General features: G+C 58.0%; 56 protein-coding genes (1 of these 56 running past the window's edge). 35 read left to right on the top strand and 21 right to left on the bottom strand.

Annotated features, from left to right (window positions below; translation table 11 throughout):
- The 4 genes from feoB to greB all read right to left on the bottom strand — a co-directional run.
- On the bottom strand, window positions 1-1,215 hold the 5' portion of the coding sequence (gene feoB / locus ACOI6Z_RS16935; RefSeq protein ID WP_032454235.1) for a Fe(2+) transporter permease subunit FeoB. The gene continues 1,104 nt to the left of window position 1, outside the view; only the first 1,215 of its 2,319 coding nucleotides appear in the window; it begins with the start codon at window positions 1,213-1,215; its stop codon lies off the left edge, out of view.
- A gap of 28 nt (window positions 1,216-1,243) precedes the next feature.
- Window positions 1,244-1,471 carry a ferrous iron transporter A gene (feoA, locus tag ACOI6Z_RS16930; RefSeq protein WP_002920506.1) on the bottom strand — a complete coding sequence of 76 codons (228 nt, stop codon included), beginning with the start codon at window positions 1,469-1,471 and terminating at the stop codon, window positions 1,244-1,246.
- Between the two features lie 418 nt (window positions 1,472-1,889).
- Window positions 1,890-4,220, bottom strand: coding sequence for a Tex family protein (locus ACOI6Z_RS16925; protein WP_065812630.1), 2,331 nt, complete (start codon window positions 4,218-4,220; stop codon window positions 1,890-1,892).
- A gap of 100 nt (window positions 4,221-4,320) precedes the next feature.
- Window positions 4,321-4,794 (bottom strand): transcription elongation factor GreB, encoded by a 474-nt coding sequence (greB, locus tag ACOI6Z_RS16920; RefSeq protein ID WP_002920503.1) that lies wholly within the window; start codon window positions 4,792-4,794, stop codon window positions 4,321-4,323.
- A gap of 227 nt (window positions 4,795-5,021) precedes the next feature.
- Between greB and ompR the strand changes: the two genes are divergently transcribed.
- The gene (ompR, locus tag ACOI6Z_RS16915; RefSeq protein ID WP_001157751.1) at window positions 5,022-5,741 is read left to right on the top strand and encodes a two-component system response regulator OmpR; all 720 of its coding nucleotides are present in this window, start codon (window positions 5,022-5,024) and stop codon (window positions 5,739-5,741) included.
- Entirely contained in the window at window positions 5,738-7,093 is a 1,356-nt protein-coding gene (gene envZ, locus ACOI6Z_RS16910) for a two-component system sensor histidine kinase EnvZ (RefSeq protein ID WP_044524966.1), read from the top strand. The genes ompR and envZ overlap by 4 nt, the downstream gene beginning before the upstream one ends.
- A gap of 77 nt (window positions 7,094-7,170) precedes the next feature.
- On the opposite strand, the gene pckA is transcribed toward envZ, so the two are convergent.
- The 5 genes from pckA to ACOI6Z_RS16885 all read right to left on the bottom strand — a co-directional run bounded on the left by pckA (window position 7,171) and on the right by ACOI6Z_RS16885 (window position 13,327).
- Window positions 7,171-8,793, bottom strand: a complete 1,623-nt coding sequence (gene pckA / locus ACOI6Z_RS16905) for a phosphoenolpyruvate carboxykinase (ATP) (RefSeq protein WP_023291202.1) — start codon at window positions 8,791-8,793, stop codon at window positions 7,171-7,173.
- Window positions 8,794-9,152: 359 nt separating this feature from the next.
- A complete protein-coding gene (gene hslO, locus ACOI6Z_RS16900; RefSeq protein WP_074423625.1) occupies window positions 9,153-10,037 on the bottom strand; it encodes an Hsp33 family molecular chaperone HslO in 885 nt (294 codons plus the stop codon).
- Window positions 10,038-10,055: 18 nt separating this feature from the next.
- Window positions 10,056-10,457, bottom strand: a complete 402-nt coding sequence (gene hslR, locus ACOI6Z_RS16895; protein ID WP_023291201.1) for a ribosome-associated heat shock protein Hsp15 — start codon at window positions 10,455-10,457, stop codon at window positions 10,056-10,058.
- A complete protein-coding gene (gene yrfG / locus ACOI6Z_RS16890) occupies window positions 10,454-11,137 on the bottom strand; it encodes a GMP/IMP nucleotidase (RefSeq protein ID WP_004202162.1) in 684 nt (227 codons plus the stop codon). Before yrfG ends, hslR begins: the two co-directional genes overlap by 4 nt.
- Window positions 11,138-11,197: 60 nt before the next feature.
- Complete coding sequence (locus tag ACOI6Z_RS16885) at window positions 11,198-13,327, bottom strand: intracellular growth attenuator family protein (protein WP_065812629.1); 2,130 nt, start codon at window positions 13,325-13,327, stop codon at window positions 11,198-11,200.
- Between the two features lie 320 nt (window positions 13,328-13,647).
- Between ACOI6Z_RS16885 and nudE the strand changes: the two genes are divergently transcribed.
- Window positions 13,648-14,208, top strand: coding sequence for an ADP compounds hydrolase NudE (gene nudE / locus ACOI6Z_RS16880; RefSeq protein ID WP_004202164.1), 561 nt, complete (start codon window positions 13,648-13,650; stop codon window positions 14,206-14,208).
- A 53-nt stretch (window positions 14,209-14,261) separates the two neighbouring features.
- Here the strand turns inward: nudE and mrcA are convergent, their stop codons facing one another.
- The gene (mrcA, locus tag ACOI6Z_RS16875; RefSeq protein ID WP_032454231.1) at window positions 14,262-16,820 is read right to left on the bottom strand and encodes a peptidoglycan glycosyltransferase/peptidoglycan DD-transpeptidase MrcA; all 2,559 of its coding nucleotides are present in this window, start codon (window positions 16,818-16,820) and stop codon (window positions 14,262-14,264) included.
- Window positions 16,821-16,938: 118 nt separating this feature from the next.
- Here mrcA and ACOI6Z_RS16870 point away from each other — a divergent pair, with 118 nt between their 5' ends.
- The 12 genes from ACOI6Z_RS16870 (at window position 16,939) to trpS (ending at window position 26,889) form a co-directional block, all read left to right on the top strand.
- A complete protein-coding gene (locus ACOI6Z_RS16870; protein ID WP_420687456.1) occupies window positions 16,939-17,739 on the top strand; it encodes a pilus assembly protein in 801 nt (266 codons plus the stop codon).
- A complete protein-coding gene (locus tag ACOI6Z_RS16865; RefSeq protein ID WP_050533989.1) occupies window positions 17,723-18,256 on the top strand; it encodes a PilN domain-containing protein in 534 nt (177 codons plus the stop codon). The genes ACOI6Z_RS16870 and ACOI6Z_RS16865 overlap by 17 nt, the downstream gene beginning before the upstream one ends.
- The gene (locus ACOI6Z_RS16860) at window positions 18,246-18,674 is read left to right on the top strand and encodes a hypothetical protein (protein ID WP_049013527.1); all 429 of its coding nucleotides are present in this window, start codon (window positions 18,246-18,248) and stop codon (window positions 18,672-18,674) included. The genes ACOI6Z_RS16865 and ACOI6Z_RS16860 overlap by 11 nt, the downstream gene beginning before the upstream one ends.
- Window positions 18,664-19,044 (top strand): HofP DNA utilization family protein, encoded by a 381-nt coding sequence (locus tag ACOI6Z_RS16855; RefSeq protein WP_050533988.1) that lies wholly within the window; start codon window positions 18,664-18,666, stop codon window positions 19,042-19,044. Before ACOI6Z_RS16860 ends, ACOI6Z_RS16855 begins: the two co-directional genes overlap by 11 nt.
- Window positions 18,980-20,221 (top strand): DNA uptake porin HofQ, encoded by a 1,242-nt coding sequence (gene hofQ / locus ACOI6Z_RS16850; RefSeq protein WP_032429004.1) that lies wholly within the window; start codon window positions 18,980-18,982, stop codon window positions 20,219-20,221. The genes ACOI6Z_RS16855 and hofQ overlap by 65 nt, the downstream gene beginning before the upstream one ends.
- A gap of 270 nt (window positions 20,222-20,491) precedes the next feature.
- Window positions 20,492-21,013, top strand: a complete 522-nt coding sequence (gene aroK / locus ACOI6Z_RS16845; protein WP_002920267.1) for a shikimate kinase AroK — start codon at window positions 20,492-20,494, stop codon at window positions 21,011-21,013.
- A gap of 55 nt (window positions 21,014-21,068) precedes the next feature.
- Entirely contained in the window at window positions 21,069-22,163 is a 1,095-nt protein-coding gene (gene aroB, locus ACOI6Z_RS16840; RefSeq protein WP_044524957.1) for a 3-dehydroquinate synthase, read from the top strand.
- A gap of 84 nt (window positions 22,164-22,247) precedes the next feature.
- Window positions 22,248-23,537: a cell division protein DamX gene (gene damX, locus ACOI6Z_RS16835; RefSeq protein ID WP_065812627.1), complete on the top strand. Its 1,290-nt coding sequence runs from the start codon at window positions 22,248-22,250 to the stop codon at window positions 23,535-23,537.
- A gap of 78 nt (window positions 23,538-23,615) precedes the next feature.
- Window positions 23,616-24,443: an adenine-specific DNA-methyltransferase gene (dam, locus tag ACOI6Z_RS16830; RefSeq protein WP_004202178.1), complete on the top strand. Its 828-nt coding sequence runs from the start codon at window positions 23,616-23,618 to the stop codon at window positions 24,441-24,443.
- A gap of 17 nt (window positions 24,444-24,460) precedes the next feature.
- Window positions 24,461-25,138: a ribulose-phosphate 3-epimerase gene (rpe, locus tag ACOI6Z_RS16825; RefSeq protein ID WP_065812626.1), complete on the top strand. Its 678-nt coding sequence runs from the start codon at window positions 24,461-24,463 to the stop codon at window positions 25,136-25,138.
- Complete coding sequence (gene gph / locus ACOI6Z_RS16820; RefSeq protein WP_065812625.1) at window positions 25,131-25,892, top strand: phosphoglycolate phosphatase; 762 nt, start codon at window positions 25,131-25,133, stop codon at window positions 25,890-25,892. The genes rpe and gph overlap by 8 nt, the downstream gene beginning before the upstream one ends.
- Entirely contained in the window at window positions 25,885-26,889 is a 1,005-nt protein-coding gene (gene trpS, locus ACOI6Z_RS16815; protein WP_002920253.1) for a tryptophan--tRNA ligase, read from the top strand. Before gph ends, trpS begins: the two co-directional genes overlap by 8 nt.
- A gap of 74 nt (window positions 26,890-26,963) precedes the next feature.
- Here the strand turns inward: trpS and cysG are convergent, their stop codons facing one another.
- The 3 genes from cysG to nirB all read right to left on the bottom strand — a co-directional run bounded on the left by cysG (window position 26,964) and on the right by nirB (window position 31,357).
- Window positions 26,964-28,337 (bottom strand): siroheme synthase CysG, encoded by a 1,374-nt coding sequence (cysG, locus tag ACOI6Z_RS16810; protein ID WP_023291188.1) that lies wholly within the window; start codon window positions 28,335-28,337, stop codon window positions 26,964-26,966.
- A gap of 153 nt (window positions 28,338-28,490) precedes the next feature.
- Window positions 28,491-28,817 (bottom strand): nitrite reductase small subunit NirD, encoded by a 327-nt coding sequence (nirD, locus tag ACOI6Z_RS16805; RefSeq protein ID WP_023291187.1) that lies wholly within the window; start codon window positions 28,815-28,817, stop codon window positions 28,491-28,493.
- Window positions 28,814-31,357, bottom strand: coding sequence for a nitrite reductase large subunit NirB (gene nirB / locus ACOI6Z_RS16800; RefSeq protein WP_065812624.1), 2,544 nt, complete (start codon window positions 31,355-31,357; stop codon window positions 28,814-28,816). Before nirB ends, nirD begins: the two co-directional genes overlap by 4 nt.
- 238 nt (window positions 31,358-31,595) lie before the next feature.
- On the opposite strand from nirB, the gene ACOI6Z_RS16795 reads away from it, so the two are divergent.
- The gene (locus tag ACOI6Z_RS16795) at window positions 31,596-32,918 is read left to right on the top strand and encodes a cytosine deaminase (RefSeq protein WP_032454219.1); all 1,323 of its coding nucleotides are present in this window, start codon (window positions 31,596-31,598) and stop codon (window positions 32,916-32,918) included.
- Here the strand turns inward: ACOI6Z_RS16795 and tsgA are convergent.
- Entirely contained in the window at window positions 32,915-34,102 is a 1,188-nt protein-coding gene (gene tsgA, locus ACOI6Z_RS16790; RefSeq protein WP_004202192.1) for an MFS transporter TsgA, read from the bottom strand. The genes ACOI6Z_RS16795 and tsgA overlap by 4 nt on opposite strands.
- 277 nt (window positions 34,103-34,379) lie before the next feature.
- Between tsgA and ppiA the strand changes: the two genes are divergently transcribed.
- From ppiA to argD, 5 genes are all read left to right on the top strand, one after another.
- Entirely contained in the window at window positions 34,380-34,949 is a 570-nt protein-coding gene (gene ppiA / locus ACOI6Z_RS16785; protein WP_002920238.1) for a peptidylprolyl isomerase A, read from the top strand.
- Window positions 34,950-35,055: 106 nt separating this feature from the next.
- Window positions 35,056-35,223 carry a YhfG family protein gene (locus tag ACOI6Z_RS16780; RefSeq protein WP_004202194.1) on the top strand — a complete coding sequence of 56 codons (168 nt, stop codon included), beginning with the start codon at window positions 35,056-35,058 and terminating at the stop codon, window positions 35,221-35,223.
- Window positions 35,213-35,815, top strand: a complete 603-nt coding sequence (locus ACOI6Z_RS16775; protein ID WP_065812623.1) for a putative adenosine monophosphate-protein transferase Fic — start codon at window positions 35,213-35,215, stop codon at window positions 35,813-35,815. Before ACOI6Z_RS16780 ends, ACOI6Z_RS16775 begins: the two co-directional genes overlap by 11 nt.
- A 31-nt stretch (window positions 35,816-35,846) precedes the next feature.
- On the top strand, window positions 35,847-36,410 hold the full coding sequence (gene pabA, locus ACOI6Z_RS16770; protein ID WP_023291183.1) for an aminodeoxychorismate synthase component 2: 564 nt from the start codon (window positions 35,847-35,849) through the stop codon (window positions 36,408-36,410).
- A gap of 89 nt (window positions 36,411-36,499) precedes the next feature.
- Window positions 36,500-37,720: a bifunctional acetylornithine/succinyldiaminopimelate transaminase gene (argD, locus tag ACOI6Z_RS16765; protein WP_065812622.1), complete on the top strand. Its 1,221-nt coding sequence runs from the start codon at window positions 36,500-36,502 to the stop codon at window positions 37,718-37,720.
- On the opposite strand, the gene ACOI6Z_RS16760 is transcribed toward argD, so the two are convergent.
- Complete coding sequence (locus tag ACOI6Z_RS16760) at window positions 37,710-39,782, bottom strand: YccS/YhfK family putative transporter (protein WP_065812621.1); 2,073 nt, start codon at window positions 39,780-39,782, stop codon at window positions 37,710-37,712. The genes argD and ACOI6Z_RS16760 overlap by 11 nt on opposite strands.
- A gap of 51 nt (window positions 39,783-39,833) precedes the next feature.
- Window positions 39,834-40,466 (bottom strand): cAMP-activated global transcriptional regulator CRP, encoded by a 633-nt coding sequence (gene crp / locus ACOI6Z_RS16755; RefSeq protein WP_000242758.1) that lies wholly within the window; start codon window positions 40,464-40,466, stop codon window positions 39,834-39,836.
- A 306-nt stretch (window positions 40,467-40,772) separates the two neighbouring features.
- On the opposite strand from crp, the gene ACOI6Z_RS16750 reads away from it, so the two are divergent.
- The gene (locus ACOI6Z_RS16750; protein ID WP_023291180.1) at window positions 40,773-41,177 is read left to right on the top strand and encodes an OsmC family protein; all 405 of its coding nucleotides are present in this window, start codon (window positions 40,773-40,775) and stop codon (window positions 41,175-41,177) included.
- 55 nt (window positions 41,178-41,232) lie between these two features.
- Here the strand turns inward: ACOI6Z_RS16750 and ACOI6Z_RS16745 are convergent, their stop codons facing one another.
- The 4 genes from ACOI6Z_RS16745 to ACOI6Z_RS16730 form a co-directional block, all read right to left on the bottom strand.
- Entirely contained in the window at window positions 41,233-42,102 is an 870-nt protein-coding gene (locus ACOI6Z_RS16745; protein ID WP_004202201.1) for a phosphoribulokinase, read from the bottom strand.
- Window positions 42,103-42,138: 36 nt separating this feature from the next.
- Window positions 42,139-42,357, bottom strand: coding sequence for a YheU family protein (locus ACOI6Z_RS16740; protein WP_002920151.1), 219 nt, complete (start codon window positions 42,355-42,357; stop codon window positions 42,139-42,141).
- On the bottom strand, window positions 42,354-43,352 hold the full coding sequence (locus tag ACOI6Z_RS16735) for a hydrolase (RefSeq protein ID WP_072096663.1): 999 nt from the start codon (window positions 43,350-43,352) through the stop codon (window positions 42,354-42,356). Before ACOI6Z_RS16735 ends, ACOI6Z_RS16740 begins: the two co-directional genes overlap by 4 nt.
- Window positions 43,353-43,571: 219 nt before the next feature.
- Complete coding sequence (locus tag ACOI6Z_RS16730) at window positions 43,572-45,476, bottom strand: ABC transporter ATP-binding protein (RefSeq protein ID WP_050533983.1); 1,905 nt, start codon at window positions 45,474-45,476, stop codon at window positions 43,572-43,574.
- A gap of 173 nt (window positions 45,477-45,649) precedes the next feature.
- Here ACOI6Z_RS16730 and kefG point away from each other — a divergent pair, with 173 nt between their 5' ends.
- From kefG to slyD, 4 genes are all read left to right on the top strand, one after another.
- Window positions 45,650-46,213: a glutathione-regulated potassium-efflux system ancillary protein KefG gene (gene kefG, locus ACOI6Z_RS16725; RefSeq protein ID WP_004202208.1), complete on the top strand. Its 564-nt coding sequence runs from the start codon at window positions 45,650-45,652 to the stop codon at window positions 46,211-46,213.
- Window positions 46,200-48,005 carry a glutathione-regulated potassium-efflux system protein KefB gene (gene kefB, locus ACOI6Z_RS16720; RefSeq protein ID WP_004202210.1) on the top strand — a complete coding sequence of 602 codons (1,806 nt, stop codon included), beginning with the start codon at window positions 46,200-46,202 and terminating at the stop codon, window positions 48,003-48,005. Before kefG ends, kefB begins: the two co-directional genes overlap by 14 nt.
- A gap of 11 nt (window positions 48,006-48,016) precedes the next feature.
- Window positions 48,017-48,217, top strand: coding sequence for a YheV family putative zinc ribbon protein (locus tag ACOI6Z_RS16715; protein ID WP_002920143.1), 201 nt, complete (start codon window positions 48,017-48,019; stop codon window positions 48,215-48,217).
- A gap of 93 nt (window positions 48,218-48,310) precedes the next feature.
- Window positions 48,311-48,892, top strand: a complete 582-nt coding sequence (gene slyD, locus ACOI6Z_RS16710; RefSeq protein WP_065812620.1) for a peptidylprolyl isomerase — start codon at window positions 48,311-48,313, stop codon at window positions 48,890-48,892.
- A gap of 58 nt (window positions 48,893-48,950) precedes the next feature.
- Here the strand turns inward: slyD and ACOI6Z_RS16705 are convergent, their stop codons facing one another.
- Window positions 48,951-49,169 carry a protein SlyX gene (locus tag ACOI6Z_RS16705; protein ID WP_002920136.1) on the bottom strand — a complete coding sequence of 73 codons (219 nt, stop codon included), beginning with the start codon at window positions 49,167-49,169 and terminating at the stop codon, window positions 48,951-48,953.
- Between the two features lie 222 nt (window positions 49,170-49,391).
- On the opposite strand from ACOI6Z_RS16705, the gene fkpA reads away from it, so the two are divergent.
- From fkpA to ACOI6Z_RS16660, 9 genes are all read left to right on the top strand, one after another.
- The gene (gene fkpA / locus ACOI6Z_RS16700; RefSeq protein WP_004202215.1) at window positions 49,392-50,222 is read left to right on the top strand and encodes an FKBP-type peptidyl-prolyl cis-trans isomerase; all 831 of its coding nucleotides are present in this window, start codon (window positions 49,392-49,394) and stop codon (window positions 50,220-50,222) included.
- 168 nt (window positions 50,223-50,390) lie between these two features.
- A complete protein-coding gene (locus ACOI6Z_RS16695; RefSeq protein ID WP_002920130.1) occupies window positions 50,391-51,113 on the top strand; it encodes a helix-turn-helix transcriptional regulator in 723 nt (240 codons plus the stop codon).
- Window positions 51,113-51,499: a sulfurtransferase complex subunit TusD gene (tusD, locus tag ACOI6Z_RS16690; RefSeq protein WP_002920128.1), complete on the top strand. Its 387-nt coding sequence runs from the start codon at window positions 51,113-51,115 to the stop codon at window positions 51,497-51,499. The genes ACOI6Z_RS16695 and tusD overlap by 1 nt, the downstream gene beginning before the upstream one ends.
- Window positions 51,499-51,858 carry a sulfurtransferase complex subunit TusC gene (gene tusC, locus ACOI6Z_RS16685; RefSeq protein WP_032454214.1) on the top strand — a complete coding sequence of 120 codons (360 nt, stop codon included), beginning with the start codon at window positions 51,499-51,501 and terminating at the stop codon, window positions 51,856-51,858. The genes tusD and tusC overlap by 1 nt, the downstream gene beginning before the upstream one ends.
- 7 nt (window positions 51,859-51,865) lie before the next feature.
- Entirely contained in the window at window positions 51,866-52,153 is a 288-nt protein-coding gene (gene tusB, locus ACOI6Z_RS16680) for a sulfurtransferase complex subunit TusB (RefSeq protein WP_004202221.1), read from the top strand.
- Window positions 52,154-52,277: 124 nt separating this feature from the next.
- A complete protein-coding gene (rpsL, locus tag ACOI6Z_RS16675; protein WP_002920115.1) occupies window positions 52,278-52,652 on the top strand; it encodes a 30S ribosomal protein S12 in 375 nt (124 codons plus the stop codon).
- A 96-nt stretch (window positions 52,653-52,748) separates the two neighbouring features.
- Window positions 52,749-53,219 (top strand): 30S ribosomal protein S7, encoded by a 471-nt coding sequence (gene rpsG / locus ACOI6Z_RS16670; protein ID WP_002920113.1) that lies wholly within the window; start codon window positions 52,749-52,751, stop codon window positions 53,217-53,219.
- Between the two features lie 96 nt (window positions 53,220-53,315).
- Complete coding sequence (gene fusA, locus ACOI6Z_RS16665; RefSeq protein WP_023291175.1) at window positions 53,316-55,430, top strand: elongation factor G; 2,115 nt, start codon at window positions 53,316-53,318, stop codon at window positions 55,428-55,430.
- Between the two features lie 69 nt (window positions 55,431-55,499).
- Window positions 55,500-55,604 (top strand): GTP-binding protein (locus ACOI6Z_RS16660; protein WP_005651251.1); only part of this gene is annotated, 105 nt, incomplete at its 3' end.

Below are 55,604 nucleotides of genomic sequence, written 5' to 3'. Positions count from 1 at the left end.
CACGTTGCAGCCGAAACCGACAATCAACGGGACAAAGGATTTCCCCGGCAGGCCGAGTGCTTGCATCAGGCGGTCCATGACAAAGGCGGCGCGCGCCATGTAGCCGGAGTCCTCGAGGAAGGAGAGGAACAGATACATCATGCCGATCTGCGGCACCAGCGGCAGTACGGTGTTGATACCGCCGCCGATCCCCTGGGCGAGGAAGACGGTCAGCCAGTCCGGGAAGTGCAGGGTGTAACCCAGCCATTGAATACCGTGAATAAAGACCGCGACCGAGCCGGCGTCGAAAATCGGCTGCAGCGCGCCGCCGATGTTGATGGCCAGCAGGAACATCAGGTACATAACAAAGAGAAAAATCGGCAACCCGAGGAAGCGGTTGAGGATCACTTTGTCCATCGCCGCGGTGAAGCGGCTTGGCTCGGCGGTCAGGGTGTTACTGACGGCGTCGCAAATGGCGGCGATGGTCTGATAGCGCGCGTCAGCGATATGCAGAGCCGGGTCGTCGATCTCGTCGCTGAGATTCGCCAGGGCGATATCCAGTTTATCGGCGGCGTCGCCGGCATAGGCCCGGCTGTAGATGTCGCCCTCCAGCATCTGCAGACCAAGCCAGCGCCGCTGCCGGGCCGGGATCTGCGCTGACATCTGCTGCGCCAGCAGGTCGGCTTCGCGCAGCAGCGGCTGTGGATAGTGGACCAGCTCGATATCGCTGTTCGCCTGATGACGGTCGAGGGCAATCTTCAGCGCTTCGATCCCGCGTCCGCGGGTCGAAACCAGCGGAATGACCGGGCAGCCGAGGCGTGCGGCGAGGGCATCGATATCGATACGCACCTGCTGCTTTTCGGCAATATCCAGCATGTTCAGCGCCACGACGCAGGGGATCCCCAGCTCGAGCAGCTGCAGCGTCAAATAGAGGTTTCGCTCGAGGTTGGAGGCATCGACCACGTTAATCAGCATGTCGGCGTCGCCGCTGAGGATGTAGTGGCAGGCGATCTGCTCGTCCAGCGAGGTTTGCGAAGAGATGGTGGTCAGAGAGTAGGTTCCCGGGAGGTCGACCAGCGTGACCTGGTGGTCAGTGGTGGCGAACACGCCCTCTTTACGCTCAACGGTGACCCCGGCCCAGTTGCCCACGCGCTGGCGGGCGCCGGTCAGCTGATTAAACAGGGTAGTCTTGCCGGAATTAGGATTACCAATTAAACCAACGGTTAATTTTTTCATATTTCAAACTCTTGTGCCGGGTCAGCCGTTATTGTGCAACCGCTTCCAGTTCGATTAAGGCGAGATCTTTTTTGCGTAATACCAGACTGACGCGTCGGGTTTCAATATGAACAGGATCGCCGAGCGGCGCCACGCGCACCACATGAAAAGAGGATCCGGGCAGCATGCCGAGGGAGAGCAATTTCTGACGGTATGCTGGGCTAATATCGCGGGAAAATCCGGTAATTTTCCACGCACTATCAGGTGTGAATTGCATAGGGCCTACTTGTCTATCGCTAACCGAAGAAGAATTTTCCGGACGCCTGGAGGCAGTTGCGCCGGGGACCGTAGCCAACGAAAAAGAAAAAACATTCTGCAAGCGATGATAATGAGAATGGTTTTTATCATCAATACATATGATACGCTTTATGCCATTTTTAAAGTGAAATTCACCTTTTTATTGATATGCCGCAAAGTCCGCCTGTGATCGAAAATATGCGAAATATTATTTTGTCGCTCTAATGTTTAATTAAGGTTTCTTAAGTTAACGAAATGAAAATATTAATTTCGCTATCTGCCCGGCGTGGAATAAATGCAGGTTATCAGAAATAACTGAGAGCCTTTTGCGCGAAAAGGCGGCTATAGGGCAGTGACAATGAAAAGGAAAACTGCCCCTGAAAAGGGGCAGGGAGGGATTAGCGTTTTTTACCCATCGCCGCGGCGAGGGCATCCATCATCGCGCTGTTGCCGGCAGGCTGCGCGTCGCGACCGCGGGGTTTGGCGGCTTTCGCGGCCGGGCGATTGCCCTGCGGGCGATCCTGACCGCCGCCGCGGCGGGCGTTGCTGTCGCCCGGCTGCTCGTCGAGACGCATGGTCAGGGCGATACGCTTACGCGGCAGATCGACTTCCATGACCTTGACCTTCACGATGTCGCCCGCTTTCACCACGGTGTGCGGATCTTCAACAAACTTGTCAGAAAGCGACGAAATGTGGACCAGTCCGTCCTGATGGACGCCGATATCGACAAACGCGCCGAAGTTGGTGACGTTGGTGACGGCCCCTTCCAGAATCATCCCCGGCAGCAGATCGTTCATGGTCTCTACGCCGTCGGCGAACTTCGCCGTCTTAAATTCCGGACGCGGATCGCGGCCCGGTTTTTCCAGCTCTTTGATGATGTCGGTAACGGTCGGTACACCGAACTTCTCATCGGTGAAATCCACGGCCTTCAGGTGGCGCAGCTCGCTGCTGTTGCCCATCAGATCTTTCAGCGCCTGCTGAGTCGCCGCCAGAATGCGCTCGACCACCGGATAGGCTTCCGGGTGAACGGTGGAGGCGTCCAGCGGGTTGTCGCCGTGGTTGATACGCAGGAAGCCGGCGCACTGTTCAAAGGCTTTCGGCCCCAGACGGCTGACCTTCAGCAGCTGCTGACGGTTCTGGAACTGGCCATTCTCGTCGCGCCAGGCGACGATGTTCTGCGCCATCATGCGGGTCAGGCCGGCAACGCGGGTCAGCAGCGGCACGGAGGCGGTGTTCAGGTCAACGCCGACGGCGTTCACGCAGTCTTCCACCACCGCGTCCAGCTTACGCGCCAGCTGGGTCTGGCTGACATCATGCTGATACTGACCGACGCCGATGGATTTCGGGTCGATTTTCACCAGCTCGGCCAGAGGATCCTGCAGACGGCGGGCGATGGAGACCGCGCCGCGCAGCGACACGTCGAGGTCCGGGAACTCCTGCGCCGCCAGCTCGGAGGCGGAGTAAACGGAAGCCCCGGCTTCGCTGACGATCACCTTCTGGGCGGTGACCTTCGGGAACTGCTTCTGCACGTCGAGGAAGAAACGCTCGGTTTCACGCGAGGCGGTACCGTTGCCGATGGCCACCAGCTCAACGTTGTATTTCTCACACAGCGCGGCGACGGCGACGGCCGCTTTGGCAGCCTGGCCGGTGTGGGGGTAAATGGTGTCCGTCGCCACCAGTTTGCCGGTACCGTCAACCACGGCCACTTTCACCCCGGTGCGCAGGCCCGGGTCAAGGCCCATGGTGGCGCGCAGCCCGGCGGGCGCCGCCATCAGCAGGTCGTGCAGGTTGCGGGCGAAGACGTTAATGGCTTCGTCTTCGGCGCGCTCGCGCACGGTGCCCATCAGCTCGGTTTCGAGGTGCATCAGGACTTTGATCCGCCAGGTCCAGCTGACGACGCCTTTACGCCAGCTGTCCGCCGGGGCGTTGTTCAGGCGCAGGCCCAGGTGGTCGATAATAATCTGCTCGCCGTGGCTCTCTTTCGGCGGCTCGTCAAACTGCGGGTCGGCGTTTAAAGAGAGCTGCAGAACGCCTTCGTTGCGGCCGCGGAACATCGCCAGCGCGCGATGCGACGGCACGGCGGCGATCGGTTCGTGGTGATCGAAGTAGTCGCGGAATTTGGCGCCTTCCTCTTCTTTGCCGCTGACGACGGTGGAGACCAGGTGGGCGTTTTTCCACAGATAGTCACGGACCTTCGCCAGCAGCGCGGCGTCTTCGGCAAAACGCTCCATCAGAATATAGCGCGCGCCATCCAGCGCCGCTTTGCTGTCGGCCACGCCTTTATCGGCGTCAATATATTTTGCGGCTTCCGTTTCCGGATCGTGGGACGGTTCGTTCCACAGCAGGTCAGCCAGCGGCTCCAGCCCGGCTTCGATGGCGATCTGTCCGCGGGTACGGCGCTTCGGCTTGTACGGCAGGTAGAGGTCTTCCAGTTCGGTTTTGCTGAGCGTGGTATTGATGGCTTTTTCCAGCGCGTCGGTCAGTTTGCCCTGTTCAGCGATGGATTTGAGGATCGCCTGACGACGGTCTTCGAGTTCGCGCAGGTAGCCGAGGCGGGTTTCCAGATTACGCAGCTGCGTGTCATCCAGACCGCCGGTGACTTCTTTACGATATCGTGCAATAAACGGCACGGTGTTCCCTTCATCAAGCAGGCGAACGGCAGCTTCTACCTGTTCGGCTCTGGCCTGAAGTTCACCCGCAATAATGCGGCAGAGCGAATCATTCATCATGGCTTTTAATTCATCTTTAGGGTCAAAAAACAGGGACTAGTTATACGGACTGGCGGCTGAAAATGCCAGCCGCGCCCGGCGTCTCTCGGAAAGTTCTTGTCTATTTTACGTATTCGATCTCGTTGACATACCAGCTGGCTTCCCCCGCCGGCGTGTTAACGATGGCCAGATCGCCGACCTCTTTTTTTAACAGCGCGCGCGCCATCGGCGAGTCGATGGAGATATAGTCTTTGCGGCCAAAAATTTCATCGTAACCGACGATGCGAAAGCGCTTGATATCGCCTTCATCGTTTTCAATTTCTACCCAGGCGCCGAAGAAGACTTTGCCCTCCTGCTGCGGGGAGTAATCGACGATCTTTAACTGTTCCAGACATTTGGTCAGATAGCGGACCCGGCGATCGATCTCGCGCAGGCGCTTTTTGTTGTACTGGTAATCCGCGTTCTCGCTGCGGTCGCCAAGGCTGGCGGCCCAGGTCACCTTTTTGGTCACTTCCGGGCGCTCCTGGCGCCACAGGTAGTCCATCTCCTGCTTCAGTTTTTCATATCCCTCGCGGGTGATCAGCGGCGTTTTCATCGTGAGTTCAACCTTCTGACAGTCTGTCGTTGCGCACAATTTGTAGCGCGCAATAATACCGACAGGATAAATACTGTGTCTTATGATTAAATGTATACTTAACCTGCTGTTAAATATGCTTTGTAACAATTTAGCCTGGAATGTATACCAGATTTAGCTGGTGAGCGCGCCGGGCTTTTTTGAGAATACGCACTGACTATTGCAGTGAACCTTTGGGAGTACAAACAATGCAAGAGAATTATAAGATTCTGGTTGTGGATGACGACATGCGCCTGCGTGCGCTGCTCGAACGTTATCTGACCGAGCAGGGCTTCCAGGTTCGTAGCGTGGCGAACGCCGAACAGATGGATCGTCTGTTAACCCGCGAATCCTTCCACCTGATGGTGCTGGATCTGATGCTGCCCGGGGAAGATGGTCTCTCGATTTGCCGCCGTCTGCGCAGCCAGAGCAACCCGATGCCGATCATTATGGTGACGGCGAAAGGCGAAGAGGTCGATCGGATCGTGGGCCTGGAGATTGGGGCTGACGACTATATTCCGAAGCCGTTCAACCCGCGCGAACTGCTGGCCCGCATCCGCGCGGTGCTGCGCCGTCAGGCGAACGAGCTGCCGGGCGCGCCGTCGCAGGAAGAGGCGGTTATCGCCTTTGGTAAATTCAAACTGAACCTGGGCACCCGCGAAATGTTCCGTGAAGACGAGCCGATGCCGTTGACCAGCGGCGAGTTCGCGGTCCTGAAGGCGCTGGTGAGCCATCCTCGTGAGCCGCTGTCGCGCGATAAGTTAATGAACCTCGCTCGCGGCCGCGAATACTCTGCGATGGAGCGTTCCATCGACGTACAGATCTCCCGCCTGCGCCGCATGGTGGAAGAGGACCCGGCGCATCCGCGCTATATCCAGACCGTCTGGGGTCTGGGCTACGTCTTCGTCCCGGACGGCTCTAAGGCATGAAACGCGTGCGCTTTTCGCCGCGCAGCTCCTTTGCTCGCACGCTGCTCCTGATCGTCACCTTGCTGTTCGTCAGCCTGGTGACGACCTATCTGGTGGTACTGAATTTCGCGATCCTGCCGAGCCTCCAGCAGTTTAATAAAGTATTGGCCTACGAAGTGCGTATGCTGATGACCGATAAGCTGCAGCTGGAGGATGGCACCCAACTGGTGGTGCCCCCGGCGTTTCGTCGTGAAATTTATCGCGAGCTGGGGATTTCGCTCTATTCCAATGAAGCGGCGGAAGACGCAGGCCTGCGCTGGGCGCAGCATTATGAATTCTTGAGCCAGCAGATGGCTCATCAACTTGGCGGCCCCACTGAGGTGCGGGTGGAGGTCAATAAAAGCTCCCCCGTGGTGTGGCTGAAGACCTGGCTGTCGCCCAATATCTGGGTGCGGGTGCCGCTGACCGAGATCCATCAGGGCGACTTCTCGCCGCTGTTCCGCTATACCCTGGCGATCATGCTGCTGGCGATAGGCGGCGCCTGGCTGTTTATCCGAATTCAGAACCGCCCGCTGGTGGATCTGGAGCATGCGGCGCTGCAGGTTGGGCGCGGCATTATCCCGCCGCCGCTGCGCGAGTACGGCGCCTCTGAGGTGCGATCGGTGACCCGCGCCTTCAACCACATGGCCGCGGGCGTGAAGCAGCTGGCCGACGACCGTACGCTGCTGATGGCCGGGGTCAGCCATGATTTACGTACTCCGCTGACCCGCATTCGTCTGGCCACCGAGATGATGGGCGAGCAGGACGGCTATCTCGCGGAGTCGATCAACAAAGATATCGAAGAGTGCAACGCCATCATCGAGCAGTTTATCGACTACCTGCGCACCGGGCAGGAGATGCCGCTGGAGCTGGCGGATCTGAATGCGGTGCTGGGGGAAGTGATCGCTGCGGAGAGCGGCTATGAGCGGGAGATCGCCACCGCCCTGCAGGCCGGCGAAATTCCGGTACGCATGCATCCTCTGTCTATCAAGCGCGCGCTGGCGAATATGGTGGTCAACGCGGCCCGCTATGGCAATGGCTGGATCAAGGTCAGCAGCGGCAGCGAAGCGAGCCGGGCGTGGTTCCAGGTTGAAGATGACGGACCGGGGATTAAACCTGAGCAGCGGGAGCACCTGTTTCAGCCGTTTGTGCGCGGCGACAGCGCCCGCAGCACCAGCGGAACCGGGCTGGGGCTGGCGATTGTTCAGCGTATTATCGACAATCACAACGGCCGGCTGGAGATTGGCTCCAGCGAACGCGGCGGGTTACTGATCCGCGCCTGGCTGCCGGTGCACCGGGCGCTGACGCCGATGAAACCGGCCAAAGAGAGCTGATCGCGCCCGCGGTTGGCTGGTCAAAACGTTGCGCAATAAAAAGCCGGGCAAGCCCGGCTTTTTCATCTCTGCGTCCGTTAGCGCTGCGGCCCTGCCGCCACCAGCGCGGCGCCCGCTGGCGTATCGGTATACTTCTCAAAGTTCTCAATAAACAGCTTCGCCAGCTGGTCGGCTTTTTCCTGCCACTGCTCCGGGGAACCATAGGTGCTGCGCGGATCGAGGATCTGGGTATCGACACCCGGGAGCGCCGTCGGGATCTGCAGATTAAACATCGGCAGGGTAAAGGTCTCCGCGTTGTCCAGCGAGCCATTGAGGATGGCGTCGATGATGGCGCGGGTATCTTTAATCGAGATGCGCTTGCCGGTGCCGTTCCAGCCGGTATTGACCAGATAAGCCTGCGCGCCAGCCGCCTGCATACGTTTGACCAGCACTTCGGCGTACTGCGTCGGATGCAGCGACAGGAAGGCGGCGCCGAAGCAGGCGGAGAAGGTTGGCGTGGGTTCGGTCACGCCGCGCTCGGTGCCGGCCAGTTTGGCGGTAAACCCGGACAGGAAATGGTACTGCGTCTGATCGGCGGTCAGGCGGGAGACCGGCGGCAGTACGCCGAACGCATCGGCCGTCAGGAAGATCACTTTGGTGGCGTGACCCGCTTTGGAGACCGGTTTGACGATATTATCGATATGGTCGATGGGGTAGGAGACGCGGGTGTTTTCGGTTTTTGAACCGTCATCGAAATCGATTGTGCCGTCGGCGCGCACCACCACGTTTTCCAGCAGGGCGTTGCGGCGGATGGCGTGATAGATATCCGGCTCGGCCGCTTCAGAGAGCTTGATGGTCTTGGCGTAGCAGCCCCCTTCGAAGTTAAACACCCCATCGTCATCCCAGCCATGTTCGTCATCGCCAATCAGGCGGCGTTTCGGATCGGTGGAAAGGGTGGTTTTGCCGGTGCCTGAGAGGCCGAAGAAAATGGCGACATCGCCTTTCTCGCCGACGTTGGCAGAACAGTGCATGGAGGCGATGCCCTTCAGCGGCAGCAGGTAGTTCATGATCGAGAACATCCCTTTCTTCATTTCGCCGCCGTACCAGGTGCCGCCGATCAGCTGAATGCGCTCGGTGAGGTTGAAAGCGATGAAGTTTTCCGAATTCAGGCCCTGCTCTTTCCACTGCGGGTTGGTGCACTTCGCGCCGTTCATCACGATGAAGTCGGGCGCGAATTCCGCCAGCTCTTCGTCGCTCGGGCGAATGAACATGTTCTTCACGAAGTGCGCCTGCCAGGCCACTTCGGTAATGAAACGTACGCTGAGACGGGTATCGGCGTTAGCGCCGCAGAAGGCGTCGACGATAAACAGGCGTTTACCGGACAGCTGCTGTGTCACCAGCCCTTTCAGATGCTGCCAGGTTTCCTGCGAAAGCGGCTTGTTGTCGTTTTTACCCTTGCCTTTATCGGACCACCAGACGGTATCGCGGGTGGTGTCGTCGCGCACGAGGTACTTATCTTTCGGAGAACGACCGGTAAAAATGCCCGTGTCGACGGCGATAGCACCCAGACTGGTTAATACGCCACGTTCGTAGCCTTCCAGGTTGGGGTCGAGCTCTTCCTGAAACAACATGTCGTAGCTGGGGTTGTGGACGATATCCTGAACGTCATTGATACCATAAGCCTTGAGATCCTGCGGGGTTAAACCATGATTAACGCGCATGTCACTGCTCCTTAGCCAAGATGTACTGCTGTAAATTGTAGGGTTTATTACCGGGTATTGACCGCGACCAGGCTCATAGATTTACGTATCTCGACATTCCGCAGAATGACGAATAAAACGGTGACTCCTGTCACGAAGTGAAGTGGATTATCTCAGGAAATGGCCGGATGGTGGGGTTAGATGTTTCTCAATGGTTAAAAAGTAATTAAAAAAACTGCTGAAATGTGAATGTAATCGCTTTCCTGGAATAAAATTACGTAACTCTTTCAGCGAGAATCGATTCAACTCGTGAATAAATAAAAGTCAGGCACCGGGCGACAAACCACATCGCCGCCCGGTGCCTGAAGAAGAAGTGAGGATTAATGGACCTGCGGGTCGGCCGGAGAGGCGTTGTTACGGATCTCGGCGATGTCCATGGCGTTGAAGATATAGTGGTTACCGCAGTAGTCGCAGTGCATATCAATCTCGCCTTCGTCGGCAAGGATGCTATCTATCTCTTCGTCCGGCAGCGTCTTCAGCGCGCCGGCGCAGCGTTCGCGGGAGCAGGTGCACTTGAACTCCACGCTTTGCGGATCGTAGACCGTGACTTCTTCTTCATGGTACAGACGCCACAGCACATCGTTCGCCGGCAGGGTGAACAGCTCTTCCGCCTTGATGGTCTCGGTGAGCGTCGCCAGGTGCTCAAAGTCGGCAGTCTGGGCATCCTGGGCCGGCATCACCTGCAGCAGCATCCCGCCCGCCATCGGCTGGCCTTCATGTTCGCTGGTGCGGATGATAAGGCGCGTCGGCAGCTGCTCTGAACGCTGGAAGTAATCTTCCAGGCAGGCGGCCAGCGTATCGCCTTCCAGACCGACCACGCCCTGATAGCGCTCACCCTCTTCCGGGGAGATGGTAATGACCAGATAACCGTTGCCGACCATCGCTTTTAGATCCGCATCGTCCGCAATCTCGCCCTGCACGCGCGCGACGCCGCGCAGCTGCTGCTGGTTATTGCCGTTGATCACCGCCAGCTGTAAAGGCCCATCGCCCTGCAGCTGCACGGTAATGTCGCCGGCAAACTTCAGGGTCGCAGTCAGCAGACTGGTGGCGACCAGCAGCTCCGCCAGCACCGTTTTCACCGGCTGGGGATAAGTGTGATTCGCCAGTATCTGTTCCAAGGTTTCCGACACCGTCACCAGCTCGCCGCGCACGGCATAGTTTTCAAACAGATAACGATGTAATTGATCGTGTTGAGTCATAATCATCTCTCTTTCTGGCGCGAGTTACTCACTCTCGCCGTGTTTAAATCTCATCAGGTCGCGGCGCTCTTTCTTGTCCGGACGTCTGTCAGGGTGCGGCATGGTCAGGGCGTTCATTTTGCGCGCCAGGGCCATTTTTTCACGCTTCTCGATACTCTCCGCCGTCTCTTCATACAGGGTGACGGCTTCGCTTGCCGGGCGGCGCTGCTCGGTGATACCGACGATGCGCACCGTCCGCTCGTCGTTGCCCTGACGCAGCGTCAGCATGGCGTCCAGTTCGACGATTTTCCCTGGTTTGCTGCGTTGTCCGTTGTAATGCACCTTGCCGCCTTCAATCATCTCCCGCGCCAGCGCGCGGGTCTTGTAAAAGCGGGCGGCCCAAAGCCATTTATCCAGTCTGACGGTTTCGGCAGGCTTCTCTTTCATCGCCTCTCCTTCGGGGTAAGCGAAGGGATCAGTCGTCGGTAATCATTCAGCCCCGGATGGCGCAGATACTGCTTTTCCGCCAGCCCGGAGTCGGGATTGGTAATGCCCAGGCAGTAGCGAATGCCAAACTCCCTCGCGGCATCCAGAATCGCCTCGCTGTCGTCGACAAACAGCGTTTTATGCGCCTCAAGGCCGGTTTCCTCCGCCACGGCGCGCCACAGACGCTGATCCTCTTTCGGATAACCAAATGTGTGGGTGGAAAGTAATAAATCAAGGTGCGCATCCAGGCCGGTGTGTTTGAGTTTCACCGCCAGATTGTGGGGATGGGCATTGGTCAACAGAATACGTCGCTTACCGCTGGCCTTGAGCGCATCAAGGAACGGCACGGTATCCTCACGCAGCGTGGCGCGCGGACCCTGTTCGCTGGTCATCGCACAAATATCCAAACCCAGGCGCTCGCTCCAGTAATCCAGACAGTACCAGTTTAGCGTATGCTGCACGGCATGATACTCCTGGTGCATGGCCTCTTTCGCCTGTTGCAGATTGAGGCCGCGGGCGGCCCCCCAGGTTTCCGGCACCAGCGTTTGCCAGAAATAGTTATCGAAAGCGAGATCCAGGAGCGTGCCGTCCATATCCAGCAGAACGGTATCGACCTCCTGCCAGGCGATATCAAAATGCATGATGACTCTCCAGCGAGCGGGAAATGGGCGACAGGGTATCACACCCTGCCGCCGGGGAAATTAATCTTGCGGGTCAGACGAGGGGAGCAGCACCGGGTTCAGGCAGCTTTCGTAATATTTCTGAATCTCTTCCATACGCTGGCGATGGCGTTGATAACGACGCAGCGCCTGCACGCCGTGGTAAGCCATGCATCCCACCATCGACAGCAGCAGAAGAGTGATGCCCAGATAGCGCCACAGGCCGCTGCGGTCGGGAATGCGGTGCAGGTTGATATGCTGGGTGCCGTTGGCGTCAGTAAACAGATTGGTGACGATCCCTTCGGCATGGAAGGGAGTATGCATCAGCATACCGGCCAGCCGCCGCAGTTCGCCCCATTGCTCATGCGCCGGGTAATCATACAGGCTTACCGCCGGCCACGGCTGATTGACCAGCACGCTGCCCTCGTCGCTGGCGATGAGGAAGCCGCCCGGGGCCGGGCTGTTGAGCGCCTGCGCCGCTCGCGAGGTTTCACGCATTACAAAGGGGGCGGTTGAGGTGGTCACCAGATTCTCCAGCGACTCGGCGCTGACTGGTCGCAGGAGCACGTTCACGCCATCCAGTTTCCCGGCGGACGCGCGCTTGGTTAAGGTCTCCCAGTTACGGGTATTGCCGAGATTAACCAGCGCATTCTTCAGGCGCAGGCAATCATCTTTTGCCGAGCAGAGATCGTTGGTTTTCTGAACGATATCGCCGAAATCATCCAGCAGCACCATGCCAGATTTCTGAATGGCGGAGCGCAGCGCCGGGCTGACGCGGGAGTCGTCGTCGGTTTCCGGGTGCAGCTGACGCTGGACGGACTCCATCAGGGCGGTCGCTTTGCTGACAATGTCAGACTCCGGCAGCGGCAGAGGAGGGGCATCGTTCCACACAATCTGCGAACAATCGAAAGGCAGGAACGGCGAATCCTCTTTGGCCGTCCAACTGCCCGGCGTGCGGATGTTGCACATCCCGGTACCGGTCAGGCGCAGCGTATCGCCAATGCGCACATGGGCCTTTTCCAGCTGGCTGACGGTCGTGGCTTCAATCGTCTGCGCCCCCTTCAGCCACGACAGGGTGAACTTAAACGGCATATTCAGCGGTACGCTGGCCCATAGCATGATCACCACCACCAGGGCGCCGGCGGCGATAATCGCGCTGCGCAGCCAGTACTGCAGCGGGAAATTTTTCACTTCATCATGAAGCGACAAGTAGCGTCCCTGACGGGCCACATGGCGGTTGAGATAGATATCAATATCGGTCTGCTGTCCGAGGTCCTGGGCGATCCAGGGCTGCCAGTGGCGCGGATAGATGAGATCGATAATGCCCAGCGAGATATTATTGATATGTTCCTGATCGTTTTCGCCGAACAGCCCCCAGCGCTTCGGGACGCCGCGCAGGCAGTGGATTTCGCGCAGCGCGGCGCGGCGCGGCGGGGCATAGATCCCCCACAGGCCGGCGGCGAGCAGCAGCAAACCGGCGGCCACCAGCCACGGGGTAAAGACGGCTGGCCCAATCAGGCTGAAATAAAAGACCAGGAAAGAGGCGACGATCAGGATCGCTTCCCGCAGACCGTCCGGGCGATTCAGGGCGTGCTCTTCCGGGCTTTCCCGCCGGATCTGCCGCAGCTCTACCTGTTCGCTCTCTTCGCCGCGAATCGAGGCCTGGGTGGCCGAGGCGCGTTCCAGAGCGTAGCTTTGCGCTTCCTGACGATAGTCGCTCAGGGTATGACCGTTAAGGGTGATAACCAGCGGCAGGCTGTCGGTGGGGATCAGCTCGACGCTGTTTTCATCGTTGATATGCTGTTCCCAGAACGGCGGCAGATGTACCTCCACCGAATCGAGAAAATAGCGCCATTTATTCGGCGCGTCGGTGGTGATCCCGTAGCGGGTGATGGCTCGCGTCAACCCATAGACGGTATCGCTCTGTTCGTTTAGCGCCAGAGCGACGGGCGCGCTGGTGGCGCCGGACGCGGGCACCTGCTGGGCGCGGCTCAGTTCGGCAAGATACTTTTCGATGGCCTGGCGCTCATCGGCAGGGAGCGGCCGCGTGGTGGCATCGCTAAAGGCGTGCAGTAGGGGGAGCCGGCGGCGTCTGGCGTGCGTGCGATACCACCATCCAATGAGCAATACGCAGATTAGCAGAGCTGTAAGGAATATCAGAAAGGTGCCCATGCCCATCCCATCATAGTTATATTTTTCTTACGAAATCGTCGGTGAACGTGAAGACTAACGTCAAGCTGCAGTGTTAGCGGCGCACCTGCTTGCAGGGTAGTGAATATGTCATGCAGCAGTGTATAAGCTTACCAAAAACGTTAAAGCGCAGAAATCGGTAAATTCTCAAACAGAATTCAAGCTATTGACTTTTTTATCTTTATTACTTTCACCTTTGCAGGGAAAAGGTTACAACTCTGTAAATAAGTGGCGATTTGGATTGCCGAAAGCGTGTTGCGTATCGCACAATGACTGCTTAATCACAGCATAGACCGATGACAATGAGCAAATCATTACAAAAACCCACCATTCTCAATGTTGAAACTGTCGCCCGTTCGCGCCTCTTTAATGTCGAAAGCGTCGATCTGGAATTCAGCAACGGTGTGCGTCGCGTTTATGAACGTATGCGGCCTTCCACCCGCGAAGCGGTAATGATTGTGCCGATTGTGGATGATCATATTATTTTGATTCGCGAGTATGCCGTCGGGACGGAATCCTACGAGCTGGGCTTCTCCAAAGGGCTGATTGATCCGGGTGAAACCGTGGATGAAGCGGCCAATCGCGAGCTGAAAGAAGAGGTTGGCTTCGGCGCCAATAAGCTGACGTTCCTGAAGAAGCTCAGTATGGCTCCCTCTTACTTCTCCAGCAAAATGAATATCCTGGTGGCGGAAGATCTCTATCCGGAGTCGCTGCCGGGCGATGAGCCCGAGCCGCTGCCGCAGGTGCGCTGGCCGCTGGCGCAGCTGATGTCGCTGCTGGATGAAGAAGATTTTAACGAGGCCCGCAACGTCAGCGCGCTGTTTTTAGTGCGGGAATGGCTGCAGGCCCAGGGGAGACTCTGAACGAGCGTTCACGCTAAGCAGCAATAAAAAAGCGCCCGCAGGCGCTTTTTTTGTCAGAACAGCTCGTGGGTTTCACCGCCGCCGTCCGTCAAGGTGGTGCCCACCTCATGGACCGCCTGCTGCGTGGGCTGGGTACCCTCAATAAAGTATTCCGCCCGGCTGTTGCCCCCGTTCGCCAGCTGACCGGTGCTGCGATCGATATTCACCGTGACGATTCCCGGCGGCGGCGTTAACGGCTCTTCCGCAACGCCTTCCAGCACGCTCTTCATAAAGCTGTCCCAGGCCGGCTGGGCGCTTTTGGCGCCGCCTTCGTAGCCGGAGATCTGATCTTTAATCGCCCCTGACGCGGTGGTCCGGCCAAGATCGCGACGATGATCGTCAAAGCCGATCCAAACCGAGGTCACCACGCCCGGCCCGTAGCCTGAGAACCAGGCGTCCTTCGAGCTGTTGGTGGTTCCGGTTTTGCCGCCGATGTCATGCCGCTGCAGATCCCGTCCGGCGCGCCAGCCGGTTCCCATCCAGCCCGGTTCGCCAAAGATGTTGCTGTTCAGCGCGCTCTTGATCAGGAAGGCCAGCGGGGTATTGATCACATGCGGCGCGTATTCCTGGGCGCCGCTCTGCGCCACCAGTGACTGATTGGCCTGCTCCAGCTGCGGCTGCGGCGGCACGTTGCCATTCTGCGGTTCCGTCGAGGTGGCGACATCTTCCACATCTTTGTTTTCCAGCACATTGGATTTTGGCGTATCGCCGTAAATCACCGGTAAATCACACTGCGGGCAGGCGATTTTCGGGCGCTCCTCGAAGAGGACCCCACCCTGATCATTCTCAATCTTACTGATAAAGAACGGGTTGACCAGGAAGCCGCCGTTGGCCATCACCGAATACCCGCGGGCGACCTGCAGAGGCGTAAAGGAGGCGGAGCCCAGCGCCAGCGATTCGGTGTGGACAATGTTTTGCGCCGGGAAACCAAAGCGCTGCAGATACTCGGCGGCATAGTCAACGCCCATGGCGCGCATGGCGCGCACCATTACCACGTTTTTCGACTGCCCCAGGCCCTGGCGTAAACGAATCGGACCGGCATACTGCGGCGGCGAGTTTTTCGGCCGCCAGTCGGAGCCGGCCCCGGCGTCCCAGCGCGAGATTGGCACATCGTTGAGCATGCTTGCCAGAGTTAAGCCTTTATCCATCGCAGCGGTGTAGAGGAACGGCTTGATGTTGGAGCCGACCTGGCGCAGCGCCTGGGTGGCGCGGTTAAACTTGCTCTGGTTAAAGTCAAACCCACCGACAAGGGCAATAATCGCGCCGTTTTGCGGGTTAATGGAGACCAGCGCCGAGTTGACGTCCGGGACCTGCGACAACCACCAGCTGTCACCCACTTTGCGAACCCAGATCTGCTGCCCGGCCTGCACGACGTCGTTGACTTTACGCGGAGTCGCTCCCTGCTGCGTATCGGAGATAAAGCGACGAGCCCAGCGCACGCCGTCCATCGTCAGTGAAACGGAGTCGCCGTTAGCCAACAGCGCGACGGCCTCCTGGGCATTCGCGGAGGTGACCACCGCAGGAGAAAGCGGGCCTAAGCCAGGCTGGCGCTTCAGGGCGTCGACGATCTTTTTCGCCTCCCACGGCGTTTCGCCGACCTTCCACAGCACGCTGGCCGGGCCGCGGTAGCCGTGACGCATATCGTAATCCAGCACGTTATTGCGGACCGCCTGCTGGGCCGCCTGCTGGTTTTTGCGGGTAATCGTGGTGTACACCCGGTAGCCATCTTCATAGGCCTGCTCGCCATAGCGATTCACCATCTCCTGGCGCACCATTTCGCTCAGATAAGGCGCTGAGAAGGCGATTTTCGGCGCGTGGTAGCTGGCGTCGATGGGTTCGCTGCGCGCTTCATCGTATTGCGCCTGGGTGATGTACCCCTCGCTCAGCATACGCGACAGCACCACGTTGCGACGGGCTGTGGCGCGATCCATCGAATAGAGCGGGTTAAAGGTGGACGGGGCTTTCGGCAGACCGGCAATCACCGCCATTTCGCTGAGGGTCAGCTGGTCGATAGGTTTGCCAAAATAGACCTGCGCCGCGGCGCCGACGCCATAGGCGCGGTAGCCGAGGTAAATCTTGTTCAGATACAGCTCAAGGATTTCATCTTTGTTCAGCAGCTGCTCGATGCGGATGGCCAGAAAGGCCTCTTTAATCTTACGCATCAACGTCTTCTCGGGGCTGAGGAAGAAGTTACGCGCTAACTGCTGGGTGATGGTGCTGGCGCCCTGCGAGGCGTGGCCTGAGAACATCGCCACGCTGGCGGCGCGGAAAATACCCACCGGATCGACGCCGTGATGCTCATAGAAACGACTGTCTTCGGTGGCGATAAACGCTTTCACCAGCTCGGGGGGAATTTGCTGCAACGTTACAGGGATACGGCGCTTTTCGCCGTACTGCGCAATAAGCTCACCGTCGGCGCTATAGACCTGCATCGGGATCTGCAAACGCACATCCTTCAGGGTTGCGACGTCGGGGAGTTGCGGCTCTATGTATTTGTAGAGGCCAAAAATCGAGCCTGCTCCCAGCAGTACGCAACAGACTGCAAGGATCAATAGATACTTTACGAACTTCACCGGTGTTTTCCCATTTAGTTTTATTTGGGCAGTTTATAAACAAACGCGCGGTAGTATAAAGGCAAGCCAGGTGCATTGATATAGCCGGACAGTTTTGCCGGATAAGGAGATCGTAAGCATGGCTTTCAGAAACTGGCGGATCGGAATGCATATCCAACAGGATAGCATTGCCATTGTCGCGCTACTGCATGAGCGCTCACGCTGGGCACTGCGCCGCTGGTGGCGCATTCCGCTGCCGCCAGGTCTGGTGCGGCAGGGGATGGTGGAGGACGTTTGCGCCCTCGGCTCACGGCTGGCAGCCTGGCGGCGGGAGCTACCGGCGCAGCATCAGATCAGTATCGCCTTTCCCGCGGCTCGCACGCTGCAAAAACGCCTGCCTTATCCCCAGTTCGCCCTGCGAGAGCGGGAACAGGCGACGTGGATAGCCAGCGCCATGACCCAGCAGCTGGCGATGCCCGCCTCCTCTCTATGTATTGATTATGCGCCCACCTCGCGGGATGACGGCTGGCAGGTGACGGCGGCGCAGCGGCTGGATATCAATGTTCTGCGGGAGCTGGCAGGGCGGCTGCGGCTGCGGGTGGCGGCCATCGTACCGGATGCCAGCGCGCTCGGCGCCTTTTTCCCCTGGATGACGGCAGCAGAGCAAGGCCTGGCGTGGCGGGATGAAAAGTACTGGCTATGGGCGACCCAGGAGGCCTGGGGCTGTGACGCCTGCGATGCGATAGGGTCCTTAAGCCAGCTGGCGGGGCAACTTCAGGTTCCTCTGCGCCTGTGCGCTGATGCGGGCGACGAGGCCAGTCGTTTTGATGTCTGGCAGGTGGTTCACCGCCGGCAGCCTCCGCTGCCAGCCGACGGCGATCGCTACGCCATTGCCCTTGGGCTGGCGCTGGGAGGCGGGCGCCATGACGCATGTCGTTAATCTTCTCCCCTGGCGTGACCTGCGTCGCCGCCAGCGCCTGCGCTACGCCCTGTTGTTAGCCACCGGTATCGTGCTGCTGGTGGGGACGACTCTGCAGGCGGGGCGAACAGCGGGTCTACAGCGCGACGCCCTGGCGAGGATCCACAGGACAGCCGACGCAGCGTTGCTCGCCTCGCTCAAACAGCGCGAACAGGCGATGCGCGAGGCATGGCAGCAGCATCAACGCCAGCGCGAGCAGCGCCAGCGCAGATCGACGATCGCCGCCTGGCAACCCCGACTAATGGCGCTCGCGGCAGGCCTGCCCGCTCAGGCATGGCTGACGCGGCTGGAGTACCAGGGGGCGCGCCTGACGCTGGATGGTCTGGCCCTCAACCTGCAGGCGCTGGCCCGGGTGGAGGCTGCTCTGGCCAGCGTCGCGGGATTCGCGCCGGCTAAAGCCGGCGGAACGCAGCGCGACGCCGAGGGGCGCTGGCGGTTCAGTTTTACCCTGTCGGGAGCGCGCGCCGATGCGGATTAACACCCGGCGCACCCGGGCGGGGCTGTTGATCCTGCTCGCGATGGGGCTGATGGGGGGCGGCGTGGCGCTCTGGCGCGATGCCCGCCCGCCGCTGGCGGCGCTGTCCCGCGATGGCGCTCTGCAAACGCAGTGGCGGCGGATCATGGCGCTGCGCATCCCCGCCGGTGAAAGTTCCGAGGAACGCATCGACAAGCAGCCGTTCTCGCCCATCGCCATTCCGCTCGCCGGCGCGAAGCTAATCGCCTGGCATCCGCAGGGGAGCGGCGGTGAGATGGCGCTGTCTCTCCCCTGGCCGACGGTACCCGCCCTGTTCTCATGGCTGGCGCGCTGCGGGATGAACCCGCGTTCGTTCTCGCTGGAGCGCGAGGGGCAGGCGCTGCGCATGCGGCTGCAGCTGGAGGCGGAAGATGGGCGGTAAATGCTGGATTTTGCTGTGGTTGCCGCTGTCGCTGCTGGCGGGCGGGCGCGATCCTTTCCTGCCGGTTGAAGATCCTTGCCGCACGGCGCAGCTGTCGCAATGGCGCTATGGCGGCGCGGCCGGCGATGGCGCAGGCTGGACGGGGTTTTTGCAGGACGGAAGCGGCATGTGGCGACGGGTACGGCTGGATGAGCAATTGCCCACGGGCTGGCGGGTGAGTCGGCTGACGGCCGGCGAGCTGGACATCGTCACGCCCCCGGGATGTGAACCGCCAGCGTGGCGCTGGCAACGTGAAGGAAAACAAGATGATGCGATGGATAAGCCTGCTGCTTCTGCTGCTACCGCTGGCGGTGGTCGCCGCGCGAAATGACAAGCCGGTTTCGCTGGTCGTTGACGACGCGCCAGTGGCCCAGGTGTTGCAAGCCCTGGCCGAAATGAACCATAAGAACCTCGTTGTCGCACCGGACGTCAGCGGCACGCTCTCCCTGCGCCTGCAGAAGGTCCCCTGGACCCAGGCGCTGCGGGCAGTGGCGGATAGCGCAGGCCTCTCTTTGCAACAGCAGGGGACGGTCATCTACGCGCATACGCAGGCCTGGCAAAAAGCCAATCTGGCGCAGCGCGAAGCTGAACAGGCGAAACGTCTGCAGAACCTGCCGCTGCTGGCGGAGAGCGTGACGCTGCACTATGCCGATGCCGAGGAGCTGGCTAAAAGCGGCGGTAAGTTGCTTAGCGCCCGGGGAAACCTGATGGCGGACAAGCGGACCAATCGGCTGCTGATCCGCGATGATGCGCGGCATCTGCCGGCGCTGAAGGCCTGGGCGCAGGAGATGGATCTGCCGGTCGGACAGGTGGAGCTGGCCGCCCATATCGTGTCGATGAGCGAAACCAGCCTGCGTGAACTGGGGGTGAAGTGGCGGCTGGCGGAGGCTGAAAGCACCCCGGGATCCGGGCACATCACCACCCTAAGCAGCGATGTGTCGGTCAACGATGCCAGCACCCGCGCAGGCTTTAACATCGGCAAAATTAACGGGCGCTTGCTTGAGCTGGAGCTTTCCGCGCTGGAGCGCAAGCAGCAGGTCGAGATTATCGCCAGTCCTCGTTTGCTCGCCTCCCATATGCAGCCCGCCAGCATCAAGCAGGGGAGCGAGATCCCCTATCAGGTCTCCAGCGGTGAAAGCGGCGCCACGTCGGTGGAGTTTAAAGAGGCGGTGCTGGGCATGGAGGTGACGCCGACGGTGCTGCAGCAGGGGAGAGTGCGGTTGAAGCTGCGAATAAGCGAGAACACGCCAGGCCAGGTGCTGAAGCAGGATAACGGCGAGGCGCTGGCCATTGATAAACAGGAGATCGAGACCCTGGTGGAAGTCCGCAGCGGCGAGACCCTGGCATTGGGCGGCATCTTTTCGCAGAAAAACAAAACCGCCCGCGACAGCGTCCCGCTGCTTGGCGATATCCCGGTGCTGGGGCGTCTGTTTCGCCGCGACGGGAAAGATAATGAACGCCGTGAACTGGTTGTCTTTATTACGCCACGGATTCTGGCAGTACGTTAAGCAGGTTTTTCATGCTAAACACGTTTCAGGTGTTTGACGTGAGGACGGATTTAGCATACAAGGGGTACCGATTTGAGAGTCGGGTACGACATCAATCCTCCCTTTATTGTCCGGCGATTTTATTCAGTTGCCAAACCAGCCGGAGTATTGAGATAATTTTTAGTCTGACTCTCGCTCTATTGCATATGAGGTTTCAGTTCATGCCCTGCGGCGCTGGGTGTCTGCGAAGCGGGTTTATCATTAACGAATAGTCTTAGTAGTACCGAAAAAATGGCAGAGAAACGCAATATCTTTCTGGTTGGGCCTATGGGTGCCGGCAAAAGCACTATTGGGCGCCAGTTAGCCCAACAGCTCAACATGGAATTTTACGATTCTGATCAAGAGATTGAGAAACGCACTGGCGCTGATGTGGGCTGGGTCTTCGATGTTGAAGGCGAAGAAGGCTTCCGCGACCGTGAAGAAAAAATTATCAATGAGTTGACGGAAAAACAGGGGATTGTGCTGGCGACTGGCGGCGGCTCTGTAAAATCCCGTGAAACGCGTAACCGTCTCTCCGCCCGCGGCGTGGTGGTCTACCTGGAAACAACGATCGAGAAGCAGTTGGCCCGTACGCAGCGCGATAAAAAGCGTCCTTTGCTACAAGTCGATGCGCCGCCTCGTGAAGTACTGGAAGCGCTGGCTGACGAGCGTAACCCGCTGTATGAAGAGATCGCCGATGTGACTATCCGCACAGACGATCAGAGTGCGAAAGTCGTCGCGAACCAGATTATTCATATGCTGGAAAGCAACTGATTCTGGCTTAATAAAAGTGCGTCAGAGTAAAAGTCATTGAGGTGGATGTCGCGTTATGGAGAGGCTTACTGTTACCCTCGGGGAACGTAGTTACCCGATTACCATCGCGGCTGGTTTGTTTAACGATCCAGCTTCCTTCCTGCCACTCAAGTCGGGCGACCAGGCTATGCTGGTCACCAACGAAACGCTGGCGCCGCTTTATCTGGATACCGTCCGCTCTGCGCTGGAGCAGGCAGGGGTCAACGTTGACAGCGTGATCCTGCCCGACGGCGAGCAGTATAAAAGCCTGGCGGTGATGGATACCGTATTTACCGCGCTGTTACAAAAACCCCATGGCCGCGACACCACGCTGGTGGCGCTCGGCGGCGGTGTTATCGGTGATTTAACCGGTTTCGCCGCGGCAAGCTATCAGCGCGGCGTGCGTTTTATCCAGGTCCCTACCACCTTGCTGTCGCAGGTCGACTCGTCGGTCGGCGGCAAAACCGCAGTGAACCACCCTCTCGGCAAAAACATGATTGGCGCCTTCTGGCAGCCGGTTTCCGTGGTGGTTGATCTTAACTGTCTGAAGACGCTTCCGAAGCGCGAACTCGCTTCCGGACTGGCTGAGGTCATCAAGTATGGGGTGATCCTCGACGGCGCATTCTTCAGCTGGCTGGAAAACAACATTGATGCCCTGCTGGCGCTGGATGAAAAGGCCATGGCGTACTGCATTCGCCGTTGCTGTGAGCTGAAAGCGGAAGTTGTGGCTGCCGACGAGCGTGAAACCGGGTTACGTGCTTTACTCAATCTTGGACATACCTTCGGCCATGCTATCGAGGCTGAAATGGGCTACGGTAACTGGCTGCACGGCGAAGCGGTGGCGGCAGGTATGGTGATGGCGGCGCATACGTCCGAGCGGCTGGGGCAGTTCCGCGCGCAGGATACTCAGCGCCTTATCGATCTGCTCAAGCGTGCAGGTTTACCGGTACGCGGCCCGCAGGAAATGAGTGCGCAGGCGTATTTGCCCCATATGATGCGCGATAAGAAAGTACTGGCTGGCGAAATGCGGCTGGTGCTCCCGCTCGCAATAGGAAGCAGCGAGCTGCGCGGCGGAGTGCCGCATGATGTGGTTCTTGGCGCGATTGCTGATACTCAGCAGGCGCAACAATAAGAAGGTCTGGCCGCGTTCGCGCGGCGTTATCATTTCGGGTGATGTGCAATAATCGTGAGCATAAGCCTTTTAGTGGGGTGTTAAATGGATGATTTCAAACCAGAAGACGATATGAAAGCCGATCGCAACGATCGTCGTGCTGGTCGTTCCCGTCAGTCTTCCGAGCGTGATGCCGATCCGCAGATCAATTTTGACGATGTTGATCTTGATGCCGATGAAGGCCGTCCGACGCGCGCCGGCAAGGCCCGTCGTGAGCGTGAAGAGGAAGAGTTCGAAGAAGAACTGGATGCGGAAGATGAGGAGATGCTCGAAGAGCAGCCTGTAGAGCGTCGTCCGCGTAAGCGTAAAAAAGCGCCGGCGAAACCCGCTTCCCGCCAGTACATCATGATGGGCGTGGGGATTCTGGTGCTGTTGCTGTTAATCGTAGGTATCGGTTCCGCGCTGAAATCGCCATCTTCGTCCAGCCAGCAGACCGCTTCCGGCGAGAAGAGCATTAATCTGTCTGACGACCAGTCCGCCAGCACGCCAGCTGCCGGCCAGGATCAGACAGCCGCCAATACCACCACACAGCAGGACGTCACGGTACCGCCTATTGCCGCGAACCCGACCCAGGGCCAGGCAGCGACAGAGCCGCAGGGCCAGCAGCGTGTTGAAGTTCAGGGCGATCTGAATAACGCGCTGACCCAGCAGCAGGGCCAGCTGGACGGCGCCGTAGCTAACTCGACGCTGCCAACTGAACCGGCAACCGTCGCGCCGATCCGTAATGGCGCCAGTGGCGCCGCGGCGCCGCGCCAGACGACCGAACGTCAGACGGCTGCAACGTCGCGTCCGGCCGAGCGTAAGCACACCGTCATCGAAGCGAAGCCGCAGCCGAAACCACAGGCGGTGGCGAAAGCGCCGGTAGAAACGAAACCGGTCCAGCCGAAGCATGTTGAAAGCGCGGCCACTACCGCTCCGGCGAAAACGACCGTCAGCGAAAGTAAACCGGCAGCCACCGCGCAGAGCAAACCAGCCACGACCGCGACGACCGCAGCGCCAGCCGCAACGGCAGCCGCGGCAGCGCCGGCGGCGAAGAGCGGTAAAACGGCAGGTGACGTCAGCTCGATGAAATCTGCGCCGTCGGGTAACTATACCCTGCAGCTCAGCAGCTCCTCTAACTATGAAAACCTGAATAACTGGGCGAAGAAAGAGAAGCTGGACAGATATGTTGTCTATGAAACGTCGCGTAACGGCCAACCGTGGTACGTGCTGGTGAGCGGTATCTATTCATCGAAAGATGAAGCGAAACGCGCGGTCACCTCGCTGCCGCCGGACGTGCAGGCGAAAAATCCATGGGCAAAACCACTGCATCAGGTTCAGGCTGATCTGAAATAATGCCGTGGGGTAGTCTTAAGCGCAGGATGCTGTCGGAGCTTTCTCCACAGCCGGAGAATGTGTAATTAGTTAGGCAGCATGAAAAAGAATCGCGCTTTTCTAAAGTGGGCAGGGGGGAAGTACCCCCTGCTTGACGATATTAAAAAGCATTTGCCGGAAGGTGAGTGCTTAATCGAGCCCTTTGTGGGCGCCGGGTCGGTATTTCTCAATACCGACTTTTCTCGTTATATCCTCGCGGATATCAACAGTGATTTAATCGGCCTGTACAACATCGTCAAATTGCGCACCGACGAGTATGTCGCTGCCGCCCGCGAGATGTTTACCCCGGAAAACAACGTCGCTGAGCGCTACTACCAGTACCGTGATGAATTCAACCAGAGCCAGGATCCGCTGCGTCGCGCGGTGCTGTTCCTGTATCTGAACCGTCACGGCTACAACGGCCTGTGTCGCTACAATTTGCGCGGCGAATTCAATGTGCCGTTTGGCCGCTATAAGAAGCCCTATTTCCCCGAGGCTGAGCTCTATCATTTTGCCGACAAGGCGCAAAACGCTGAGTTTTACTGCGAATCTTATGAAGAGTGCATGCAGCGTGCGGATAGCCGCACGGTGGTGTATTGCGATCCGCCCTATGCGCCGTTGACGGCGACGGCGAACTTTACCGCCTACCACACCAACAGCTTCAACCTGGAGCAACAGGTGCTGCTGGCGCAAAAGGCGGAATCGCTGATGAAGAAACGGATCCCGGTGCTGATTTCCAACCACCGCACGCCGTTGACGCAGGAGTGGTATAAAAACGCGGCAGAAACGCATATTGTGAAGGTTCGGCGCAGCATCAGCAGCAACGGTGGTACGCGTAAAAAGGTGGACGAGCTCTTAGCGCTCTACCGTCCGCCTAAGACCAAATAAATTTCAAGGAGATGCGGATGAAGCAGTATTTGATTGCCCCTTCGATTCTGTCGGCTGATTTTGCCCGGCTGGGTGAGGATACCGCGAAGGCGCTGGCGGCGGGTGCGGATGTCGTGCACTTCGACGTCATGGACAACCACTACGTGCCGAACCTGACGATTGGCCCGATGGTGCTGAAGTCGCTGCGTAACTACGGTATTACCGCGCCGATCGACGTCCACCTGATGGTGAAGCCGGTCGACCGCATCATTCCTGATTTTGCCGAAGCTGGCGCCAGCATCATCACCTTCCACCCGGAAGCCTCCGAACACGTCGACCGCAGCCTGCAGCTTATCAAAGAGCACGGCTGCAAAGCGGGCCTGGTGTTTAACCCCGCGACGCCGCTGAGCTATCTCGATTACGTGATGGATAAGCTGGACGTGATCCTGCTGATGTCGGTTAACCCGGGCTTTGGCGGCCAGTCCTTTATTCCGCAGACGCTGGATAAACTGCGTGAAGTGCGCCAGCGCATCGATGCGTCCGGCTACGACATTCGCATGGAAGTGGATGGCGGAGTGAAAGCGAGCAATATCGGCGAAATCGCCGCGGCGGGCGCTGATATGTTCGTTGCCGGTTCGGCGATCTTCGGCCAGCCGGACTACAAGAAAGTCATTGATCACATGCGTAATGAATTAGCGAAGGTGAGTCATGGATAAATTACAGGCGATCCGCGGCATCGCGTTTGATCTCGACGGCACGCTGGTGGACAGCGCGCCGGGTCTGACCGCCGCCGTTGATAACGCCCTCTACGCCCTGGAGCTGCCGGTGGCGGGAGAAGAACGCGTCGTGACCTGGATCGGCAACGGCGCCGATGTTCTGATGGAGCGGGCGCTGACCTGGGCTCGCCAGGAGCGTGCAACGTTACGTGCGGCGATGGGCAAGCCTTCCGTCGACGATCATGATATTCCGCAAGACGAACAGCTGCGCATTTTGCGTAAACTGTTTGACCGCTATTACGCCGAAGCGGCGGAAGAGGGCAGTTTCCTGTTTCCGGCAGTGGCCGATACGCTCGGCGCGCTGCAGGCCAAAGGCCTGCCGCTGGCGCTGGTGACCAATAAGCCGACGCCGTTCGTCGCCCCGCTGCTGGACGCGCTCGATATGGCGAAATACTTTACCGTGGTGATCGGCGGCGATGACGTACAGAACAAAAAGCCGCATCCGGAACCGCTGCTGCTGGTGGCGCAAAAGCTCGGCCTGACGCCGGAGGTGCTGCTGTTCGTCGGCGATTCCCGTAATGATATTCAGGCGGCCAAAGCGGCAGGCTGCTGCTCTGTTGGCCTGACCTACGGCTATAACTATGGCGAACCGCTTGCGCTGAGCGAGCCGGACTATCTCTTCGACCAGTTTAATGAACTCTTACCCGCTCTCGGGTTACCGCACAGTGAAACTCAGGAATTGAAACATGACTAAGCCCATCGTTTTTAGTGGCGCACAGCCCTCAGGTGAACTGACCATTGGCAACTACATGGGTGCGCTGCGTCAGTGGGTAAACATGCAGGACGATTACCACTGCATCTATTGCATCGTGGACCAGCACGCCATCACCGTGCGCCAGGATCCGCAGCAGCTGCGTAAGGCGACGCTGGACACCCTGGCGCTGTATCTGGCCTGCGGCATCGACCCGCAGAAAAGCACTATTTTCGTTCAGTCTCACGTGCCGGAACATGCCCAGTTAGGCTGGGCGCTGAACTGCTACACCTATTTCGGCGAACTGAGCCGCATGACCCAGTTTAAAGACAAGTCCGCGCGCTACGCGGAGAACATCAACGCCGGTCTGTTTGATTATCCGGTACTGATGGCCGCTGACATTCTGCTGTACCAGACCAACCAGGTTCCGGTGGGCGAAGATCAGAAACAGCACCTTGAACTGAGCCGCGATATCGCCCAGCGTTTTAACGCTATCTACGGCGATATTTTTAAAGTGCCTGAGCCGTTTATCCCTAAATCCGGCGCGCGCGTGATGTCGCTGCTGGAGCCGACGAAAAAGATGTCCAAGTCCGACGACAACCGCAACAACGTCATCGGCCTGCTGGAAGACCCGAAATCGGTGGTCAAGAAGATCAAACGTGCGGTCACCGACTCCGACGAGCCGCCGGTGGTGCGCTACGACCTGAAAGAGAAAGCGGGCGTCTCCAACCTGCTGGATATCCTCTCCGCGGTCACCGGGAAAACCATTCCTGAGCTGGAGCAGCATTTCGAAGGCAAAATGTATGGCCACCTGAAAGGCGAAGTCGCCGAAGCGGTATCGGGCATGCTGATTGACCTGCAGGAGCGCTATCACCGTTTCCGTAACGACGAAGCGTTTCTCAATCAGGTGATGAAGGACGGCGCAGAAAAGGCCAGCGCGCGGGCTTCTCAAACCCTGAAAGCGGTATACGAAGCGATTGGCTTTGTCGCCAAGCCGTAAGCGACGCAACAGCTAAAAAGGGCGGGATTATCCCGCCCTTTTTTATGCCTGTCGTTCACGCCGTCAGGCGAAGGTTAATGGTTCGAAAACCAGTTCAGTTTATCCCGCAGACCGACCACGCGGCCGACAATGATCAGCGCCGGGCTGGCCATCTGCTGCGCCAGAATATCTAGCTGTCCTAAGGTGCCGCTGACCACTTTTTGCGTCACGGCGGTGCCGTTCTCGACGATGGCGGCAGGCATATCTTCCGCCATGCCGTGGGCGATAAGCTTCTCGCGGATCGCCGGCGCCTGGTTCAGACCCATGTAGAACACCAGGGTCTGCTTCTCCACCGCCAGGTTCGCCCAGTCCAGCTCGCCGCCGGTTTTCAGATGGCCGGTGACCAGGCGGACGCCCTGGGCGAAATCGCGATGGGTCAACGGGATCCCCGAGTAGGCGGAGCAGCCGGAGGCGGCGGTGATGCCGGGCACAACCGAGAAGGGGATCCCCGCCTCGCAGAGGGTCTCCAGCTCCTCTCCGCCGCGGCCAAAGATAAAGGGATCGCCGCCTTTCAGCCGGACCACGCGTCTTCCTTTTTGCGCTTCGCGCAGCAGGATCTGGTTGATCTCCTCCTGCGGCACGCAGTGATAGCCTGAGCGCTTGCCGACGAACACCCGGTCGGCATCGCGGCGCACCAGATTCATAATGTCGTCGGAGACCAGCCGGTCATAGACCACCACGTCGGCCTGCTGGATCTGCTGCAGGCCCTTGAGCGTTAGCAGCCCGGCGTCACCAGGGCCGGCGCCAACCAGGACGACCTCGCCGCGATGCTCTAACGGCTCGGTCAGCAGCTGCTCGGTGGTATCCGCCACCGCCTGCCGATCGTCATTGGCCAGCGACTGCGCCAGCCGGTCGTTAACGAACAGCTTCTCCCAGAAGCGGCGGCGTTCGCCTACGGTGGCAAACTGCTGCTTCACGCGCGCGCGCAGATGGCCGGCGTAGCGGGCCAGCTGGCCAAGATGCAGGGGTAAGACTGACTCCAGCTTCTCGCGCAACAGGCGCGCCAGCACCGGGGATGTCCCGCCCGAGGAGACGGCGACCATCAGCGGCGAGCGGTCGATAATGGACGGCATGATAAAGCTGGCCTGGCGCGGGGCATCCACCACGTTACAGAAGATACGCCGCGCTTCGGCCGCGTCGCTGACCTGCTGGTTCACCGTCTCATTATCGGTAGCGGCGATGGCCAGCCAGCAGTTGTCCAGCAGCGAGGGGATAAACTCCCCCTGCACCAGGGTTAGCATCTGTGAATCGGCCCACACATGAAACTGCGGGGTAAAGTCGAGCGCATTGACCGTGACGTTTGCGCCAGCATCCAGCAGCAGACGGGCCTTGCGTTCGGCGACATCCCCGCCGCCAACCAGTAAACAATCACGCTGGCGCAACTGGCAGAATATGGGTAAGTGATCCACAGAATAACCTCATAAAAATAAGGGGTAGAAAATGAGTGGTCGTAGAATAGCAGCAAAGGTAATACAAAACATGCGACATATCCCGCACTCATGCGCTGTCGGTCAGAAGTGTTACTTATATCTCCCCCCGTGGCCGGGGGGAGGATGCGGGACTCACGCCTTAAGCTGAACGTGGCCGTCTTTTACCCGGGCGTCGAAACGGGCGATAGAGTGGCTGGCATCTTCCATACACAGGCCGTCGCTCAGGCGGAAACGTTGTTTTTTCAGCGGGCTGGCAACCCACAGGGCGCCGTCATGCTCGGCGATAATGCCGCGAGACAGTACGCTGGCGTTAAAGAACGGATCAATGTTGCTGATGGCGAACACCCTGTCGTCATGATAGGGACGGAAGATCGCCACCTGCTGCTGACCGAGCAGGGCGCAGACGCCGGTGGCGGGCAGGATGTCGTCAATGTTGCAGATGTTTACCCACTGGCTCATGCTTTTTCCTCCACCAGAGTAACCGGGATGCGCTCATACGGCGTGGCCGGGCGATGCTGGTCACGTTCCGGCACAACCTGAACGTTCGGGTCGCGCTGGTCGCTGTTGATAAAGTGTTTGAAGCGGGTCTGCGCCGCCGGGTTATTGACGGTCTCGGTCCACTCGCAGGCGAAGGCGGCGCGCAGGCGAGCCAGCTCCTCTTCCAGATGGTCGTTCAGACCGAGCTTGTCATCGATGATGACGCTGCGCAGATAGTCGATCCCGCCTTCCATGTTGTCCAGCCACGGCGCGGTGCGGGTCAGCTTATCGGCGGTGCGGATGTAGAACATCATAAAGCGGTCGAGATACTTAATCAGCTTCTCGCGATCGAGGTCCGCGGCCAGCAGATCGGCATGGCGCGGCTTCATCCCGCCGTTACCGCACACGTACAGGTTCCAGCCTTTCTCGGTGGCGATGATCCCGACGTCTTTGCCCTGGGCTTCCGCACATTCGCGGGTACAGCCGGAGACGCCGAACTTCATTTTGTGCGGCGTACGGATGCCTTTGTAGCGGTTTTCCAGTTCGACGCCGAAGCCGACGCTGTCGCCGACCCCGTAGCGGCACCAGGTGCTGCCGACGCAGGTTTTCGCCATACGCAGCGCTTTGGCGTAGGCGTGGCCGGTTTCGAAGCCCGCTTCAATCAGCTGCCGCCAGATCTCCGGCAGGTCGTCTTTCTGCGCGCCAAACAGGCCGATGCGCTGGGAACCGGTGATTTTGGTGTACAGATTGAATTCACGAGCGATACGGCCCACGGCGACCAGCCCTTCCGGCGTGATTTCGCCGCCCGCGGAGCGCGGAATGACCGAGTAGGTGCCATCTTTCTGGATGTTGGCGAGGAAGTTGTCGTTGGTGTCCTGCAGCGGCGTGTGCTGAGGCTTGAGGATGTACTCATTCCAGCAGGAGGCCAGCAGGGAGCCGACGGTCGGTTTACACACTTCACAACCGTAGCCCTGGCCGTGTTTGGCCAGCAGTTCGTCGAAGGTTTTGATGCCTTCCACGCGGATCAGGTGGAACAGCTCCTGGCGGGAGTAAGCGAAATGTTCGCACAGGTTGTTGTTGACCTCGATACCCTGTTTTGCCAGCTCGGCGTTGAGCACCTGGGTGACCAACGGGATACAGCCGCCGCAGCCGGTACCGGCCTTGGTTTCCGCTTTCAGCGCCGCGACGGTATGGCAGCCTTTGTTGATGGCGGCGATCAGGTCGCCTTTACTGACGTCGAAGCAGGAGCAGATTTGCGCGCTGTCCGGCAGTTTATCGACGCCGATCGACGGCTTGCCGCTGCCGGCGTGGGCCGGGAGGATCAGCGAATCCGGATTCTCTGGCAACTCGATGGCGTTCAGCACCAGCTGCAGCAGGTTGCCGTAGTCGCTGGTGTCGCCGACCAGCACCGCGCCGAGCAGGGTTTTGTTATCGGCGCTGACGATCAGACGCTTATAAACTTCTTTGCTTTCGTCGAGATAGACGTAGCTGCGGGCGCCCGGCGTGCGGCCGTGGGCATCGCCGATACCGCCCACGTCTACACCCAGCAGCTTCAGCTTGGCGCTGAGGTCAGCGCCGGTGAAGCTGTTTTCACTGCCGAGGAGGTGGTCGACGGCCACCTGGGCCATTTTATAACCCGGCGCGACGAGGCCATACACGCGGTTGTTCCAGCTGGCGCATTCGCCGATGGCATAGATATCCGGGTCGGAGGTCTGGCAGCTATCGTTGACCATGATGCCGCCGCGCTGGGCAACCGCCAGTCCGCACTGGGTGGCCAGTTTATCGCGCGGGCGGATCCCGGTAGAGAAGACGATGAAATCGACCTGCAGCTCGCTACCGTCGGCGAAGCGCATGGTTTTGCGCGCCTCGGTACCCTGCTGAACGATCTCTTTGGTGTTTTTGCTGGTGTGAACTTTCACGCCCATGCTTTCAATTTTGCGCCGCAGCTGCTCGCCGCCCATCTGGTCGAGCTGCTCGGCCATCAGCATCGGCGCGAATTCGATAACATGGGTTTCGACACCGAGGTTTTTCAGGGCGCCTGCGGCTTCCAGGCCGAGCAGGCCGCCGCCGACCACCGCGCCGCGTTTGCTGCGACGGGCGCAGGATTCAATGGCGTTAAGATCTTCAATGGTGCGATAGACGAAGCAATCCTGAGTTTCCGCGCCTTTAATCGGCGGGATCCAGGGGTATGAGCCGGTCGCCATAATCAGCTTGTCGTAGAACACCGTGCGCCCGGCGCTGGAGTGGATCACTTTCTCCTGGCGGTTGATGGTGATGGCCCGTTCGCCGACCAGCACCTTGACGCCGTGTTTCTCATAGAAACCTTCGCGGACCAGCGACAGCTCTTCTGCGGTATGGTGGGAGAAATAAGACGACAGGTGGACACGGTCGTAGGCGATACGCGGTTCTTCACAGAACACGGTAATGTCGAACTGTCCGGTAGGCGCCTTATCGAGAAGCTCTTCGATAAAGCGATGGCCAACCATGCCGTTACCGATAATAGCGATTCTGACTTTGCTCATTTTTGCCTCGATTTCTTTTCTATTACCGCCTACCTTAACGATTCAGCCATCAGGCTTATTGATGCAAATCAATGACAACTTCACCTACCACTTAATGGGTATATAATTGATTTGTCTGTAATTTTCTAAGTTGTGGAAAACGCTGGCTTTTCCTTTTTGCCGATTTTGTGTACAAGAATTGGGTGGGTCGCGATTGGGGTTGAGTAGAAAACAAGCCGTATTGAATAGAGAGGGTGATATGACAGCAGCGCCGCTTTGGTTGATTCAGAACGTACGCCTGGCAGACCGCGACGGCCTGTGGCAGATAGCGATAGATAAGGGCCGCTTTGGCGAGATCACACCGATGGGGGAGGCGCGGGACGAAAGCTACGAGGTGCTGAACGCTCGCGGCGGCCTGGCGATCCCGCCTTTTATTGAGCCGCATATCCATCTGGATACCACCCAGACGGCCGGTGAGCCGAACTGGAACCAGTCCGGCACCCTGTTCGAGGGGATTGAGCGCTGGGCGGAGCGGAAAGCGCTGCTCAGCCATGAGGACGTTAAAGCCCGGGCGTGGAAAACCCTCAAGTGGCAGATCGCCAACGGCGTGCAGTTTGTCCGTACCCATGTCGATGTCTCCGATCCAACGTTGACGGCGCTGAAGGCGATGCTGGAGGTCAAAAAGGAGGTGGCGCCATGGGTCGAGCTGCAGATTGTCGCTTTTCCGCAGGAGGGGATCCTCTCTTACCCCAACGGCGAGGCGCTGCTGGAAGAGGCCCTGAAGCTGGGGGCGGATGTCGTCGGGGCGATCCCGCACTTTGAGTTCACCCGTGAATATGGGGTGGAATCGCTGCATATCGCCTTTCGACTGGCGCAGAAATATGACCGCCCGCTGGATATTCACTGCGATGAAATTGACGATGAACAGTCGCGCTTTGTTGAAACCGTTGCCGCGCTGGCGCTGAAGGCGGGGATAGGGCCGCGGGTGACGGCCAGCCATACCACCGCCATGCACTCCTATAATGGCGCCTATACCTCGCGCCTGTTCCGCCTGCTAAAGCTCTCCGGCATCAACTTTGTCGCCAATCCGCTGGTCAATATTCATCTGCAGGGCCGGTTTGACGACTACCCGAAGCGACGGGGCATTACCCGGGTGAAGGAGCTGATGGCGGCGGGGATCAACGTTTGCTTTGGTCATGATGATGTCTTTGACCCGTGGTACCCGCTGGGGACCGGTAATATGCTGCAGGTCCTGCATATGGGGCTGCACGTTTGCCAGCTGATGGGCTACCAGCAGATTAACGACGGCCTGCAGCTTATCACTGACAACAGCGCCCGCACGTTTGGCCTGACCGATTACGGCATCGTCAGCGGCAACCCGGCTAACCTGATCATCCTCCCGGCGGAGAATGGCTTTGAGGCGGTACGCTGCCAGGTGCCTGTGCGCTGGTCAATTCGCCAGGGAAGGGTGATCGCGATTACCCAGCTGGCGCAAACCTGGATCCAGACCGACCGCGGTGGCGAGGCGCTCTCTTTTATGAGGAACAGCCCCCTTGCGGACGCAAAGGGGCCGAAGGCTTAGTGAGACGCCGCCTGCGCGTTGTTCTGGCGGTGACGGGAGACGAAGCCGAGGATAAAGCACATCACGAACACCACGGCGTAGAGGCCGTTAGCGGTGTGCAGCGCTGCCAGCGGACCGCTGGCAGCCACAATCGGGCCGGTGACCACGAAAGTCAGCATGGTGCCGATGGTGCCGCAGGTGAGGATAAAGTTCACCAGCTTTGGTGAAGCGACTTTAGTTTGCTGCGAACCGAGCGTAATGATCGAGGTGTAGATGGCGCTGGAGAAGAAGCCCAGTGTCAGAATAAACCACGGCATATGCTCCGGCGAACCATTGATAAACAGGTACATCAGCACCGTCGCGAGGCCGGCGAGGACGGTTAAGATGCGCTGCAGGTCGAAGAAGCGCAGGATAAAGCTGAATGACCACATGCCGATCATGTAGGACATCCAGAAATCGCTCACCAGTTTACCGGCATCGCCGAGGCTCATGCCCAGGCTCTTGGCATATTCCGGTACCCAGGAGATAAAGCCCAGCTGACCGAGGATGTAGCACAGCGCCGCGACGGAGAGGAACAGCACGCCGATGCCCCACTTCTCTTTCACCACCGGCTGGCTGTTTTCGCTCTGCGCTTTTTTGCCGAGCACCGGGAAGTCACAGCCGAATGTCAGGACGAAAATAGCGACATACACCAGACCGATACAGGCGTAGACCCAGTACCACTCGATGCTGCGCGCCAGCAGGACCGCGGCGACCATCGGAAAAATCATTCCCGCCATGCTAAAGAAGGAGTCGGTAAACAGCAGACGCGCCCCGCGCTGACGGCCTTCATACATATGGGTGATCAGGAAGGTCCCGATCGACATGGTGATCCCGCTGACCAGGCCGAGAACGAACATCGACGCGGAGAACAGCGCCAGGCTGTGGCTGAGCATCAGGCCGGCCACCGCCAGCACCATTAAAATAAAGCCAAAACGCAGCTGAGTTTTCAGCGGCACGATCTCCATCAGCCAGGCATTGAGGAAAATGGAGATCAGAATACCGGCGTTCAGAAAGGTAAAGGTGTTGCTCATACTGGAAACGGGCAGATGGAAATAATCCGCAATGTTACCCATCACCATCCCGGTGACGATCACCAACGCGCCGGTCAGGGCGTAGGAGAAGAAGCTGATCCATGTGAGCTTAATACGGTTGCTGTTAGTCATGACTGGCCTGTGAATAGAAAGGTAAAGCGCGTTGACGCTGCGCCGGGCGGACAGATTTTAGTCGTTCAGGTGATGTAATTAAATGTTTATTGTGAAATACGTTATCTTTTGCATGTTTTAATGTGACTTGCATCACGCTTTTTTCGACGCCAGGGAGAACGTTTGCGCGGTTACAATTATTACAGCTAAGTAAAATTTGGTAAAAGGCTGGCCCAGGATGCAAAGGCTCTTTAGAATCAAGGCACTCGCTTTTATTCTGCTCCGTTAAGGAATTTCCATGCTCAAATCAACACTGGCGGCGATGGCTGCCGTTTTCGCCATTTCAGCTTTCTCCCCGGCCATGGCGGCAAAGGGCGATCCGCATGTGCTGCTGACCACCTCGGCAGGTAACATTGAGCTTGAGTTAAACAGCCAGAAAGCCCCGATTTCCGTGGATAACTTCCTGAAGTACGTTAACAGCGGCTTCTACAACAACACCACCTTCCACCGCGTGATCCCGGGATTCATGGTGCAGGGCGGCGGCTTTAACGAGCAGATGCAGCAGAAACAGCCTAACCCGCCGATCAAGAATGAAGCAGACAACGGCCTGCGCAACACCCGCGGCACCATCGCGATGGCGCGTACCGCCGATCAGGATAGCGCCACCAGCCAGTTCTTTATCAACGTGGCGGATAACGCCTTCCTCGACCATGGCCAGCGCGACTTTGGCTATGCGGTGTTTGGCAAGGTAGTCAAAGGCATGGACGTTGCGGATAAGATCTCCCAGGTCCAGACTCATAACGTCGGCCCATACCAGAATGTGCCGACTAAACCGGTTGTTATCCTCTCTGCGAAAGTGCTGCCCTAATCCTCCCGCGGCGCGGTGGTTTATCGCCGCGCCCGGTTGCCTCCCGGCATAACCTGTAATTGCTGCTTATACTTGTGGCACACAGGGGACGATAAGGGGGGCGACGATGCGTCCACTCACCGATAAGCAAAAATCCCGGCTCTGGGAACAGACACGTAATAGCAATTTTCAGGCCAGCCGTCGCCTCGAAGGCGTATCGGTGCCGCTGGTTACGCTGACTGCCGAGGAGGCGCAGGCTCGCCTCGCGACGCTGCGGAGGGAGTATGAGCGATAAATTTGGCGATGAACGCGATCCTTACCTCTATCCGGCGCTGAACGTCCTGCGCAACCGCCTCGGCATCCGCCAGGCTAAAACGCTGCAGCAGGCTGCCCTGGAGATGACGTCCCTGCGGGCGGCCACCCTGCCGCTGGGCCCGCGGGTGCGCGGCTTACCCTATCTGTGCGCTATTCATCATCAGCTGTATCAGGATCTGTTTGACTGGGCGGGTAGGCTGCGTGAAGTGAACCTCTACCTGGGCGATACGCCGTTCTGCCACTTTGGCCGCATCGAAGAGGAGGGGAACGCCCTGATGCAGGCCCTGGAGCAGGAGGATTATCTCTGCGGCCTGCCGCGGGATACCTTTATCGAACGCCTGAGCTGGTTCTATGGTGAAATTAATGTGCTGCACCCTTTTCGTCTCGGCAATGGCCTGACCCAGCGCATTTTCTTTGAACAGCTGGCGATACATGCCGGCTACCTTCTTGACTGGCGTGACGTCGATCCTGCCGCCTGGAGCACCGCCTGTCAGCAGGGCGCGATGGGCGATCCGGACCCGCTGGCGGCGATCTTTCGCAAAGTGGTAAGCGAAGCGCGGGAATCTGAGTAGAATAGCCCGGTTTGATTGTTCCGGAGCCGCTATGATCCTGCTTATCGATAACTATGACTCTTTCACCTGGAATCTGTATCAGTACTTTTGCGAACTGGGGGCGGAAGTGCTGGTCAGGCGCAACGATGCGTTGACGCTGGAGGAGATAGCGTCGCTGGCGCCGGAGAAGATAGTGATTTCGCCTGGTCCCTGTACGCCGGATGAAGCGGGGATTTCCCTCGCGGTAATCCGTCACTATGCAGGGAAAACGCCGCTGCTGGGCGTCTGCCTCGGGCATCAGGCGATAGCCCAGGCGTTTGGCGCGACCATTGTGCGGGCGGCGCAGGTGATGCATGGAAAAACCTCGCTTATCGAGCATAACGGCGAAGGGGTGTTTCTGGGGCTGAATAATCCTTTGACGGTGACCCGCTATCATTCGCTGGTGATTGACCCGCCGACGCTGCCGCCTGAGTTTATCGTCACCGCCCGCAGCGCCAGCGGTGAGATTATGGGGATCCGTCATCGCGACTGGGATCTCGAGGGCGTGCAGTTCCATCCGGAAAGCATCCTCAGCGAACAGGGCCATCAATTGCTGGCGAACTTTATTAAGCGGTGATTTCGGTTGCCATTGACTGATTTTTTATGCATATTTTGTGATTAGATTATCATAATCGCATCTGCATAACGAAGAGGGATGGGCAAGACATGGCAACTGAACAACCGGCAATCACCCGCGCCACATTCGATGAAGTTATTTTGCCAATTTATGCACCGGCAGAATTCATCCCGGTAAAGGGAAAAGGCAGCCGCGTCTGGGATCAGCAGGGCAAAGAGTATGTTGATTTCGCCGGCGGTATCGCGGTGACGGCGCTCGGCCATTGCCACCCGGCGCTGGTGGCGGCGCTCCACGAGCAGGGCGAAACGCTGTGGCATACCAGCAACGTCTTTACCAATGAGCCAGCGCTGCGCCTGGGACGTAAACTTGTCGATGCCACCTTCGCCGAGCGAGTGGTGTTTATGAACTCCGGTACCGAAGCCAATGAAACGGCCTTTAAGCTGGCGCGTCACTATGCGGTGACCCGCCATAGCCCGTACAAAACCAAAATCATCGCTTTCCATAATGCCTTTCATGGTCGCTCCCTGTTTACCGTCTCCGTCGGCGGGCAGCCGAAGTACTCCGATGGTTTCGGCCCGAAACCGGCGGATATTGTCCATGTTCCCTTCAACGACCTACAGGCGGTAAAAGCGGTGATGGATGACCACACCTGCGCGGTGGTGGTGGAGCCGATTCAGGGCGAAGGCGGCGTGACGGCAGCGACGCCGGCGTTCCTGCAGGGGCTGCGCGAACTGTGCGAACAACACCAGGCGCTGTTAGTCTTTGATGAAGTGCAGTGCGGAATGGGGCGTACCGGATCGCTGTTTGCCTATATGCACTATGGCGTAACCCCGGATATTCTCACCAGCGCCAAAGCGCTGGGCGGCGGTTTCCCGGTCAGCGCCATGTTGACTACCCACGAGATCGCCAGCGCCTTCCATGCGGGTTCCCATGGCTCAACCTACGGCGGCAACCCGCTGGCCTGCGCGGTCGCCAACGCCGCTTTCGATCTGATCAATACCCCGGCGGTGCTGGATGGCGTGAACGCCAAACGCGAACTGTTCGTCAAACACCTACAGCAGCTGGATGCCGAGTTTGATCTGTTCAGTGATATTCGCGGGATGGGCCTGCTGATTGGCGCCGAACTCAAGCCGCAGCACAAGGGCCGCGCGCGTGATTTTCTCTATGCCGCTGCGGAAGCCGGCGTCATGGTGCTTAACGCCGGGCCGGACGTGATGCGTTTTGTTCCCTCGCTGATCATCGAAGAGCAGGATATTGCCGAGGGGATGGCGCGCTTTGCCCAGGCCGTGGCAAAGGTGATTAACGGCTGATCTTCCGCAGCCAGATGCCGTGATGCGGCCGCTGACGCCATGCCACTGACGAAATGGTGTGCATGGTGTTCAGATGGCCCAGAATGCGTTGCAGATGCTGCTCCAGGGTGCTTAACGGACCGATCGGCACCTCGCTTTCCGGTGACTCCATAATATTGACATCCCCTGCGCTGCCGGGACCATCGCTGTCCAGCCGTTGCTGACAGCGCTGCAGGGCAATCTCACAGGATTCGAGATAGCGCTGGGCAAGATCCGGGGTGAGCATCGTATGCTCCCGGGCCAAAGTGGTCATGGCGTTGATGTGTTCGACGATAAACTGGCTGTGCGTCACCCATAGCTTCATATCTTCCAGGTAGTGGGTATTAAACCCGGGCTCCTGCATCGCCTGATTCAGGGAGTTGTAGAGCGCGTTGTGCGCCTGATTGACGCGCATGCGCTGGTAGGCCAGCGCGGGCGCTTTGGGGTCGGGGCTGAGGATCAGGCGAATCGCCTGCTGGTCGGCCTCCAGCGCATCGTGGGCGTTTTTTTTCAGCAGGCCGCTCTGCCACTGCGGCCACAGCCAGACCATCCCGCCGAAGGCGATCAGGCAGCCGATCAGCGTGTCGATCAGCCGGGCGATAATAAACTGTTCGCCGTTGAGCGTCAGAAGCTGCAGGGTATATACCGCCGTCACCGTAAACCCCACCATCGCCCAGCCATAGTGTTTGCGGATGATCAGATAGCTGAACAGGGTGATCAGCAGCATCCCGCTCAGGGTATAGCTCTCCGGAACGTGAAAGTGCAAGGTCAGCCCGGCGATGATCAGGCCGGCGAGCGTCCCCGCCGCCCGGTGGACAATACGTACCCGCGTGGCGCCATAGCCGTTCTGTGTCACGAAGAGGACGGTCATCAGGATCCAGTAGGGCTTCGGCAAATGCAGGGCGTTGCCCATCAGGCTGGCGATGCTCAGCATCACGCTGATGCGGGCGGCGTTGCGCAGCGCGGGCGACTTCAGCGACAGATAGTTCTTTAGCGCGGGAAACAACGGTAAACGACGCTCTTTGTCAGCCATCAGATCCCGGGCATACAGCGGGCGCTGGGTATGCAGCACCCGGGCGATGCGGCTGAAGTGCCAGGCGCAGAAGTGGCCGACCGGGTTATCCGGATGCTGGCGGGCGATCTTTTCCAGGGCGCCGATCTGTTTATCCATCTGGAAACGCTGCGGAAAACGATGATAGAGCATGTCATCCGCCAGCACCCGCAGGCGGGCGGCGACGGTCTGCGCGTTCCAGCGGATCACCGCTTCGGCATGGCTGCGCTCAACCAGCTTTTGCACCTCTTCCGGCTGATGCAGGCTGACCGAAATATGCTCCTGTAGATCCAGCCCCATCTGGAACGCCCGCAGAAGACGTTTGTGGTCGTTACGTTGGTTGGCGGCCAGCATATGCATCTGCTGATAGCACTGGGTGATTAAATCGACCACCTTCTGCTGGCGGATGAGCAGCGGCGGCAGGGCGGTCGAGGGATCGGTATGCTGGGTCAACAGGCTATATTTGGCTTCGCAATAATTGGCCAGTTCCCGGTAGAGCAGACTGAGCGACTCCCGCAGCGGCTGTTCGCGCCACAGCCAGAACCAGTTAAACACGCCGTACCATAGCGTGCCGAAGGCGTAGATCAGCAGCGGCTCCCAGACGGGCATATTGCCCGCCAGGCTCAGGGTAAAGATGGCGGCGATCAGCGACGCGGGCAGCAGGCGCGCGTGCAGCGAACTGATTTCCGCGGTGACGCCGAGCAATAGCGCCAGGCCGCTGAGAATAAGCGGCAAAGGTATGGTCTGGGCGAGCAGCAGCTGCACCACCAGGCTGCATCCGGCAAACAGACAGCCGCCGATAATCAGACGCTTAAAAAAGCGCTTATGCGGAGTGTCGAGACCGGCGATGTTGCAGCAGGCGGGAACTAAGGAAAACAGGAGTCCCTGCTGGAGATGGCCGAGCAGAAGACCGATGGCCACAGGCAGACACAGCACCAGCGTTTGCCGCAGTGCATAGTTGACTTCCGGGTGGTAAATCAGCCTGCGCCACATGAGGGAAAAACAAAAACGGCGTACTGCAGGAGCAATACGCCGCTTAGCAACTTAACGGGTGCCGTAGACGACGATAGTTTTACCGTGGGCGGAAATCAGGTTCTGATCTTCCAGCATTTTCAAAATACGGCCAACGGTTTCACGAGAGCAGCCGACGATCTGACCAATTTCCTGACGGGTAATTTTAATTTGCATACCATCCGGGTGGGTCATGGCATCGGGTTGCTTCGCCAGGTTCAGCAGCGTCTGGGCGATACGGCCCGTCACGTCGAGGAAGGCGAGGTTGCCCACTTTCTCAGACGTCACCTGCAGACGGCGAGCCATTTGCGAAGAGAGACGCATCAGAATGTCCGGGTTCACCTGGATCAGCTGACGGAATTTCTTATAAGAGATCTCGGCCACTTCACATGCGGTTTTCGCCCGTACCCAGGCGCTACGCTCCTGACCCTCTTCAAACAGGCCTAATTCACCGATGAAATCGCCCTGGTTGAGGTAGGAGAGGATCATCTCTTTACCTTCTTCATCCTTGATGAGTACAGCCACGGAGCCTTTAACGATGTAGTACAGCGTTTCTGCTTTCTCACCCTGGTGGATCAGCGTGCTCTTTGATGGGTACTTATGAATGTGGCAATGAGACAAGAACCATTCAAGGGTAGGGTCTGTTTGCGGTTTGCCAAGCACCATGCGCGGTTATCCTCTGTTATAAGCTATCTCCGGGCGCCGACACTACACGGCGTCCGGGCATGCAATCGTATTGTTTCCCTATACCTGGGAAGCTGGCTGATGATTTTTCGACAGCCTGTAATGTGAACTCCTCTGCATACATGCAGTACATCAATGTATTACTGTAGCATCCAGACTGTTTTAGCATAGCTTTCGCCGCATGTCTCCTGGTGTCTCGCTTCAGCATGACGCAGGTCGCCTTCCGTTGCGAGAATTGTTATGTGCGCGTAATCTGACAGGAATATTGCGATACTGGAGTTAAATTTTATGCAAGCGCGTGTGAAATGGGTTGAAGGGTTAACCTTTATCGGGGAGTCCGCGTCAGGACACCAGATTCTGATGGATGGCAACTCCGGAGATAAGGCGCCCAGCCCGATGGAGATGGTGCTGATGGCGGCGGGCGGTTGCAGTGCGATCGATGTGGTCTCTATTTTGCAAAAAGGGCGTCACGACGTGACCAACTGCGAAGTGAAGCTGACCTCTGAGCGTCGGGAAGAGGCGCCGCGCCTGTTCACGCATATTAATCTGCACTTTATCGTCACCGGTAAGGCGCTGAAAGATGCCGCAGTCTCCCGTGCGGTGGATCTGTCGGCAGAGAAATACTGCTCGGTGGCGCTGATGCTGGAAAAAGCGGTGAAGATCACCCACTCCTATGAAGTGATCGAGGCGTAGTCTTCGCCTGCTGATGTGAATGATCTCAACCCCGGCCTGGCCGGGGTTTTTTCTGTTAGCCGATCTTTCGGCCTTCCATCAGACGCTCGACCAGCGGCGCCATAATAAGCTCCATCGCCAGCCCCATTTTACCGCCCGGCACCACCAGGGTGTTCATGTGCGAAATAAACGAGCCCTGTAGCATCGCCAGCAGCCAGGGGAAGTCGATGTTCTGCAGATTGCGGAAATGGATCACCACAAAGCTCTCGTCCAGAGAGGGGATCGCCTTCGCGGCAAACGGGTTGGAGGTGTCCACCGTCGGCACGCGCTGGAAATTGATATGGGTGCGGGAAAACTGCGGGGTGATGAAGTTGATGTAATCTTCCATCGATCGGACGACGGAGTCCATCACCGCCTCCCGGGAGTGGCCGCGTTCGCTGGTGTCGCGAATGAGTTTCTGGATCCACTCCAGGTTAACGATAGGCACGACCCCGACCAGCAGGTCGACATGGCTGGCGACATCATGCTGCGGCGTGACAACCCCGCCGTGCAGCCCCTCATAGAACAGCACGTCCGTCGGCTCCGGCAGCGGCTGCCATGGGGTGAAGGTTCCTGGCACCTGATTCCACGGCACGGCTTCGTCATAGGTGTGCAGGTATTTACGCGACTGGCCTTTGCCATGGCGGCCATAGTCGACAAAGGTCTGCTCCAGCAGGCCGAAGTCGTTCGCCTCCGGGCCAAAGTAGCTGATATGTTTGCCCTGATCCCGCGCTTTGCGGATCGCCATGTCCATTTCCGGGCGGGTGTAGCGATGAAAGCTGTCGCCTTCCACCTCCGCGGCGTGCAGATTTAGCTGCGCGAAGATTTTGCGAAAGGCGAGGCTGGTGGTGGTAGTGCCCGCGCCGCTGGAGCCCGTGACGGCGATCACCGGATGTTTGGCAGACATAACAACTCCCTGGTTAAACGATGTAGTGGCGTCGCCTTAGCCGTTAAACAGGGCGCGCGGCATAATATTGACCGTCTCATGCAGTTCCGACCACACGAGGACCGCCTCTCCGCGTTTCAGCTGCTGTTTTACATCGGCGACTTTATCGGCAAGTGAACGTTCATGTTCACCATAATCGGTGCCTTCGCGTAACACAAAGCTTTCAATCAGGTTATCCAGCGTTTCGGGATCCAGATCCTGCCAGGGAATAATCATACGGGAACCTCCAGCCAGCGGTTTAACCAGTCGGGAATGCGTCTTTCCAGCCACATCTCCGGTTTACGCAGGGTGCCGCCGACGAAGCCGACGTGGCCGCCTTGTTCAGTCAATTGATACTCAACGTTCGCCGGCAGTTGCTCCTGCGGGGGAATGGAGTGGTGGTCCATAAACGGGTCGTCTTTCGCATGGATGATGAGCGTCGGCTTAGTGATATCGCTGAGCCGCGGCATGGCGCTGCATTGCCGGTAATAATCCAGCGCATCGGCGAAGCCATGGATTTTGGCGGTGATCATATCGTCAAATTCCCGGATGCGGCGCATCCCTTTGAGCTGGCGTAAATCGACGGGCAGCGAGCCAGGATACGCTTTCAGCTTACGTGAGGCGTTGGCTTTTAACAGATTGAGCAGATAGCGCTGATAAACTCGCGAGAAGCCCTTATCCATATGATAGCTGCAGGCTTCCAGCATGAAAGGCGCGGAAACGATCACCGCCGCATCCAGCGGGCAGCGGTCGCCTTCTTCTGCCAGCAGGCAGCCCAGCATGTTGCCGCCCAGCGAATAGCCGACGGCGGCGGTCGGCGCGGGGCCAAACTCGCGCTGCAGCCAGTGGAGAAACCAGGTGCCATCTTCCGTTTCGCCGGAGTGATAGATGCGGTGATTGCGGTTAGGTTCGCCGCTGCAGCCGCGAAAGTGCATGACCACGCCCAGCCAGCCGCGCTGCATCGCCGCGTGGATCAGGCCATGGGCATACGGGCTGTGCAGACTCCCTTCCAGACCATGAAAGACGACCAGGCGCGGCTTGTGGCGCGCCTGGTGCGGGTCTTCGCTCCAGGCGAGATCGACAAAATCGCCGTCCGGCAGCTCAAGGCGCTGCCAGTGCGGGGTAAAGCGCAATTTACGGCGGATCAGCCGCGGCAGCATGGTTTGCAGATGACGATTGCCCACGCCGCGCATGGGATGGAACTCACGCGAATCGTTTTCGGGGGGCGTCATGTCTGTGGGGATGATTTCAACCATAGCACCAGAATAATTAATAAACGTGATGATGACTATACCGCGCAGGGCGCGCGGGAGTTAGCCAATATGTGGTCTTGTGGCCAATGACGCCCGGTGACACCGAAAACAAACCATTGATGTCATTGATGGCCTGAGCATGGGAATGGCAGAAACCCATTCTGCCCGCGCCGTCGCAGGCAGAATGATGAGGCGGCGTTAGCCTTCCTGAAGCATGCGCTCCAGCTGCTCTTGAGCCTCCAGCCAGGCCATTTCGCACTCTTCCAGCCCGGATTTCGCGCTGGCCTGCTGCTGCAGGCATTCAGTCAGTTCCGCTTTCCGCGAGGCGTCGTAGAGTTCGCTGTCGCCAAGTTTCTCTTCCGCACTGGCCAGCTGCGCGTTGAGCTTGTCCATCTCTTTCTCCAGACGGGCGATCTCTTTGCGCAGCGGTTGGGTCTGGCTGCGCAGCTCCGCTTCCCGACGCTTCTGGTCTTTGCGCGCTTGCGCGCTGTTGCCGCTCTCTTTTGGCGTGTCGCCGCTCTGGGACTCCTGTTTTTGCGAGTCGCTGAGCCACTGCTGATAATCGTCCAGATCGCCGTCGAACGGTTCGACTTTACCATCGTGGACAAGGTACAGATCGTCGGTGGTGGAGCGGATCAGGTGGCGATCGTGCGATACGACTACCAGCGCCCCTTCAAAGTCGATCAGCGCTTCGGTTAAGGCCTGACGCATATCGAGGTCGAGATGGTTGGTCGGTTCGTCGAGCAGCAGCAGGTTAGGGCGCTGCCAGACGATCAGGGCCAGCACCAGACGCGCCTTTTCTCCACCGGAGAAGCGGCGGGTCTCTTCGCTGACCTTATCCCCCTGGAAACCAAAGCCGCCAAGATAATCACGCAGCTTCTGCTCCAGCTCCTGCGGCGCCAGGCGCGCCAGGTGCTGCAGCGGCGACTCATCGGCGCGCAGGAACTCCAGCTGATGCTGGGCGAAGTAGCCGAGCTTGATGCCTTTGGCGAGGCCGATCTCGCCGCTCACGGGCTGGAGTTCGCCAGCCAGCAGCTTAATCAGCGTCGATTTCCCTGCGCCGTTGCGGCCCAGCAGGCCGATACGCGACCCCGGCACCAGATTGAGCTTAATGGAGTCGAGGATAATACGCTCACCATAGCCGGCGCTGACTTTCTCCATCTTCAGCAGCGGGTTTGGCAGGCTCTCCGGCTGGCGGAAGCTGAAGTGGAACGGGTTATCCACGTGCGCCGGGGCGATGAGTTCCATCCGCTCCAGCATTTTAATACGGCTCTGCGCCTGCTTGGCTTTGGTGGCTTTGGCGCGGAAGCGATCGATATAGCTTTGCAGATGCGCGACACGCTGCTGCTGGCTTTCGTACATCGCCTGCTGCTGAGCGAGCCGGGTGGCGCGCTGCACTTCAAACGAGCTGTAGTTGCCGGTGTACTCAAACATCGTCTGCTGTTCGATATGGATAATTTTGTCGACGATAGGATCGAGGAAATCGCGATCGTGGGAGATCAGGATCAGCGTCCCCGTGTAGCCCTTCAGCCACTTCTCCAGCCAGATCACCGCATCAAGGTCGAGGTGGTTAGTCGGTTCATCGAGCAGCAGCAGATCGGAGCGGCAGATCAGCGCTTGCGCGAGGTTAAGACGCATACGCCAGCCGCCGGAAAAATCGCTGACCGGCCGCTCGAGCTGTTCATTGCTGAAACCCAGGCCGTGCAGCAGGCTGGCGGCGCGGGAGCGGATGGTCCAGGCGTCGATGGCGTCCAGCTTGCCGTGGACGGTGGCGATGGCATGGCCGTCGTTGCGCTCGTTAGCCTGCTGGAGCGCGGCTTCCAGCTGGCGATATTCGCGATCGCCGTCAATGACATAATCGATTGCCGGCTGCGGCAGGGCCGGGGTTTCCTGATTCACCCAGGCCAGCTGCCAGTTGCCGGGAAAGGTCATACTGCCGCCGTCAGCGCTTATCTCGTTTTTCAAAAGCGATAGCAGCGTCGATTTCCCGCAGCCGTTTTTCCCCACCAGACCGACCTTCTGGCCAGGGTTGATGGTAGCGGTGGCGTTGTCCAGCAGGACGCGTACGCCGCGACGAATTTGTAACGAGGAGAAAACAATCATAAGGCGCCGTATGTTCAGACTATGTTAATTTGTCATTATGATAATGTAGTGTGGAAGCGAATCGCTTCACCGGGCCGCCATGGTAGCCCAAAACGAAGACGATACACAAAGTCATTCTGGCTGTGTCAAAACGCCAGGGCTGTGCAGGCCGCCAGAAGACCTACGGGAGGGGAATGATGTCTCAGACAGCGAAAGTGTTGCTGCTGTATGCCCACCCAGAATCTCAGGATTCCGTGGCCAACCGGGTTTTATTACAACCGGCCTTACAGTTGCCAAACGTCACCGTGCACGATCTCTACGCGCACTATCCGGATTTTTTTATCGATATTGCTCACGAACAGGACCTGCTGCGCCAGCATGAGGTGATCGTTTTCCAGCATCCTTTATATACCTGGAGCTGTCCGGCGCTGCTCAAGGAGTGGCTGGATCGTGTCTTAAGCCGCGGCTTCGCCAGCGGCGCCGGAGGGAACGAACTGGCGGGAAAGTACTGGCGCAGCGTGATCACCACCGGCGAACCTGAGAGCGCCTACCGTCGCGATGCGAATCGCTATCCGATGAACGATATTTTACGTCCTTTTGAACTGACCGCCGGCATGTGCCGTATGCACTGGATGAGCCCCATTATCGTCTACTGGGCCCGGCGGCAACAGCCAGAGGAGCTACGCAGCCGCGCCCTGGCCTATCGGGACTGGCTGGCCAACCCCCTTGCCGCCGGAGGTGTCCATGGCGGGATTTGATTTGCTGCTGGCAGGGGTGCTGTTTTTGTTCGCGGCCGTTATCGCCGTCCCTCTGGCTTCAAGACTGGGGATTGGCGCGGTGCTGGGCTATCTGCTGGCCGGGATCGCCATTGGTCCGTGGGGGCTCGGGTTTATCAGCGATGTGGATGAAATTCTCCATTTCTCTGAACTCGGCGTGGTGTTTCTGATGTTTATCATCGGCCTGGAGCTCAATCCCGCCAAGCTATGGCGGCTGCGAAGCTCCATCTTCGGCGTTGGCGCGGCGCAGGTGATGCTCAGCGCGGCGATCCTCGGCGGTCTGTTGATGACGACAGGATTTTCATGGCAGGCGGCGGTGGTCGGCGGGATCGGCCTGGCGATGTCCTCTACCGCGATGGCACTGCAGCTGATGCGCGAGAAGGGAATGAGCCGCAGCGAATCAGGGCAGTTAGGCTTTTCGGTCCTGCTGTTTCAGGATCTGGCGGTGATCCCGGCGCTGGCGCTGGTGCCTCTGCTGGCGGGTTCCGCGGATGAGCATGTGAACTGGCTAACGGTCGGCATGAAGGTCCTGGCGTTTGCCGGGATGCTGATTGGCGGACGCTATTTACTGCGGCCGGTGTTCCGCTTTATCGCCAGCTCCGGGGTCAGGGAAGTGTTCACTGCCGCCACGCTGCTGCTGGTCCTTGGATCAGCCCTGTTTATGGAGGCGCTGGGGCTGTCGATGGCGCTGGGTACCTTTATCGCCGGCGTGCTGCTGGCGGAAAGTGAGTATCGCCATGAACTGGAGATCGCCATCGATCCGTTCAAGGGGCTGCTGCTTGGGTTGTTCTTTATCTCGGTCGGTATGGCGCTGAACCTTGGCGTGCTGTACACCCATCTGCTGTGGGTGGCGGTGAGCGTGGCGGTGCTGGTGGCGGTAAAAATGCTGGTGCTCTATCTGCTGGCCCGTCTCTATGGCCTGCGGAGTTCCGAGCGTATGCAGTTTGCGGGCGTATTAAGCCAGGGCGGCGAGTTCGCGTTTGTTCTCTTTTCGCTGCCCGCTTCTCAGCGGTTGTTCCAGCACGACCAGATGGCCCTGCTGCTGGTGGCCGTCACCTTGTCGATGATGACCACGCCGCTGCTGATGAAAGGGATCGATAAGATACTGTCGCGACGCCTGAATCCAGCAGAGGATACCGATGAGGCGCCGTGGGTAGAGGACGATAAACCGCAGGTGATTATTGTTGGCTTTGGCCGTTTCGGCCAGGTCATCGGTCGCCTGCTGATGGCCAATAAGATGCGTATTACGGTGCTGGAGCGAGACATCAGCGCGGTGAATCTGATGCGCAACTATGGCTATAAAGTCTATTTTGGCGACGCCACCCAGCTGGAACTGCTGCGCTCGGCGGGGGCGGAGGAGGCGCAGTCGATCGTCATTACCTGTAATGAGCCGGAAGACACCATGCGGCTGGTGGAGATGTGTCAACAACACTTTCCACATCTGCACATCCTGGCGCGCGCTCGCGGGCGCGTCGAGGCGCATGAGCTTCTGCAGGCCGGCGTGACGCAGTTTTCCCGTGAGACTTTCTCCAGCGCGCTGGAGCTGGGGCGTAAAGCGCTCATCACCCTCGGGATGCATCCTCACCAGGCCCAGCGCGCGCAGCTGCACTTCCGACGCCTCGATATGCGAATGCTGCGTGAGTTAATGCCGGTGCATACTGATACGGTACAGATATCACGCGTGCGGGAAGCCCGGCGCGAACTGGAAGAGATTTTTCAGCGCGAAATGCAGAAAGAGAGCCGGCAGCTGGACGGCTGGGACGAGTTTGAATAAAGGTAAATCATATGGCAGTACGTAAACGTTTTATTGCCGGGGCGAAATGTCCGGCGTGCCAGGCGCAGGATTCACTGGCGATGTGGCGTGAAAATAATGTCGATGTTGTTGAATGCGTTAAGTGCGGTCATCAGATGCGTGAGGCGGATAAAGAGGCCCGTGAGCATGTACGCAAAGAGGAGCAGGTGATTGGCATTTTTCATCCCGACTAGCGTTATCCGTCGGCTTTTTTTAAGCTAAAGGGTACACGGCAGCAGAATTCCGCTACAATCTGCGCCACTATTCTTCCCATCTCAGGAGATATCATGAAAGTAGCAAAAGACCTGGTGGTCAGCCTGGCCTATCAGGTACGTACAGAAGACGGTGTGTTGGTTGATGAGTCTCCGGTAAGCGCGCCGCTGGATTACCTGCACGGTCACGGCTCCCTGATTTCCGGCCTGGAAAACGCGCTGGATGGCCACGAAGTGGGCGACAAATTTGACGTAGCCGTTGGCGCTAACGACGCTTACGGTCAGTATGACGAAAACCTGGTGCAGCGTGTACCGAAAGACGTCTTCATGGGCGTTGATGAACTGCAGGTTGGCATGCGCTTCCTGGCGGAAACCGATCAGGGTCCGGTACCAGTAGAGATTACTGAAGTTGAAGACGACCACGTTGTGGTTGATGGCAACCACATGCTGGCAGGCCAGAACCTGAAGTTCAATGTGGAAGTTGTCGCCATCCGCGAAGCGACCGCTGAAGAGCTGGAGCACGGTCACGTGCACGGCGCGCATGGTCATGATCACGACCACGATCATGGTCACGATGGCTGCTGCGGCGGTCACGGTCACGACCACGACCATGGTAAAGGCGGTTGCGGCGGCCACGGTGGCTGCGGTTGCCACTAATCTTCGCGCTTCGGCACGAAGACGACAAAAAAGCGGGGAGACCCGCTTTTTTTACGCCTCAATAATGCGGCGGCGGCGTCTCTTCGGCCTGGGAGGCGATATGGGAGGGTTGGGTCGCCTTCAGCTTCTCGATCATCAGACGCATATGCTCGCGCATCTTCGCCATCTCAATCTCGTGGGCGGTCACGGTTTTATTGAGGTCTTCGATGGTGATTTCCTGAAACGCCAGCCGGCTTTCCAGCTCCGCAAGGCGCGTTTCTAATGTGCTATCGTGCATGGGTAACCTCTTTAGTCTGATCCTGCGGGCGGATTCTACTTAAGTTTCCCCCGGCGCGCAGCATCGCTGCGTCCTACAGGAAACTTATTCATACAAAAATAGTCCTAAAAGAGGCGATATTCAGGAACGTCCGTATGTAGATTTTAACGGCGACGTTCTATAGTACGTTTTTTGCTTTTTACGATAACCCTGGGGTGAGAGGCCCCGGCCCTGGAGAAATGGATGAAATCACTGTTTAAAGTAACGTTGCTGGCGACCACAATGGCCGTCGCCCTGAATGCACCGCTGACCTTTGCTGCAGATACCGCGGCGAAAGCAGCCCCGGCGGCTGAGAGTAAATCGGCATTTAAAAATGACGATCAGAAATCGGCCTATGCGCTGGGCGCGTCCCTGGGGCGTTACATGGAAAACTCCCTGAAAGAACAAGAAAAACTCGGCATTAAGCTGGATAAAGCCCAGCTGATCGCCGGCGTACAGGACGCGTTTGCCGATAAGAGCAAACTGTCCGACCAGGAGATCGAACAGACTCTGCAGGCCTTTGAAACGCGCGTGAAGACCGCGGCTCAGCAGAAAATGGAAAAAGACGCCACTGAGAACGAAACCAAAGGTAAAGCTTTCCGTGACAGCTTTGCCAAAGAGAAGGGCGTGAAAACGTCGAAAACTGGCCTGCTGTATAAAGTCGAGAAAGAAGGCACTGGCGATGCGCCGAAAGACAGCGACACCGTGGTGGTTAACTACAAAGGTACGCTGATCGACGGCAAAGAGTTTGATAACTCTTATACCCGCGGCGAGCCGCTCTCTTTCCGTCTCGACGGGGTGATCCCGGGCTGGACTGAAGGCCTGAAGAACATCAAGAAAGGCGGCAAAATCAAGCTGGTCATTCCGCCAGATCTGGCCTACGGCAAAACCGGCGTCCCGGGCATCCCGGCCAACTCTACGCTGGTCTTTGATGTAGAGCTGCTGGATATCAAACCGGCGCCGAAGGCAGATGCTCAGCCGGAAGCCGCTGGCGATGCGAAAGCCGCGGACGCGAAAGCTGACGCTAAGAAGTAATCGGGTTCAGGCCGCCGTCTCGTCAGAGGCGGCGGCTTTTTTATTGAGCGCAGATATAATTAAAACTGGAAAGATCCTCAGGCGCTGTATTACTTTAGATAGCTTAATAATGATGATGAGCCTGCCCTGACAATAACGACAGGCTCCTGAAAAGGAGTGCTTTTTTTCATGTCCAGGTCGCTTTTAACCAACGAAACCAGCGAGCTTGACCTGCTGGATCAACGTCCCTTTGACCAGACCGATTTCGATATTCTTAAATCTTATGAAGCGGTGGTGGACGGGTTGGCGATGCTCATCGGTTCGCACTGTGAAATCGTGCTGCATTCTTTGCAGGATCTGAAATGCTCTGCCATCCGTATCGCCAATGGTGAACATACCGGCCGCCAAATCGGTTCACCGATTACCGATCTTGCGCTGCGCATGCTGCACGATATGACGGGCGCCGATAGCAGCGTTTCCAAATGCTACTTTACCCGCGCCAAAAGCGGCGTCCTGATGAAGTCGGTGACGATTGCCATCCGCAACCGCGATCACCGGGTGATTGGTCTGCTGTGCATCAATATGAATCTGGATGTGCCGTTTTCCCAGATCATGAGCACCTTTATTCCGCCAGAAACGCCCGAGGTTAACTCGCCGGTGAACTTTGCTTCCTCGGTTGACGATCTGGTCGCCCAGACTCTGGAATTTACCATCGAAGAGGTGAATGCCGATCGCAGCGTGTCCAACAATGCTAAAAACCGTCAAATCGTGCTGAATCTCTACGAGAAAGGGATCTTCGATATTAAAGACGCCATTAACCAGGTGGCCGATCGTCTGAACATCTCCAAGCACACCGTCTACCTCTATATTCGCCAGTTCAAAAGCGGCGATTTCCAGGGGCTGGATAAGTAATGCGTTTTGCCCTCACGGTGACCGGCCCTGCCTATGGCACGCAGCAGGCGAGCAGCGCCTGGCAATTTGCGCAGGCCGTGCTGCAGGAAGGCCATGAGCTGGCGTGCGTTTTTTTCTATCGCGAAGGCGTGCTTAACGCTAACCAGCTGACGGCGCCCGCCAGCGATGAGTTCGATCTGGTGCGCGGGTGGCAATCCCTCCACGATGAGCACGGCGTCGCGCTGCATATCTGCGTGGCGGCCGCCCTGCGTCGTGGCGTAACGGACGAGCGCGAAGCGCAACAGCTCGCTCTGCCTGGCCATAATCTGCAGCCGGGTTTTACGTTGAGCGGACTTGGCGCGCTGGCGGAAGCGGCGCTTACTTGCGATCGGATGGTACAGTTTTGATGAAACGTGTGGCTTTCGTTTTTTCCTCCGCACCGCACGGCAGCGCCGCCGGCAGGGAAGGCCTCGACGCCTTATTAGCCACTTCCGCCCTCACCGACGAGATTGGCGTATTTTTCGTGGGCGACGGCGTGTTTCAGCTGTTGCCCGCCCAGCGGCCTGGCGCTGTGCTGGCCCGCGATTACATCGCCACTTTTAAACTGCTGTCGCTATATGATATCGACCAGTGCTGGCTGTGCGCCGAGTCGGCGCGAGAGCGCGGCCTGGACCCCGCGACCCCGTGGGTGGTGGATGTCGAATGCCTGGCGCCGGATGCCCTGCGCGCCCGTCTGCATGAATTTGATGTGATTTTGCGTTTCTGAGGCCCCCATGCTCCATACGCTCAGTGTTTCTCCCTGGCATGCCGATATCGCAGCAATGCTTCGCTTGATGGAGCAGGGTGACGATCTGTTACTGCTGTCTGATGGCGTCGCGGCGGCTATCGCCGGCGGTCGCTTCCTTGAGATCCTGCAATCCGCCCCCATAACCCTTTACGTGCTGCAAGACGACGTTGACGCCCGCGGGCTAACTGGTCAAATTGCGGACAGTGTCGGCAGGGTTAGCTATACTGATTTCGTCAGACTCACAGTCAAACATGCCGGTCAGTTGGCCTGGTGATGGCGGGATCGTTGTATATTTCTTGACACCTTTTCGGCACCGCCCTAAAATTCTGCGTCCTCATAATATATGAGGCGATTTATTACGTGTTTACGAAGCAAAAGCTAAAACCAGGAGCTATTTAATGGCAACAATTAACCAGCTGGTACGCAAACCACGCGCGCGCAAAGTTGCAAAGAGCAACGTGCCAGCGCTGGAAGCCTGCCCGCAGAAACGTGGCGTATGTACTCGCGTATATACCACCACTCCTAAGAAACCGAACTCCGCACTGCGTAAAGTTTGCCGTGTGCGTCTGACTAACGGTTTCGAAGTCACCTCCTACATCGGTGGTGAAGGTCACAACCTGCAGGAGCACTCCGTGATCCTGATCCGTGGCGGTCGTGTTAAAGACCTTCCGGGTGTTCGTTACCACACCGTTCGTGGTGCGCTTGACTGCTCCGGCGTTAAAGACCGTAAGCAGGCTCGCTCCAAGTACGGCGTGAAGCGTCCTAAGGCTTAATGGTTCTCCGTTAAGTAAGGCCAAACTGATTTATCTTAATGTCATACTAAACTCTTAGAGTTTTGGACAATCCTGAATTAACAACGGAGTATTTCCATGCCACGTCGTCGCGTCATTGGTCAGCGTAAAATTCTGCCGGATCCGAAGTTCGGATCAGAACTGCTGGCTAAATTTGTCAATATCCTGATGGTAGATGGTAAAAAATCTACTGCAGAAACTATCGTATACAGCGCGCTGGAGACCCTGGCTCAGCGTTCTGGTAAATCTGAACTGGAAGCCTTCGAAGTTGCGCTCGAAAACGTGCGCCCGACTGTCGAAGTTAAGTCCCGCCGCGTAGGTGGTTCTACTTATCAGGTTCCAGTTGAAGTTCGTCCGGTCCGTCGTAATGCCCTGGCAATGCGTTGGATCGTTGAAGCTGCTCGTAAACGCGGTGATAAATCCATGGCTCTGCGCCTGGCGAACGAACTCACTGATGCTGCAGACAACAAAGGTACTGCAGTTAAGAAACGTGAAGACGTTCACCGTATGGCCGAAGCCAACAAGGCGTTCGCTCACTACCGTTGGTAATCCCTTCGGAGTCATAGTCACCAGGCGGGCGCTTCAGATGAGTCGCCCGCTCTGGATAACTTAACTGAACGCCTAAAGAAATAAACGAGGAATCAAATGGCTCGTACAACACCCATCGCACGCTACCGTAACATCGGTATCAGTGCGCACATCGACGCCGGTAAAACCACTACTACCGAACGTATTCTGTTCTACACCGGTGTAAACCACAAAATCGGTGAAGTTCATGACGGCGCCGCTACCATGGACTGGATGGAGCAGGAGCAGGAACGTGGTATCACCATCACTTCCGCTGCGACTACTGCATTCTGGTCTGGTATGGCTAAGCAGTATGAACCGCACCGTGTAAACATCATCGACACCCCGGGGCACGTTGACTTCACTATCGAAGTAGAACGTTCCATGCGTGTTCTTGATGGTGCGGTAATGGTTTACTGCGCAGTTGGTGGTGTTCAGCCGCAGTCTGAAACCGTATGGCGTCAGGCAAACAAATATAAAGTTCCGCGCATCGCGTTCGTTAACAAAATGGACCGCATGGGCGCTAACTTCCTGAAAGTTGTTGGTCAGATCAAAACCCGTCTGGGCGCGAACCCGGTTCCGCTGCAGCTGGCAATTGGTGCTGAAGAAGGTTTCACCGGCGTTGTTGACCTGGTGAAAATGAAAGCCATCAACTGGAACGATGCAGACCAGGGCGTAACCTTCGAATACGAAGATATCCCGGCTGACATGCAGGATCTGGCTGACGAATGGCACCAGAACCTGATCGAGTCCGCAGCTGAAGCTTCTGAAGAGCTGATGGAAAAATACCTGGGTGGTGAAGAACTGACTGAAGAAGAGATCAAAAAAGCTCTGCGTCAGCGCGTTCTGAACAACGAAATCATCCTGGTAACCTGTGGTTCTGCGTTCAAGAACAAAGGTGTTCAGGCGATGCTGGATGCGGTAATTGACTACCTGCCATCCCCTGTTGACGTTCCGGCGATCAACGGCATCCTGGACGACGGTAAAGATACTCCGGCTGAGCGTCACGCAAGCGACGACGAGCCGTTCTCTGCACTGGCGTTCAAAATCGCTACTGACCCGTTCGTGGGCAACCTGACCTTCTTCCGCGTGTACTCCGGTGTGGTTAACTCTGGTGATACCGTACTGAACTCCGTGAAAGCTGCACGTGAGCGTTTCGGTCGTATCGTACAGATGCACGCTAACAAACGTGAAGAGATCAAAGAAGTTCGCGCGGGCGACATCGCTGCTGCAATCGGTCTGAAAGACGTAACTACTGGTGACACCCTGTGTAACCCGGATGCGCCGATCATTCTGGAGCGTATGGAATTCCCTGAGCCGGTAATCTCCATCGCCGTTGAGCCGAAAACCAAAGCTGACCAGGAAAAAATGGGTCTGGCTTTGGGTCGTCTGGCTAAAGAAGACCCGTCTTTCCGCGTATGGACTGACGAAGAGTCTAACCAGACCATTATCGCCGGTATGGGTGAGCTGCACCTCGACATCATCGTTGACCGTATGAAGCGTGAATTCAACGTTGAAGCGAACGTCGGTAAACCTCAGGTTGCTTACCGTGAAGCAATTCGCGCGAAAGTTACCGATATCGAAGGTAAACACGCCAAGCAGTCTGGTGGTCGTGGTCAGTACGGTCACGTTGTGATCGACATGTACCCGCTGGAGCCGGGCTCTAACCCGAAAGGTTACGAGTTCATCAACGACATCAAAGGTGGTGTAATTCCTGGCGAATACATCCCGGCCGTTGATAAAGGTATCCAGGAACAGCTGAAAGCTGGTCCGCTGGCAGGTTACCCGGTAGTTGATATGGGTATCCGTCTGCACTTCGGTTCTTACCACGACGTTGACTCCTCTGAGCTGGCGTTTAAACTGGCTGCGTCTATTGCCTTTAAAGAAGGCTTTAAGAAAGCAAAACCAGTTCTGCTTGAGCCGATCATGAAGGTTGAAGTAGAAACTCCGGAAGAGAACACTGGTGACGTTATCGGTGACTTGAGCCGTCGTCGCGGTATGCTGCGCGGTCAGGAATCCGAAGTAACCGGCGTTAAGATCCACGCTGAAGTACCGCTGTCCGAAATGTTCGGTTATGCAACTCAGCTGCGTTCTCTGACCAAAGGTCGTGCATCATACACCATGGAATTCCTGAAGTATGATGATGCGCCGAACAACGTTGCTCAGGCCGTTATTGAAGCCCGTGGTAAATAATCCACAGGATTAAAACCTAAGTCCCGTGCTCTCTCCGAAGGGGAGAGCACTATAGTAAGGAATATAGCCGTGTCTAAAGAAAAATTTGAACGTACAAAACCGCACGTCAACGTTGGTACTATCGGCCACGTTGACCATGGTAAAACTACCCTGACTGCTGCCATCACTACCGTT

Origin of the sequence: Klebsiella sp. C239 (assembly GCF_048822715.1) — a bacterium.
Classification (GTDB): Bacteria; Pseudomonadota; Gammaproteobacteria; order Enterobacterales; family Enterobacteriaceae; genus Klebsiella; species Klebsiella quasipneumoniae.
The sequence above is the reverse complement of the archived record's forward strand: the minus strand, read 5'-3'. Positions and strand labels throughout refer to the sequence as shown.

What these genes read in the sequence shown, in the direction of transcription:
- feoA (WP_002920506.1), bottom strand. Translation starts at nt 1,471, where the DNA reads ATGCAATTCACACCTGATAGTGCGTGGAAAATTACCGGATTTTCCCGC.
- ACOI6Z_RS16925 (WP_065812630.1), bottom strand. Translation starts at nt 4,220, where the DNA reads ATGATGAATGATTCGCTCTGCCGCATTATTGCGGGTGAACTTCAGGCC.
- greB (WP_002920503.1), bottom strand. Translation starts at nt 4,794, where the DNA reads ATGAAAACGCCGCTGATCACCCGCGAGGGATATGAAAAACTGAAGCAG.
- ompR (WP_001157751.1), top strand. Translation starts at nt 5,022, where the DNA reads ATGCAAGAGAATTATAAGATTCTGGTTGTGGATGACGACATGCGCCTG.
- envZ (WP_044524966.1), top strand. Translation starts at nt 5,738, where the DNA reads ATGAAACGCGTGCGCTTTTCGCCGCGCAGCTCCTTTGCTCGCACGCTG.
- pckA (WP_023291202.1), bottom strand. Translation starts at nt 8,793, where the DNA reads ATGCGCGTTAATCATGGTTTAACCCCGCAGGATCTCAAGGCTTATGGT.
- hslO (WP_074423625.1), bottom strand. Translation starts at nt 10,037, where the DNA reads ATGATTATGACTCAACACGATCAATTACATCGTTATCTGTTTGAAAAC.
- hslR (WP_023291201.1), bottom strand. Translation starts at nt 10,457, where the DNA reads ATGAAAGAGAAGCCTGCCGAAACCGTCAGACTGGATAAATGGCTTTGG.
- yrfG (WP_004202162.1), bottom strand. Translation starts at nt 11,137, where the DNA reads ATGCATTTTGATATCGCCTGGCAGGAGGTCGATACCGTTCTGCTGGAT.
- ACOI6Z_RS16885 (WP_065812629.1), bottom strand. Translation starts at nt 13,327, where the DNA reads ATGGGCACCTTTCTGATATTCCTTACAGCTCTGCTAATCTGCGTATTG.
- nudE (WP_004202164.1), top strand. Translation starts at nt 13,648, where the DNA reads ATGAGCAAATCATTACAAAAACCCACCATTCTCAATGTTGAAACTGTC.
- ACOI6Z_RS16870 (WP_420687456.1), top strand. Translation starts at nt 16,939, where the DNA reads ATGGCTTTCAGAAACTGGCGGATCGGAATGCATATCCAACAGGATAGC.
- ACOI6Z_RS16865 (WP_050533989.1), top strand. Translation starts at nt 17,723, where the DNA reads ATGACGCATGTCGTTAATCTTCTCCCCTGGCGTGACCTGCGTCGCCGC.
- ACOI6Z_RS16860 (WP_049013527.1), top strand. Translation starts at nt 18,246, where the DNA reads ATGCGGATTAACACCCGGCGCACCCGGGCGGGGCTGTTGATCCTGCTC.
- ACOI6Z_RS16855 (WP_050533988.1), top strand. Translation starts at nt 18,664, where the DNA reads ATGGGCGGTAAATGCTGGATTTTGCTGTGGTTGCCGCTGTCGCTGCTG.
- hofQ (WP_032429004.1), top strand. Translation starts at nt 18,980, where the DNA reads ATGATGCGATGGATAAGCCTGCTGCTTCTGCTGCTACCGCTGGCGGTG.
- aroK (WP_002920267.1), top strand. Translation starts at nt 20,492, where the DNA reads ATGGCAGAGAAACGCAATATCTTTCTGGTTGGGCCTATGGGTGCCGGC.
- aroB (WP_044524957.1), top strand. Translation starts at nt 21,069, where the DNA reads ATGGAGAGGCTTACTGTTACCCTCGGGGAACGTAGTTACCCGATTACC.
- damX (WP_065812627.1), top strand. Translation starts at nt 22,248, where the DNA reads ATGGATGATTTCAAACCAGAAGACGATATGAAAGCCGATCGCAACGAT.
- dam (WP_004202178.1), top strand. Translation starts at nt 23,616, where the DNA reads ATGAAAAAGAATCGCGCTTTTCTAAAGTGGGCAGGGGGGAAGTACCCC.
- rpe (WP_065812626.1), top strand. Translation starts at nt 24,461, where the DNA reads ATGAAGCAGTATTTGATTGCCCCTTCGATTCTGTCGGCTGATTTTGCC.
- gph (WP_065812625.1), top strand. Translation starts at nt 25,131, where the DNA reads ATGGATAAATTACAGGCGATCCGCGGCATCGCGTTTGATCTCGACGGC.
- trpS (WP_002920253.1), top strand. Translation starts at nt 25,885, where the DNA reads ATGACTAAGCCCATCGTTTTTAGTGGCGCACAGCCCTCAGGTGAACTG.
- nirD (WP_023291187.1), bottom strand. Translation starts at nt 28,817, where the DNA reads ATGAGCCAGTGGGTAAACATCTGCAACATTGACGACATCCTGCCCGCC.
- nirB (WP_065812624.1), bottom strand. Translation starts at nt 31,357, where the DNA reads ATGAGCAAAGTCAGAATCGCTATTATCGGTAACGGCATGGTTGGCCAT.
- ACOI6Z_RS16795 (WP_032454219.1), top strand. Translation starts at nt 31,596, where the DNA reads ATGACAGCAGCGCCGCTTTGGTTGATTCAGAACGTACGCCTGGCAGAC.
- tsgA (WP_004202192.1), bottom strand. Translation starts at nt 34,102, where the DNA reads ATGACTAACAGCAACCGTATTAAGCTCACATGGATCAGCTTCTTCTCC.
- ppiA (WP_002920238.1), top strand. Translation starts at nt 34,380, where the DNA reads ATGCTCAAATCAACACTGGCGGCGATGGCTGCCGTTTTCGCCATTTCA.
- ACOI6Z_RS16780 (WP_004202194.1), top strand. Translation starts at nt 35,056, where the DNA reads ATGCGTCCACTCACCGATAAGCAAAAATCCCGGCTCTGGGAACAGACA.
- ACOI6Z_RS16775 (WP_065812623.1), top strand. Translation starts at nt 35,213, where the DNA reads ATGAGCGATAAATTTGGCGATGAACGCGATCCTTACCTCTATCCGGCG.
- pabA (WP_023291183.1), top strand. Translation starts at nt 35,847, where the DNA reads ATGATCCTGCTTATCGATAACTATGACTCTTTCACCTGGAATCTGTAT.
- argD (WP_065812622.1), top strand. Translation starts at nt 36,500, where the DNA reads ATGGCAACTGAACAACCGGCAATCACCCGCGCCACATTCGATGAAGTT.
- ACOI6Z_RS16760 (WP_065812621.1), bottom strand. Translation starts at nt 39,782, where the DNA reads ATGTGGCGCAGGCTGATTTACCACCCGGAAGTCAACTATGCACTGCGG.
- crp (WP_000242758.1), bottom strand. Translation starts at nt 40,466, where the DNA reads ATGGTGCTTGGCAAACCGCAAACAGACCCTACCCTTGAATGGTTCTTG.
- ACOI6Z_RS16750 (WP_023291180.1), top strand. Translation starts at nt 40,773, where the DNA reads ATGCAAGCGCGTGTGAAATGGGTTGAAGGGTTAACCTTTATCGGGGAG.
- ACOI6Z_RS16745 (WP_004202201.1), bottom strand. Translation starts at nt 42,102, where the DNA reads ATGTCTGCCAAACATCCGGTGATCGCCGTCACGGGCTCCAGCGGCGCG.
- ACOI6Z_RS16740 (WP_002920151.1), bottom strand. Translation starts at nt 42,357, where the DNA reads ATGATTATTCCCTGGCAGGATCTGGATCCCGAAACGCTGGATAACCTG.
- ACOI6Z_RS16735 (WP_072096663.1), bottom strand. Translation starts at nt 43,352, where the DNA reads ATGACGCCCCCCGAAAACGATTCGCGTGAGTTCCATCCCATGCGCGGC.
- ACOI6Z_RS16730 (WP_050533983.1), bottom strand. Translation starts at nt 45,476, where the DNA reads ATGATTGTTTTCTCCTCGTTACAAATTCGTCGCGGCGTACGCGTCCTG.
- kefG (WP_004202208.1), top strand. Translation starts at nt 45,650, where the DNA reads ATGATGTCTCAGACAGCGAAAGTGTTGCTGCTGTATGCCCACCCAGAA.
- kefB (WP_004202210.1), top strand. Translation starts at nt 46,200, where the DNA reads ATGGCGGGATTTGATTTGCTGCTGGCAGGGGTGCTGTTTTTGTTCGCG.
- ACOI6Z_RS16715 (WP_002920143.1), top strand. Translation starts at nt 48,017, where the DNA reads ATGGCAGTACGTAAACGTTTTATTGCCGGGGCGAAATGTCCGGCGTGC.
- slyD (WP_065812620.1), top strand. Translation starts at nt 48,311, where the DNA reads ATGAAAGTAGCAAAAGACCTGGTGGTCAGCCTGGCCTATCAGGTACGT.
- ACOI6Z_RS16705 (WP_002920136.1), bottom strand. Translation starts at nt 49,169, where the DNA reads ATGCACGATAGCACATTAGAAACGCGCCTTGCGGAGCTGGAAAGCCGG.
- fkpA (WP_004202215.1), top strand. Translation starts at nt 49,392, where the DNA reads ATGAAATCACTGTTTAAAGTAACGTTGCTGGCGACCACAATGGCCGTC.
- ACOI6Z_RS16695 (WP_002920130.1), top strand. Translation starts at nt 50,391, where the DNA reads ATGTCCAGGTCGCTTTTAACCAACGAAACCAGCGAGCTTGACCTGCTG.
- tusD (WP_002920128.1), top strand. Translation starts at nt 51,113, where the DNA reads ATGCGTTTTGCCCTCACGGTGACCGGCCCTGCCTATGGCACGCAGCAG.
- tusC (WP_032454214.1), top strand. Translation starts at nt 51,499, where the DNA reads ATGAAACGTGTGGCTTTCGTTTTTTCCTCCGCACCGCACGGCAGCGCC.
- tusB (WP_004202221.1), top strand. Translation starts at nt 51,866, where the DNA reads ATGCTCCATACGCTCAGTGTTTCTCCCTGGCATGCCGATATCGCAGCA.
- rpsL (WP_002920115.1), top strand. Translation starts at nt 52,278, where the DNA reads ATGGCAACAATTAACCAGCTGGTACGCAAACCACGCGCGCGCAAAGTT.
- rpsG (WP_002920113.1), top strand. Translation starts at nt 52,749, where the DNA reads ATGCCACGTCGTCGCGTCATTGGTCAGCGTAAAATTCTGCCGGATCCG.
- fusA (WP_023291175.1), top strand. Translation starts at nt 53,316, where the DNA reads ATGGCTCGTACAACACCCATCGCACGCTACCGTAACATCGGTATCAGT.